Source organism: Streptomyces sp. UW30, assembly GCF_008042075.1.
Classification (GTDB): Bacteria; Actinomycetota; Actinomycetes; order Streptomycetales; family Streptomycetaceae; genus Streptomyces.
On the sequence record NZ_RDBN01000037.1, the window covers coordinates 1,240,179 to 1,297,849 of the forward strand.

A 57,671-nucleotide genomic window follows, 5' to 3' on the forward strand; every position below is an offset into this window, starting at 1 on the left:
GGACACCGACGTGACGCTCGATCAGGTCGGGGAGGAGTTCGGCGCGGACGAGGCAAAGGGCGGGGCAGGGGCGGCAAGCCCAAGAAGCGCCGCAGCGGGCTCGCCTGTCTGGTGGTCGTGGTCGTCTTCGGCGGAACCGTCGCAGGAGTCGGATATTTCGGGTACCAGTTTTACCAGGATCGTTTCGGCGCGGCGCCCGACTACGCCGGAGGCGGCACGGGCGAGACCGTCACTGTCGAGATCCCGAAGGGCGCGCTCGGCAACGAGATCGGCCAGGCGCTCAAGCAGGCCGGTGTCGTCAAGAGTGTCGACGCGTTCGTCGCCGCCCAGTCGCAGAACCCCGACGGGAAGTCGATCCAGGCCGGCGCCTATCTCCTGCACAAGGAGATGTCCGCCGAGAGCGCCGTCGAGATGATGCTCGACCCGAAGAGCCAGAACAACGTCCTGGTCCGGCCGGGCGAGCGCAATAAGGCCGTCTACAAGGCGATCGACGAACAGCTCGATCTGTCGTCCGGCGCCACCGAGAAGATCGCCGAGAAGAATTTCAAGAGCCTCGGACTGCCGAGCTGGGCGAACGACGACAGCGATATCAAGGATCCGCTGGAGGGCTTCCTCTACCCGGGCACCTATCCCGCCGCCAAGGGCATGAAGCCGGAGGCGGTCCTGAAGGCGATGGTGACCCAGGCCGCGAACAAGTACAAGGCGCTCGACCTGGAGGCCAAGGCGAAGGCGCTCAAGCTGGACAGCCCGCTGCAGGTCATCACGGTCGCCAGCCTCGTCCAGGCCGAGGGCAAGACCGCCGACGACTACCGCAAGATGGCGGAAGTGGTCTACAACCGGCTCGATCGCGCGAACCCCGAGACCTACGGCATGTTGCAGTTCGACTCGACCTTCAATTACCTGAAGGGCGAGAGCAACATCAATATCAGCGAGTCCGAGATCAACAAGAACCAGGACCCGTACAACACGTACACCCAGAAGGGTCTGCCGCCCGGCCCGATCGGGAACCCGGGCGACGGCGCGATCACGGGAACGCTGAATCCGACCGACCAGGGCTGGTATTACTTCGTCGCGGTCGACGGCGTGAGCAAGACCGAATTCGCCAAGACGCACGAAGATTTCCAGAAGCTCAAGGACAAGTTCAATGAGAGCACGGGCAACTGACGCCCGCCGGGCCGCCGTACTCGGCAAGCCCATCGCCCACTCCCTCTCCCCGGTGCTGCACCGCGCCGCCTACGAGGAACTGGGGCTCACCACCTGGTCGTACGACCGGTTCGAGATCGACGAGGCCGCGCTGCCCGGGTTCGTCGCCGAACTCGGTCCGGAGTGGGCGGGGTTGTCGCTGACCATGCCGCTCAAGCGGGCGGTCATCCCGCTGCTCGACGAGATCAGCGAGACGGCGGCCTCGGTGGAGGCGGTCAACACGGTGGTCCTCGCTCAGGACGGCCGTCGCCGCGGCGACAACACCGACATCCCCGGCATGATCGCCGCCCTGCGCGAACGCGGCATCGAACAGGTCGACTCGGCCGCGATCCTCGGCGCCGGCGCCACGGCGTCCTCCGCGCTGGCCGCGCTCGCCCGCATCTGCACCGGCGAGGTCGTGGCGTACGTACGCAGCGAGGCACGCGCCGCCGAGATGCGGCAGTGGGGTGAGCGGCTCGACGTGGAGGTCCGTACGGCGGACTGGGCGGACGCGGAGCGGGCGCTGCACGCGCCGCTGGTCATCGCGACCACGCCGGCCGGTACGACGGACGTCCTCGCCTCCGCCGTACCGGAGCGCCCCACCACCCTGTTCGACGTGCTCTACGACCCCTGGCCGACCGCCCTCGCAGCCCGCTGGTCCATGTTCGGCGGAGCCGTGGTCAGCGGACTCGACCTGCTGGTGCATCAGGCGGTGCTGCAGGTGGAGCAGATGACCGGCCGCGCCCCCGCCCCGGTGGAGGCCATGCGAAAAGCGGGAGAGCGGGCTCTCGCGAACCGCTAAGATCCGCTGAGTTCCGCCGGGGGGCGGAGAGGATCTAGGGGGAGTACAAGCAGTGTCCACTGGTGTGCCGCTGGCGTCCGGCAAGAGCGAAATATTCGAGGTTGTCCTGCAGTTCATGCCGGACTGGGTGCAGATCCCTGTGCTCGTCCTGATCGTGCTGCTCGTGGTCGGGTCGTGGGTCTTCAAGCTGAAGCGCAAGATCGACCAGCGGCGCGCGCGGCGCCAGGGACAGACCGTCCAGGTGGCGGTGCAGCAGGGGCAGGGGAGCGGCGCGGACCACCTGGGCCCGTACGCCCCGCAGCAGCAGGCCCAGCAGCCGAGCGGCGCCGACTTCCTCGGCCCCTACGCCCCTCGGCAGGCGCAGGCCGCGCAGCCGAACCCGCAGGGCAGCGGCGCCGACTACCTCGGTGCGTACGCCCCGCAGCAGCCCCAGGGCAACAGCCCGGCGTGATCCCCGCCTGCGCCCGGCACCGTCCATTTTCCGTCCGCCTGGTGGACCGGCGGCCGGGGACCGGTGCCGGACGTGGGAGGATCGAAGGTGGCGGGCCGGGGCCGCGCACCTGGTCGCGCCGTCGACGTACGCGAGGACGCGCGTACGCAGGGCAGTACCAGGGCGCGAGCACTGAGGAGCACCGTTGAGCAGGTTGCGCTGGCTGACCGCGGGGGAGTCCCACGGTCCCGCACTCGTGGCGACGCTGGAGGGCCTTCCCGCCGGCGTGCCGATCACCACGGAGATGGTGGCGGACCACCTGGCCCGGCGCCGGCTCGGCTATGGACGCGGTGCGCGCATGAAGTTCGAGCGCGACGAGGTCACCTTCATCGGCGGCGTCCGGCACGGCCTCACCCTCGGTTCCCCGGTCGCGATCATGGTGGGCAACACCGAGTGGCCCAAGTGGGAGCAGGTGATGGCGGCCGACCCGGTCGACCCGGAGGTCCTCGCCGGCCTGGCCCGCAACGCCCCGCTGACCCGCCCGCGCCCCGGCCACGCCGACCTCGCGGGCATGCAGAAGTACGGCTTCGACGAGGCCCGGCCGATCCTGGAGCGGGCCTCCGCCCGTGAGACGGCGGCGCGTGTCGCGCTGGGCGCGGTGGCCCGGTCGTACATCAAGGAGACGGCCGGCATCGAGATCGTCAGCCACGTCGTCGAGCTGGCCTCCGCGAAGGCCCCGCAGGGTGTGTACCCCACCCCGGCCGACGTCGAGAAGCTGGACGAGGACCCCGTGCGCTGCCTGGACGCGGACGCGTCGAAGGCGATGGTCGCGGAGATCGACCAGGCCCACAAGGACGGCGACACCCTCGGTGGCGTGGTCGAGATCCTGGCGTACGGCGTGCCGGTCGGCCTCGGTTCGCACGTCCACTGGGACCGCAAGCTGGACGCCCGGCTCGCCGGTGCCCTCATGGGCATCCAGGCCATCAAGGGCGTCGAGATCGGCGACGGCTTCGAGCTGGCGCGGGTGCCCGGTTCGAAGGCGCACGACGAGATCGTCAGCACGCCGGAGGGCATCCGCCGTACCTCCGGGCGCTCCGGCGGCACCGAGGGCGGCCTCACCACCGGTGAGCTGCTGCGGGTCCGCGCCGCGATGAAGCCGATCGCGACCGTGCCCAAGGCGCTCCAGACGGTGGACGTGACGACCGGTGAGGCGACGCAGGCCCACCACCAGCGTTCCGACGTCTCCGCGGTCCCGGCCGCCGGCATCGTCGCCGAGGCCATGGTGGCGCTCGTCCTCGCGGACGCGGTGGCGGAGAAGTTCGGCGGCGACAGCGTCGTCGAGACCCGCCGGAACGTGCAGTCGTACCTAGAGAACCTGGCCATCCGATGAGCGCAGCGCCTGTGGTGGTGCTGGTCGGACCGATGGGCGTGGGCAAGTCCACGGTCGGGCAGCTGCTGGCCGAGCGGCTCGGCGTCGGCTACCGGGACACCGACGACGACATCGTGGCCGAGCAGGGCCGGACGATCGCGGAGATCTTCGTCGACGAGGGCGAGCCGGCCTTCCGGGCGATCGAGAAGCAGGCCGTGCACCGGGCGCTCGCCGAGCACGACGGCGTCCTGGCGCTGGGCGGCGGCTCGATCCTGGACGAGGACACGCGCGCGCTGCTGCTCGGGCAGCAGGTCGTCTACCTGTCGATGGACGTCGAGGAGGCGGTCAAGCGCACCGGCCTGAACGCCGCCCGCCCGCTGCTCGCGGTCAATCCGCGCAAGCAGTGGCGGGACCTGATGGAGGCCCGCCGCCATCTGTACGAGGGGATCGCCACGGCTGTCGTGGCCACCGACGGCAGGACACCCGAAGAGGTGACTCAAGCCGCCCTGGACGCACTGGAGTTGAAGGACGCATGACTGAGGCAGTGACGCGGATCCAGGTCGGCGGTACCGCGGGCAGCGAACCGTACGAGGTCCTGGTGGGCCGTCAGCTCCTGGGCGAGCTGGGCGGGTTGATCGGCGGCAAGGCCCAGCGGATCGCCGTGATCCATCCGGAGGCGCTGGCCGAGACCGGCGAGGCGCTGCGGGCCGATCTGGCCGAGCAGGGCTACGAGGCGGTCGCCATCCAGGTGCCGAACGCCGAGGAGGCCAAGACCGCCGAGGTGGCGGCCTACTGCTGGAAGGCGCTGGGCCAGTCCGGGTTCACCCGCTCCGACCTGATCGTCGGTGTCGGCGGCGGCTCGACCACCGACCTGGCCGGCTTCGTGGCCGCCAGCTGGCTGCGCGGGGTGCGCTGGATCGCGGTCCCGACCACCGTGCTGGCCATGGTGGACGCGGCGGTGGGCGGCAAGACCGGCATCAACACCGCCGAGGGCAAGAACCTGGTGGGTGCCTTCCACCCGCCGGCCGGCGTGCTGTGCGACCTGGCCGCGCTGGACTCGCTCCCGGTCAACGACTACGTCTCCGGACTCGCGGAGATCATCAAGGCCGGCTTCATCGCCGACCCGACGATCCTGGAGCTGATCGAGGCCGACCCCGAGGCCGCGCGCACCCCGGCCGGCCCGCACACCGCGGAGCTGATCGAGCGCTCGATCCGGGTCAAGGCCGAGGTCGTCTCGTCCGACCTGAAGGAGTCGGGTCTGCGGGAGATCCTCAACTACGGCCACACACTCGGCCACGCGATCGAGAAGAACGAGCGCTACAAGTGGCGGCACGGCGCGGCGGTGGCCGTCGGTATGCACTTCGCCGCCGAACTCGGCCGTCTCGCCGGGCGGTTGGACGACGCGACGGCGGACCGGCACCGCACCATCCTGGAGTCGGTGGGCCTGCCGCTGCAGTACCGCTACGACCAGTGGCCCAAGCTGCTCGAGACGATGAAGGTCGACAAGAAGTCCCGCGGCAATCTGCTGCGCTTCATCGTCCTGGACGGCCTGGCCAAGCCCACAGTGCTGGAGGGGCCGGACCCGGCCGTGCTGCTCGCCGCGTACGGCGAAGTCGGCCAGTAAGTCCTCCGATTCACCGTTCCGTCCGATTCACCTGTGGCGATGGGCACTTCAGACCGCCCCCGGCCGTTCACCAAACGGCGGCCGGGGGCGGTACCGTTCGGTAGCGAGCGGGTCATGCCCGCTGCCAGCGTCAATGGCCATGGAAGACGAGACGGAGTGGCACCGGATGCAGCACGCAGTGGGTTCTCCGCTGCCGCCGCCCCACCAGTCGGGGCACGGCTGGTCGCCGGCCGGACAGCCCCCGGGTGCGCACCACCCGAGTGGGCACCAAGGACCAGCGCCGCATCAGGGACCCGCCCCGCATCAGGGATCTGCTCCGCATCAGGGATCCGCCCCGATACCCCCGCCGCCTCCGGCACCGGGCTTCGCACCGCCCGGACCGGTCCAGCACACACCCCCACAGGTCCCGGCCCCGCCGGCCCCCGAGACCACGGGTCACGTACCTCTGCCGCCCGGCGGCCCCGTCGGCATGCCGAGCGTCCCGCCCGCCACCGCGGCACCCGACATGGGGACCACGACCATGGCGGTGCTGCTCATCGGCCCGGCGGGGGCCGGTAAGACAAGCGTCGCCAAGTACTGGGCGGACCACCGCCGGGTCCCCACGGCCCACATCAGCCTCGACGACGTACGCGAATGGGTCCGCTCGGGCTTCGCCGACCCCCAGTCCGGGTGGAACGACCATTCCGAGGCGCAGTACCGCCTGGCCCGCCGCACCTGTGGCTTCGCCGCGCGAAACTTCCTGGCCAACGGCATCTCCTGCATCCTCGACGACGCGGTGTTCCCGGACCGCCCGGTGGTCGGCCTCGGCGGCTGGAAGCGCCACGTCGGCCCGGGGCTGCTGCCCGTGGTGCTGCTGCCGGGCCTGGAGATCGTCCTGGAGCGCAACGCCGAACGCATGGGCAACCGCCGCCTCACCGACGAGGAGGTCGCCCGCATCCACGGCCGCATGGCGGGCTGGTACGGCTCGGGCCTGCCGATCATCGACAACTCCCAGCTGGACGTGCCGCAGACCGCCCAGGTCCTGGACGACGTACTGGCAAGATCGATCGCCAGCCCCCCGAACTGGTAGCGCCGGGGGCGGGGACGCCCCTCAGGGACGCGGGGAACCGCGCGACGAGCCCTCACTCGCCCGCGGGGGGCACACACCGCGCCCCCCGAACACCACTCCCAACCCGAACAATGCGGACACCGCCCACTCAGACGCCCTCAACCGGCGCCAACCCGACAGAGCTCCTACGCTCGTGTCATGTCAGAGGTGTACGCCGCCCGCCGAACCCGCCTACGGGAACGCTGCCAAGCCAGCGGCAGCGCCTCCGCGCTGATCTCCCGCCCCGCGAACGTCCGCTACCTCGCAGGCGCCGCCCCGCAGGACTCCGTGCTCCTCATCGGCAGGACCGAGGACCTGCTCGTGTGCCTCGGCCCGCCCGGCGACCGCCCCGCCGAGGGTCGCCCGGACGAGGCGCTGCGGACGCACCTCCTGCCCGGCGCCGCCGGTGACCCCGCGGTCGCGGCCGCCGACCTCTGCGCCGCGCAGGGCGGTGACTCCCTGGCCGTGGAGGAACATCACCTCACCGTCGCCCGGCACCGAGCCATCCGCTCCGTCGTCCCCCGGCTGCGCCTGACCGACCTCGGCGGCGCCGTCGAACAGCTCCGCGTCGTCAAGGACGAGGAGGAGATCTCCTGCCTCCGCATCGGCGCCGAGATCGCCGACCAGGCCCTGGGCGAGCTGCTCGAATCCATCCTCGTCGGCCGCACGGAGCGCCACCTCGCCCTCGAACTGGAACGGCGCCTCGTCGATCACGGCGCCGACGGCCCCGCCTTCCCCACCGCCGTGGCCACCGGCCCGAACTCCGGCCGACGTGCCCATCGGCCCACCGACCGCCGGGTCGAGGAGGGCGACTTCCTCTCCGTCTGTCTGGGGGCCATGTACCGCGGCTACCGCTGCGAGGTCGGCCGTACCTTCGTGATCGGTACGTCCCCCGCCGACTGGCAGATCGAGCTGTACGACCTGGTCTTCGCCGCCCAGCGCGCCGGACGGGAGTCTCTGGTACCCGGCGCCGCCTACCGTGACGTGGACCGTGCCGCACGCCAGGTACTGGATTCCGCGGGGTACGCGGAGGGCCTTCCGTCGCTGACGGGGCACGGTGTGGGACTCGAAATCGACGAGGACCCGCAGTTGGCTCCCGCGGCCATGGGTAAACTGGACGCTTGCGTGCCGGTCACCGTCGAACCGGGGGTCCACCTCCCGGGCCGGGGCGGCGTCCGGATCGATGACACGCTCGTCGTCCGCCCCGAGGCGGACGGCGGACCCGAGCTACTCACCATCACGACCAAGGAGCTGCTCGCCCTTTAGACAGGAGCGTGCGCCGGGGTCGTCCACGTCAGTCCAGGAGATTCCGCAACCGTGGCTTCCACGAACGACCTCAAGAACGGCATGGTGCTCAAGCTCGACGGCGGCCAGCTGTGGTCCGTCGTCGAGTTCCAGCACGTCAAGCCCGGCAAGGGCCCGGCCTTCGTGCGCACCAAGCTCAAGAACGTGCTCTCCGGGAAGGTCGTCGACAAGACCTTCAACGCCGGCGTGAAGGTCGAGACGGCCACCGTCGACAAGCGGGACATGCAGTTCTCCTACATGGACGGCGAGTACTTCGTCTTCATGGACATGGAGACCTACGACCAGCTCATGGTCGACCGCAAGGCCGTCGGTGACGCCGCGAACTTCCTCATCGAGGGCTTCATGGCCACCGTGGCGCAGCACGAGGGCGAGGTGCTCTTCGTCGAGCTGCCGGCCGCCGTCGAGCTCGTCATCCAGGAGACCGAGCCGGGCGTCCAGGGCGACCGCTCCACCGGCGGCACCAAGCCCGCCACCCTGGAGACCGGTCACCAGATCCAGGTCCCGCTCTTCATCACCACCGGTGAGAAGATCAAGGTCGACACTCGCACGAGCGACTACCTCGGCCGGGTGAACAGCTAAATTGGCTGCCCGCAACACGGCCCGCAAGCGCGCCTTCCAGATCCTCTTCGAGGGCGACCAGCGCGGGGTCGGCGTCCTGACGGTCCTCGCGGACTGGATCCGGCTCTCCCGGGACGACACCCGGCAGCCGCCGGTCAGCGAGTACACGATGCAGCTCGTCGAGGGCTACGCCCAGCACGCGAGGCGCATCGACGACCTGATCGCGCAGTACTCCGTCGGCTGGACGCTCGACCGGATGCCGGTCGTGGACCGCAACATCCTGCGCCTCGGCGCGTACGAGCTGATCTGGGTCGACGAGACCCCGGACGCCGTCGTGCTGGACGAGATGGTGCAGCTGGCGAAGGAGTTCTCGACGGACGAGTCGCCCTCGTTCGTCAACGGCCTGCTCGGCCGGCTCAAGGACCTGAAGCCCTCGCTGCGCCGAGACGAAGCGTAAGGGTCCTCGAAGACGCGGGAGGGCCCGCAGCGYRCGCTGCGGGCCCTCCCGCGTCTTCTTGTGCCCCAGGGGGCTCTCTGGGTCTCCTCAGGCTGCAGAACGCCGCCGGGGTGGCCGCAACCCAWTGGGTTSCGGCCACCCCGGCGGTACGTTTCTGCTCAAGCGGCGTAACGCTCAGCCCTCGTCGGCGTGGGACACCGCGCGGCGCGCGTCCGCGTCCAGCACGCCCCAGCTGATCAGCTGCTCGGTGAGGACCGAGGGGGACTGGTCGTAAATGACGGCGAGTGTGCGCAGGTCGTCCTGGCGGATCGACAGCACCTTGCCGTTGTAGTCACCTCGCTGCGACTGGATGGTCGCGGCATAGCGCTGCAGGGGGCCCGCCTTCTCGGCCGGCACGTGGGCCAGCCGCTCCAGGTCCAGGACCAGCTTCGGCGGCGGCTCGGCGGCCCCGCCCGGCGTGGTGCCCGGCAGCAGCTCCTGCACCGGCACGCCGTAGAAATCCGCCAGCTCGGCAAGTCGCTGCACGGTCACGGCGCGGTCGCCGCGCTCGTACGAACCGACCACGACGGCCTTCCAGCGTCCCTGGGACTTCTCCTCGACACCGTGGAGGGAAAGGCCCTGCTGGGTGCGGATGGCCCGGAGTTTGGCCCCGAGCTGTTTGGCGTATTCGCTGGACATATAGCTCCCCGGACACTGTGTCGACGCGACGTGGCTTGGGTTCCATGCCGCGCGGTTGGTAACTCACTGTGAGGTTACGCAGCGTTACTCTGGCCCGTCAAGCCGAATGGTCCACACCGACGCTTCCGTGCTATCGGTGGCTGATTGGGCCAAGGGGGTGATGAGGAGGGCCTCGGCGGCCTGCTACCGTGGATGGCGCAAACCAGACGTCCTTTAAGGTCCGTCCCGTGAGGCGGAGAAGGAGGTCCTTTTCGTATGGACAGGCAACAGGACACGCAAGCGTCCGACGCAAGGCCCGTTCTCGAAGGCCCTGACATCGCGCGGGTGTTGACCCGCATTGCCCACGAGATCGTCGAGCGCGCCAAGGGCGCCGACGACGTGGTGCTCCTCGGCATTCCCACCCGAGGCGTCTTCCTCGCCCAGCGGCTCGCCGCCAAGCTCGAGGAAATCACCGAGCGCAAGATGCCGGTCGGCTCGCTGGATATCACGATGTACCGCGACGACCTGCGCATGCACCCACCGCGTGCGCTCGCCCGCACCGAGATCCCCGGTGACGGCATCGACGGCCGCCTCGTCGTCCTCGTCGACGACGTGCTCTTCTCCGGCCGCACGATCCGCGCCGCTCTCGACGCCCTGAACGACATCGGCCGTCCGCGCGCGGTCCAGCTCGCCGTCCTCGTCGACCGCGGCCACCGCGAACTGCCCATCCGCGCCGACTACGTCGGCAAGAACCTCCCCACGTCGCTGCGGGAGACGGTCAAGGTCCTGCTCGCCGAGGAGGACGGTCGCGACACCGTTCTGCTCGGTGCCAAGCAGACCTCCCAGTAGCGCCCACGGCGTACGCCGCTGTCGTACGCCCGCTCAGTGCGCCCTCGCGCGCACCCGTCTGCCCCAATTTCGCCTGAATGAACTGCCTTACGGAGCCTGACAGATGCAGCGTCATCTCATCTCGGCCGCCGACCTCACCCGCGACGACGCCGTCCTGATCCTCGACACCGCCGAGGAGATGGCCCGGGTCGCCGACCGGCCGATCAAGAAGTTGCCGACCCTGCGCGGCCGCACCGTCGTGAACCTCTTCTTCGAGGACTCCACGCGCACGCGTATCTCCTTCGAGGCCGCCGAGAAGCGGCTGTCCGCGGACGTCATCAACTTCACCGCCAAGGGGTCCAGCGTGTCCAAGGGCGAGTCCCTGAAGGACACCGCCCAGACCCTGGAGGCCATGGGCGTCGACGCCGTCGTCATCCGGCACGGGGCCTCCGGAGCGCCGTACCGCCTGGCCAACTCCGGCTGGATCGACGCGGCCGTCATCAACGCCGGCGACGGCACCCACCAGCACCCGACCCAGGCCCTGTTGGACGCCTTCACGATGCGGCGCCGGCTCGTCGGCCGGGACGCCGGGATCGGCCAGGACCTCGACGGCCGGCGCATCACGATCGTCGGCGACATCCTGCACAGCCGGGTCGCCCGCTCCAACGTCGACCTGCTGCACACCCTCGGCGCCCAGGTCACCCTCGTCGCGCCGCCCACTCTGGTGCCGGTCGGCGTCGAGACCTGGCCCTGCGAGGTGTCGTACGACCTCGACAGCACGCTTCCGAAGTCCGACGCGGTGATGATGCTGCGCGTGCAGCGCGAGCGCATGAACGCCGCGTTCTTCCCGACCGAGCGCGAGTACTCGCGGCGCTACGGCCTCGACGGCGAGCGCATGGCCAAGATGCCCGAGCACTCGATCGTGATGCACCCCGGCCCGATGGTCCGCGGCATGGAGATCACCGCCGAGGTCGCCGACTCGGAGCGCTGCACCGCGATCGAGCAGGTCGCAAACGGAGTCTCCATCCGGATGGCCGTCCTGTATCTGCTGCTGGGCGGAAACGAACCGGCCGCCGCCCACACCCGTACCGAGGAGAAGTAAGACTGATGAGCAAGATCCTGATCCGGGGTGCGAAGGTGCTCGGCGGCGAGCCGCAGGACGTGCTGATCGACGGCGAGACCATCGCCGAGGTGGGCACCGGTCTGAGCGACGAGGGCGCCCAGGTCGTCGAGGCGGCGGGCAAGGTCCTGCTGCCGGGCCTGGTCGACCTGCACACGCATCTGCGTGAGCCCGGCCGTGAGGACTCCGAGACCGTGCTGACCGGCACGCGCGCGGCGGCCTCCGGCGGCTTCACCGCCGTGTTCGCCATGGCCAACACCTTCCCGGTCGCCGACACCGCCGGCGTGGTCGAGCAGGTCTGGCGACTGGGCCGGGAGCACGGCTACTGCGACGTGCAGCCGATCGGCGCCGTCACCGTCGGCCTCGAAGGCCGCAAGCTCGCCGAGCTGGGCGCCATGCACGAGTCGGTGGCGGGCGTCACCGTCTTCTCCGACGACGGCAAGTGCGTCGACGACGCCGTGATCATGCGCCGCGCGCTGGAGTACGTGAAGGCCTTCGGCGGTGTCGTCGCCCAGCACGCGCAGGAGCCGCGGCTGACCGAGGGCGCCCAGATGAACGAGGGCGTCGTCTCCGCCGAGCTGGGCCTCGGCGGCTGGCCCGCGGTGGCCGAGGAATCGATCATCGCCCGGGACGTCCTGCTCGCCGAGCACGTCGGCTCCCGCGTCCACATCTGCCACCTGTCGACCGCCGGATCCGTCGAGATCGTCCGCTGGGCCAAGTCTCGCGGCATCGACGTCACCGCCGAGGTCACCCCGCACCACCTGCTCCTCACCGACGAGATGGTGCGCACCTACAACCCGGTCTACAAGGTGAACCCGCCGCTGCGCACCGAGCGTGACGTGATGGCGCTGCGCGAGGCGCTCGCCGACGGCACCATCGACATCGTCGCCACCGACCACGCCCCGCACCCGCACGAGGACAAGGACTGCGAGTGGGCCGCCGCCGCCATGGGGATGGTCGGCCTGGAGACCGCGTTGTCAGTGGTGCAGGAGACCATGGTGGACACCGGGCTCCTCACCTGGACCGGGGTCGCCGAGCGCATGTCCTTCAAGCCCGCCCAGATCGGGCAGGCGAAGGGACACGGCCGTCCCGTCTCGGCTGGTGAGCCCGCCAACCTCACGCTCGTCGACACGGAATACCGTGGGTCCGTGGACCCCGCGGGCTTCGCCTCGCGCAGCCGCAACACCCCGTACGAGGGGCGTGAGCTGCCGGGCCGTGTGACGCACACGTGGCTCCGGGGCAAGGCCACGCTCGTCGACGGGAAGCTCACGTGACACCTGCAACTCTGCTCGCCGCCGGACTCGCCGCCGAAAAGAAGTCGGCCGAGGTCACCGACTGGGCCGCCCGCGCCGGCTGGCTCGTCGGACTCGCCCTCTTCGTCGCGCTCGTCTACTGGCTGATGCGCGAGGGCTGGAAATGGCGCGGCACGCTCCAGGGCGACCTGCCCGAGCTGCCCAGCGCGCCGGACGACCCCGGCCCGGCGAGACTGAGCATGAGCGGCCGCTACCACGGCTCCACCACCGCCGGTCAGTGGCTGGACCGCATCGTGGCGCACGGCCTCGGCACCCGCAGCCGGGTCGAGCTCACGCTGACGGACGCGGGACTGGACGTCGTACGCCCCGGCGCGACCGACTTCTTCGTGCCCGTCGCGCAGCTGCGCGAGGCCCGGCTCGACAAGGGCATCGCCGGCAAGGTCCTGACCGAGGGCGGACTGCTCGTGGTGACCTGGGCGCACGGCGAGCGGCTGATCGACTCCGGGTTCCGCTCGGACCACGCGGCGGAGCACAACGAGTGGGTCGACGTCATTAACTCCATGATCGACAACTCCATGATCGACAACAACAGCACGGAAGGCGCCGAACGATGACGACCTCCATCCAGGGGACCGCCTCGCAGAGGCACAAGGCGGCTCCCGCCGTACTCGTCCTGGAGGACGGCCGCATGTTCCGCGGCCGTGCCTACGGGGCCGTGGGGGTGACCTTCGGCGAGGCAGTGTTCTCCACCGGCATGACCGGCTACCAGGAGACCCTCACCGACCCGTCGTACCACGGCCAGGTCGTCGTGATGACCGCCCCGCACGTCGGCAACACCGGCGTCAACGACGAGGACCCGGAGAGCAAGCAGATCTGGGTCGCCGGCTACGTCGTGCGCGACCCCGCGCGCGTGCCGTCCAACTGGCGTGCCAAGCGCTCGCTGGACGACGAGCTGCGCCACCAGGGCGTCGTCGGGATCTCCGGCATCGACACCCGCGCGCTCACCCGCCACCTGCGCGAGCGCGGCGCCATGCGCGTCGGCATCTTCTCCGGCAACGCGCTGCCCGACGAGGGCACCATGCTCGCCGAGGTCCGCCAGGCCCCCGAGATGAAGGGCGCCGACCTCTCCGCCGAGGTCGCCACCAAGGAGGCGTACGTCGTCCCCGCGATCGGCGAGAAGAAGTTCACGGTCGCCGRCGRGGACCTCGGCATCAAGGGCATGACCCCGCACCGCATGGCCGAGCGCGGCATCGAGGTGCACGTCCTGCCCGCGACGGCGACCGCCGAGGACGTCTTCGCCGTGAACCCGGACGGCGTGTTCTTCTCCAACGGCCCGGGCGACCCGGCCACCGCCGACCACCCGGTCTCCGTCATGCAGGCGGTCCTGGAGCGCGGCACCCCGCTCTTCGGCATCTGCTTCGGCAACCAGATCCTCGGCCGCGCCCTCGGCTTCGGCACCTACAAGCTGAAGTACGGCCACCGCGGTATCAACCAGCCGSTCCAGGACCGCACGACCGGCAAGGTCGAGGTCACCGCGCACAACCACGGCTTCGCCGTGGACGCCCCGACCGACAAGGTCTCCGACACCCCCTACGGCCGCGCCGAGGTCTCCCACGTCTGCCTCAACGACAACGTGGTGGAGGGCCTCCACCTCCTCGACAAGCCGGCCTTCAGCGTCCAGTACCACCCCGAAGCGGCAGCGGGCCCGCACGACGCCGCCTACCTGTTCGACCGCTTCGTTTCCCTGATGGAGGGCCAGCGTGCCTAAGCGCACCGATATCCAGTCCGTCCTGGTCATCGGCTCCGGCCCGATCGTCATCGGCCAGGCCGCCGAGTTCGACTACTCCGGCACGCAGGCGTGCCGCGTCCTGAAGTCCGAGGGCCTGCGCGTCATCCTCGTGAACTCCAACCCGGCGACGATCATGACCGACCCGGAGATCGCCGACGCCACCTACGTCGAGCCGATCACCCCGGAGTTCGTCGAGAAGATCATCGCCAAGGAGCGGCCGGACACGCTGCTGCCCACCCTGGGCGGCCAGACGGCCCTCAACACCGCCATCTCGCTGCACGAGGCGGGGACGCTGGAGAAGTACGGCGTGGAGCTGATCGGCGCCAACGTCGAGGCCATCAACAAGGGCGAGGACCGCGACCTCTTCAAGGACGTCGTCGAGGCCGTCCGCGGCAAGATCGGCCACGGCGAGTCCGCCCGCTCGGTCATCTGCCACTCCATGGACGACGTCCTGGGTGGCGTCGAGACCCTCGGCGGCTACCCGGTCGTCGTCCGCCCGTCCTTCACCATGGGCGGCGCCGGCTCCGGCTTCGCGCACGACGAGGAGGAGCTGCGCCGCATCGCAGGGCAGGGCCTGACCCTGTCGCCGACCACCGAGGTGCTCCTGGAGGAGTCCATCCTCGGCTGGAAGGAGTACGAGCTGGAGTTGATGCGCGACAAGCACGACAACGTCGTGGTCGTCTGCTCCATCGAGAACTTCGACCCGATGGGCGTGCACACGGGCGACTCGATCACCGTCGCGCCCGCGATGACGCTCACCGACCGCGAGTACCAGATCCTGCGGGACATCGGCATCGCCGTGATCCGCGAGGTCGGCGTCGACACCGGCGGCTGCAACATCCAGTTCGCGGTGAACCCCGAGGACGGTCGCGTGATCGTCATCGAGATGAACCCGCGCGTGTCGCGTTCCTCGGCCCTCGCCTCCAAGGCGACCGGCTTCCCGATCGCCAAGATCGCCGCCAAGCTGGCCGTCGGCTACACGCTCGACGAGATCCCGAACGACATCACGCGGGAGACCCCGGCCTCCTTCGAGCCGACGCTCGACTACGTGGTCGTGAAGGCCCCGCGTTTCGCCTTCGAGAAGTTCCCGCAGGCCGACRCCACCCTCACCACCACCATGAAGTCGGTCGGCGAGGCCATGGCCATCGGCCGTAACTTCACCGAGGCCTTCCAGAAGGCGCTGCGCTCGCTGGAGAAGAAGGGCAGCCAGTTCACCTTCGTCGGCGAGCCCGGCGACAAGGCGCTCCTCCTCGAAGAGGCGGTCCGCCCGACCGACGGCCGGATCAACGCCGTCATGCAGGCCATCCGCGCGGGTGCCACCCAGGAGGAGGTCTTCGAGTACACGAAGATCGACCCCTGGTTCGTCGACCAGCTCTTCCTCATCAAGGAGATCGCCGACGAGATCGCCGAGGCCGCGGAGCTCACCCCCGAGCTGCTCGCCGAGGCCAAGCGGCACGGCTTCTCCGACCAGCAGATCGCCGAGATCCGCGGCCTGCGCGAGGACGTCGTACGCGAGGTGCGGCACGCGCTCGGCATCCGCCCGGTCTACAAGACGGTCGACACCTGCGCCGCCGAGTTCGCCGCGCAGACGCCGTACTTCTACTCCTCCTACGACGAGGAGACCGAGGTCGCTTCGCGCGAGAAGCCGGCCGTCATCATCCTGGGCTCCGGACCCAACCGCATCGGCCAGGGCATCGAGTTCGACTACTCCTGCGTCCACGCCTCCTTCGCGCTGAGCGACGCCGGGTACGAGACCGTGATGGTCAACTGCAACCCGGAGACCGTCTCCACGGACTACGACACCTCCGACCGCCTGTACTTCGAGCCGCTGACGCTGGAGGACGTGCTGGAGATCGTCCACGCCGAGCAGCAGGCCGGCCCCGTGGCGGGCGTGATCGTCCAGCTGGGCGGCCAGACCCCGCTGGGTCTGTCGCAGGCGCTGAAGGACAACGGCGTGCCGATCGTCGGTACGTCCCCGGAGGCCATCCACGCCGCCGAGGACCGGGGTGCCTTCGGGCGGGTCCTCGCGGAGGCGGGCCTCCCGGCCCCCAAGCACGGCACCGCCACCACCTTCGCGGGCGCCAAGGCCATCGCGGACGAGATCGGCTACCCGGTCCTCGTGCGGCCGTCGTACGTCCTCGGCGGACGCGGCATGGAGATCGTCTACGACGAGACCCGGCTGGAGTCCTACATCGCCGAGTCGACCGAGATCAGCCCCTCGCGGCCGGTCCTCGTCGACCGCTTCCTGGACGACGCGATCGAGATCGACGTCGACGCGCTCTACGACGGCACCGAGCTCTACCTCGGCGGCGTCATGGAGCACATCGAGGAGGCCGGCATCCACTCCGGCGACTCTGCGTGCGCCCTGCCCCCGATCACGCTCGGCGGCTTCGACATCAAGCGCCTGCGGGCGTCCACGGAGGCCATCGCCAAGGGCGTCGGCGTACGCGGCCTGATCAACATCCAGTTCGCGATGGCCGGCGACATCCTGTACGTCCTGGAGGCCAACCCGCGTGCGTCCCGCACCGTCCCCTTCACCTCGAAGGCGACCGCGGTACCGCTGGCGAAGGCCGCCGCCCGCATCTCGCTGGGCACGACCATCGCCGAACTGCGCGCCGAGGGCCTGCTTCCGGCGACCGGCGACGGCGGCGAACTCCCGCTCGACGCGCCGATCTCCGTCAAGGAGGCCGTCATGCCGTGGTCGCGCTTCCGCGACATCCACGGGCGCGGCGTCGACACCGTCCTCGGCCCGGAGATGCGCTCCACCGGCGAGGTCATGGGCATCGACTCCGTCTTCGGCACGGCGTACGCCAAGTCGCAGGCGGGCGCGTACGGCCCGCTGCCCACCAAGGGCCGCGCCTTCATCTCGGTCGCCAACCGCGACAAGCGCTCGATGATCTTCCCGGCGCGCGAGCTGGTCGCCCACGGCTTCGAGCTCATGGCCACCTCCGGCACGGCCGAGGTCCTCAAGCGCAACGGCATCAACGCCACCGTCGTGCGCAAGCAGTCCGAGGGCGAGGGCCCGAACGGCGAGAAGACCATCGTCCAGCTCATCCACGACGGCGAGGTCGACCTCATCGTCAACACCCCGTACGGCACCGGCGGCCGCCTCGACGGCTACGACATCCGTACGGCGGCCGTGGCGCGGTCCGTGCCCTGCCTGACGACGGTCCAGGCGCTCGCCGCCGCCGTCCAGGGCATCGACGCCCTCAACCACGGTGATGTGGGCGTACGTTCCCTGCAGGAACACGCCGAGCATCTGACCGCGGCCCGCGACTAGCAGCCCTGAGGGGGACACCGACAGACGGTGTCCCCCTCTTCATGAGGCTCGCCGAAGCTTCAAAGAGGACACAGACATGTACAAGCTGTTCTTCCGTCTCGTTTTCAAACGGATGGACCCCGAGCAGGCCCACCACCTCGCGTTCCGCTGGATCCGGCTCGCCGTCCGCATCCCGGTGCTGCGCACGTTCGTCGCGGCCGCGCTCGCGCCCCGCCACAAGGAACTGCGGACCGAGGCCTTCGGGCTGCGCATGCACGGCCCCTTCGGGCTCGCCGCGGGCTTCGACAAGAACGCCGTCGCGATCGACGGGATGTCGATGCTCGGCTTCGACCACGTCGAGATCGGCACGGTGACCGGGGAGGCCCAGCCCGGCAACCCCAAGAAGCGGCTGTTCCGGCTCGTGCAGGACCGCGCGCTCATCAACCGCATGGGCTTCAACAACGAGGGCTCGCTGGCCGTGGCGGCCCGCCTGGCGTCCCGCACGCCCGTCTTCAACACCGTCGTCGGCGTCAACATCGGCAAGACCAAGGTCGTCCCGGAGGCCGACGCCGCCGGCGACTACGTGAAGTCGACCGAGCGGCTCGCGCCTTACGCCGACTACCTGGTCGTTAACGTCTCCTCGCCGAACACGCCCGGCCTGCGCAACCTCCAGGCCACGGAGTCCCTGCGGCCGCTCCTGAGCGCCGTCCGCGAGGCCGCCGACCGCACGGTGACCGCCCGCCGCGTGCCGCTGCTGGTGAAGATCGCGCCGGACCTCGCCGACGAGGACGTCGACGCCGTAGCCGACCTGGCCGTCGAGCTCGGCCTGGACGGGATCATCGCCACGAACACCACCATCGCGCGCGAGGGACTCGGTCTGAAGTCCGACCCCACCCTCGTGAAGGAGACCGGCGGTCTGTCCGGGGCGCCCCTGAAGGCGCGCTCCCTGGAGGTGCTGAGGCGCCTGTACGCGCGCGTGGGCGACCGGATCACCCTCGTGGGCGTCGGCGGCATCGAGAACGCCGAGGACGCCTGGCAGCGCATCCTCGCCGGTGCCACGCTCGTGCAGGGATACAGCGCCTTCATCTACGAGGGGCCCTTCTGGGGCCGTGCCCTCCATAAGGGGCTCGCCGCGCGCCTGCGCACCAGCCCGTACGCCACCCTCGCCGACGCGGTCGGCGCCGACGTGAGGAAGACGGCATGAGCTCTCTGGAACCCTTCGGCGCACGTCTGCGGCGCGCCATGGACGAGCGCGGCCCCCTGTGCGTCGGCATCGACCCGCACGCCTCCCTGCTCGCCGAGTGGGGCCTGAACGACGACGTGGCGGGCCTGGAGCGGTTCAGCCGCACGGTCGTGGAGGCGATGGCCGACCGGGTCGCCGTGCTCAAGCCGCAGAGCGCCTTCTTCGAGCGCTTCGGGTCCCGTGGCATCGCCGTCCTGGAGAGGTCGGTCGAGGAGGCGCGGGCGGCCGGAGCGCTGGTCGTGATGGACGCCAAGCGCGGCGACATCGGCTCGACCATGGCCGCGTACGCCGAGACCTTCCTGCGCAAGGACTCCCCGCTGTTCTCCGACGCGCTGACCGTCTCGCCGTACCTCGGCTACGGATCGCTCTCGCCGGCCGTGGCGCTGGCCCGGGAGAGCGGCGCCGGCCTGTTCGTGCTCGCGCTGACCTCGAACCCCGAGGGCGGCGAGGTCCAGCACGCGATCCGCGCGGACGGCCGCACCGTCGGCGCGACGATGCTGGCCCACCTGGCCGCCGAGAACGAGGGAGAGGAGCCCCTGGGGTCCTTCGGGGCGGTCGTCGGCGCCACGCTCGGCGACCTGTCGTCGTACGACCTCGCCATCAACGGTCCGATCCTCGCCCCCGGCATCGGTGCCCAGGGCGCCACGCCCGCGGATCTTCCGCAGGTCTTCGGCGCCGCGGTGCGCAATGTCGTGCCGAACGTCAGCCGGGGTGTGCTGCGGCACGGACCGGACGTCGTCGCGCTGCGTGAGGCCGCGTCACGCTTCGCAGACGCGGTCGCGCACGCTGTATCGGGTGCCTGACCGCCGTCAGAGGTGTTCGAGCCGGTCGCGGAAGTCCTCCGATGAGTGGTCCGCGGCCGACTTGAGTCTGAATACATCCTCAAATCCGGGGCATTATGTCCTAAATGTCCGACCTGACGGAGGCTGACCAGGACTTTTCCGCTGTTCTCGCTGACTCTGGCGGACTTGCCCGCTAGTCTCCGACCAGTGGGGGCACCTTCCACGCTCCTGAAGCAGTGGGGGAGAACGGGCAGCGTGTTGCTCGTGCCTCCCCAGGTGTGGGGCGACTAGGTTCCTCACCGGTCCGTATCCGACAGTTCGACATCCGAGGTGACGTAGGCGTGGCTCTTCCGCCCCTTACCCCTGAACAGCGCGCAGCCGCGCTCGAAAAGGCCGCCGCGGCTCGCCGGGAGCGGGCCGAGGTCAAGAATCGACTCAAGCACTCCGGCGCCTCCCTGCACGAGGTCATCAAGCAGGGCCAGGAGAACGACGTCATCGGCAAGATGAAGGTCTCCGCGCTGCTTGAGTCCCTGCCGGGCGTGGGCAAGGTCCGCGCCAAGCAGATCATGGAGCGACTCGGCATCTCCGAGAGCCGCCGTGTGCGTGGCCTCGGCTCGAACCAGATCGCTTCCCTGGAGCGTGAGTTCGGCAGCACCGGTTCCTGACTCCCGGCAGTTGGGACAGGGAGTCCCGGGCACTCCGGGATTGCTGGAATAATCGCTGCATGAGTGAACGTCCGCGGCTGACCGTGCTCTCCGGCCCTTCAGGGGTCGGCAAGAGCACGGTCGTCGCCCATATGCGCAAGGAACACCCCGAGGTCTGGCTCTCGGTGTCGGCGACGACCCGCAAGCCCCGCCCCGGCGAGCGGCATGGAGTCCACTACTTCTTCGTCACGGACGACGAGATGGACAAGCTGATCGCCAACGGCGAGCTGCTGGAGTGGGCCGAGTTCGCGGGCAACCGCTACGGCACGCCGCGTGCGGCCGTGCTGGAGCGGCTGGAGGCGGGTGAGCCCGTCCTGCTGGAGATCGACCTCCAGGGGGCCCGGCAGGTCCGGGAGTCCATGGCCGAGGCTCAGCTGGTGTTCCTGGCTCCTCCTTCCTGGGAGGAGCTCGTGCGCAGACTCACCGGACGTGGCACCGAGCCGCCCGAGGTGATCGAGCGCCGGCTGGAGGCGGCGAAGGTCGAGCTGGCGGCCGAGCCGGAGTTCGACATGACCTTGGTCAACACCTCCGTCGAGGACGTGGCGCGCGAGCTGCTAGCCTTGGTGGACGTTGTGTGATCGTGACTGCTCGTTCCGAGTGATCACATCCACTGAATCTTTCCCATCCATCGGAAGGTAGAGCGTGTCCTCTTCCATCTCCGCGCCCGAGGGCATCATCAACCCGCCGATCGACGAGCTCCTCGAGGCCACCGACTCGAAGTACAGCCTCGTGATCTACGCGGCCAAGCGGGCCCGCCAGATCAACGCGTACTACTCGCAGCTCGGCGAGGGCCTCCTTGAGTACGTCGGTCCGCTGGTGGACACCCACGTCCACGAGAAGCCGCTCTCGATCTCCCTGCGTGAGATCAACGCGGGTCTGCTGACGTCCGAGGCTGTCGAGGGCCCGGCGCAGTAAGTACGATTTACAGCTTGAAGCTGACTTTTCCACAGGCCCGGCAGCGCGACTGCCGGGCCTGTGGTGTGTAGTGGAGTCGTGCGCTGATCCCTGGCGCACCTGAGCCGATTCGGGGAGAGCCGGTGGACAAGCCGAAGGTCGTTCTGGGGGTCAGCGGCGGCATTGCCGCGTACAAGGCCTGTGAGCTGCTGCGCAGACTCACCGAGTCGGGTCACGACGTCCGCGTCGTCCCCACCGCCTCCGCTCTGCACTTCGTCGGCGCCGCCACCTGGTCCGCCCTCTCCGGCAACCCCGTCTCGACGGAGGTCTGGGACGACGTCCACGAGGTCCCGCACGTCCGCATCGGCCAGCACGCCGACCTGGTGATCGTCGCCCCGGCCACGGCCGACATGCTCGCCAAGGCCGCGCACGGCCTCGCCGACGACCTGCTCACCAATACCCTGCTCACCGCCCGCTGCCCGGTGGTCTTCGCCCCCGCCATGCACACCGAGATGTGGGAGCACCCGGCCACCCAGGAGAACGTGGCGACACTGCGCCGGCGCGGCGCGATCGTCATCGAGCCCGCCGTCGGCCGCCTCACCGGCGTGGACACCGGCAAGGGCCGGCTGCCCGAGCCCGCGGAGATCTTCGAGGTCTGCCGCCGCGTGCTGGCCCGGGGCGTCACCGAGCCGGACCTCACGGGACGGCATGTCGTCGTCAGCGCCGGTGGCACGCGCGAGCCCCTCGACCCCGTTCGCTTCCTCGGTAACCGTTCCTCCGGCAAGCAGGGCTACGCCCTGGCACGCACCGCCGCCGCCCGCGGCGCCCGCGTCACGCTGGTCTCCGCCAATCCCGCGCTGCCCGACCCGGCCGGCGTGGACGTCGTACCGGTCGGCACGGCGGTGCAGCTTCGGGAGGCGGTCCTCAAGGCCGCCTCGGACGCCGACGCGGTGGTGATGGCGGCYGCGGTGGCCGATTTCCGCCCCGCGACCTATGCCACCGGGAAGATCAAGAAGAAGGACGGCGAGGACCCGGAACCCATCGTTCTGGTGCGTAATCCGGACATTCTCGCGGAGATCTCCACCGACCGCGCCCGACCCGGTCAGGTGATCGTCGGCTTCGCCGCCGAGACGGACGACGTGCTGGCCAACGGCCGCAAGAAGCTGGAACGCAAGGGGTGCGACCTCCTCGTGGTGAACGAGGTGGGGGAGCGCAAGACGTTCGGCTCGGAGGAGAACGAGGCGGTCGTCCTGGGCGCCGACGGCAGCGAGACCCCGGTACCGCACGGCCCGAAGGAGGCCCTGGCCGAAACGGTGTGGGACCTGGTGGCGCGGCGACTGGGGTGAATTGTTTGATGCGCTCGGGCTTCACTGGTGGCTTCCTCGATTCGGGTGTGGCATCCCTGGTCAAGGGTGTGTGAGAGTGGGCAGAATGCCCGTGCCGCAGGTCACAGCGCTCCCGAGAGGCGAGACAGGGGGTCCGTGACCGAGCACGACAGATAAACTGTCCTCTGGACGACGCCGGGCGCAGCCCCCGTCCCGTCCGCCAATGATCAGCCAGCAGCCGCTGCAACCACAGGGAGCGTTGTGTCCCGTCGCCTGTTTACCTCGGAGTCCGTGACCGAGGGTCACCCCGACAAGATCGCTGACCAGATCAGCGACACCATTCTCGACGCGCTTCTGCGCGAGGACCCGACCTCTCGGGTCGCCGTCGAGACACTGATCACCACCGGGCTCGTGCATGTGGCCGGAGAGGTCACGACCAAGACGTACGCGGACATCGCGACGCTGGTCCGGAGCAAGATCCTGGAGATCGGCTACGACTCCTCGAAGAAGGGCTTCGACGGCGCCTCCTGCGGCGTGTCGGTGTCGATCGGCGCGCAGTCCCCGGACATCGCCCAGGGCGTGGACACGGCGTACGAGACCCGGGTCGAGGGCGACGAAGACGAGCTGGACCGTCAGGGTGCCGGTGACCAGGGCCTGATGTTCGGCTACGCGTCGGACGAGACGCCGACGCTGATGCCGCTGCCGATCTTCCTGGCGCACCGCCTGTCGAAGCGCCTGTCCGAGGTGCGCAAGAACGGCACGATCCCCTACCTGCGCCCGGACGGCAAGACGCAGGTCACCATCGAGTACGACGGCGACAAGGCGGTCCGTCTGGACACGGTGGTTGTCTCCTCGCAGCACGCGAGCGACATCGACCTGGACTCGCTCCTCGCCCCCGACATCCGGGAGTTCGTGGTCGAGCCGGAGCTGAAGGCCCTGCTCGACGACGGGATCAAGCTGGACACGGAGAACTACCGTCTGCTGGTCAACCCCACGGGTCGCTTCGAGATCGGCGGTCCGATGGGTGACGCGGGGCTGACGGGCCGGAAGATCATCATCGACACGTACGGCGGCATGGCCCGCCACGGCGGCGGTGCCTTCTCGGGCAAGGACCCGTCCAAGGTGGACCGTTCGGCGGCGTACGCCATGCGCTGGGTCGCCAAGAACGTGGTCGCGGCCGGTCTGGCATCGCGCTGCGAGGTGCAGGTGGCGTACGCGATCGGCAAGGCCGAGCCGGTCGGCCTGTTCGTCGAGACCTTCGGTACCCACAAGGTGGAGCCCGAGAAGATCGAGAAGGCCATCGACGAGGTCTTCGACCTGCGCCCGGCCGCGATCATCCGCGACCTGGACCTGCTGCGTCCGATCTACGCCCAGACGGCCGCCTACGGTCACTTCGGCCGTGAGCTGCCGGAGTTCACCTGGGAGCGGACGGACCGGGTGGAGGCGCTGCAGAAGGCTGCGGGGCTGTAAGGCCCGGCTCCACGGGTTTGCGCGAGGCCCGGTCCCTTTGGGGGCCGGGCCTCGGCGTTTGTCAGGTGTCGTAGCGCTCGTTGTCGTCGTCCTTCTGAGCCGGGCCGGAACCGTTCGTGTGCGCGGATACGGGAAAGCCGCCGAAGCGGCGCCGTATCTCCGCGGCGGTCACCGTGTCCCGCGAGGCGATCGCCATCGCGACCTGATCCACGATGAGCGTGGCCTCGTCCTCCCCGGGACGGAATCCAACCTTCCGGAAGAAGTCCGCGAAGAGATCCGCAGCGGTGGCCATGTGCTGGGGCGGGGTCGCTCCGCGGCCGGGGGCCGTCATTGCCCCGTCCTGCTCCGGGGGAGGCGGAAATGCCTCCGGGACCAGGTATCGGAAGGGCTCGTCGACTTCCCGGTCGTTCGCCGCGGAGGAGAGCCGGGCCAGGAGGCCCAGGTCCTTGACGGTCTTCTCGACGTGGTCGTCGTTCTTCGCCAGCCACCACACGACCGCGCTGCCCGTGCTCGTGAGCACGTCGTTGCCGAGGTACTCGCGTTTGTTCTGCTCGTACTTTCGCTGGTGCTCCCACAGGGCCTCGTCCTTGCGGATCGCCGCCAGCCGGTCCAGCCGCTCCTGGTCCTCGTCCGTGAGGGTGAGCTCGACCTCCAGGGCCATCGCGTGCAGGTGTTCGTCGCGGTCCTGCTCCATGACACCGAGCGCCGCGTTGAGCTGATGCTGGACGAGTGAGSTTCTGGAGGGCGGCATGGACGCGGTGATCCGGCCTGCGCGGGTCAGGACCGCCTCCACGGCCAGCGCACCGGGGTTGATCAGCTGCTCGCTCGCCATGGGGTCGACCGGCATCCAGCGCACTCGGGCGGAGAACAGGAAGTCGTAGTCGGCCTCGCGGCTGGGGAGTGGGACGCGACTCACGTACCGCTCCTGGCGTTCCACGGATGGGGGAGCCGGCTGCTCGATCAGGGATCCGGGTGGGAACGGATCGCGTTTGCGTGCGCGGATCGCCGAGTGCGTCGCGAACGACCATACGGCGAGGAGCGCGGTGATCGCGCCCAGCCACATCCACAAGGGCCAGTGCAGTGTCAGCCCCAGGATGAGGACGACCAGTGCGCTGATCAGGCTGAGGAACGCCGAGACGGTCTTCTGGCCGGAGCTCATGACGGAGACACCTCCAGGTCGGGCGCCCGGCGCGTGAAGCGGGCGCGCTGCGCGGTGTTGATCGATTTCAGGAGGCGGGAGGCCAGCTCGGGCGAGACGATCCGGCGGGCGTCCGCGTAGATGCGGCTGAGTACCGGATAAGCAGCACCTGACGCATCCACCAGGATGCTCAGGGCCGTTTCGACGAGTTCTTCGTCGCCGACCAGGTCCGCGTGAGCCAACCAGCTCGTGGTGCAGGGGGCCCAGCGATTCGGGGTGAGCAGGTCGAAGGCCATGCGCCAGCACAGGGTGAGCCATTCCTGCGTCGGTGCCGCCAGGAGGAAGTCATCGGGCAACTTCGTGAGGTCCAGGAACAGATCTGCGTCGACGCGGTGGTGCCGCTCGGCCTGTGCAGTGGCCAGCCTGGCGAGCAGGCGGCGCTGCAGCCGGACGTCCTGGTCCACGTAGTCGAGGAGGGCTCGGCGGGCCACCACACTCGGTTGTGGCTCGTTGCGGGCGAGGTGGTGGAGTCTTACGAGTGCCGGCTCGGGATGGTGGATCGGCATCACCTTGGCGCAGACCTCGACGAGAACCTCGCGAAGATGCTTGGGCAGTCGATTGGTGCTCCAGTGGTAGACCGCCGATCGGAACTTGCCGTTCCACCGTTCGTCCTCGATGCCGTGCTTGAGTAGGTGGGCAGCGGCTCGTACCTCCGTCGCGCGGTGCGCCGAGTCAAGGGTCCAGCGCTCGACGAGTTTGGTGAGCCGCTCGAACTCTCCCGTGCTCAGACACAGGTCGGTGAACCGTGTCACGACTTCCGCCGCGTCCGACTCATCGAGTTCTCGCACTCGCAGGGCTTTGGTCAGCCAGTTGCCGAGTGGCTCCCGGATATCGGGCAGGTCGTTCCAGAAGAGGCGACGCGCGGCGTCCGCGAAGCCCGGTTCGGTGAAGCGCACTCGTGCTTCCGGGCCCAGTTCGGCTCCCACCGTCTCCAGGCGCAGCGAAAGACCCTTGTGCTCCAGGAGCGGGCGCTCGTCATGGGTGGAACCCGCCTCGTCGACAAGGAGGTTCGTGGCGCGGTGCACCGCCTCGGGGCGTGCGCCGTCCAGCATCGCCGTCGTGAGGAACAGGGCGCGGTGTCTGCCCTTGCGCAGCCGGCGTACGGTGTCGGCGACATCGCGGGTGCGGTCCGTCTGGGCGGCGAGGGCGGCCTCGCACCAGGCGGCGAAGTCCCCGGGCCCCCGAGCGGCGATGCCGATGCGCTCGGCCAGTCGGGCCAGGTCTCGCATGGGTGGTCCGCTGCCCAGGTACGTCCGCAGGGCGGGAGGCGCCAGATCCCGGACGCTCATCTGTACTCCGGCGAGCCGCAGGTTCCGGTTGACGGCCTCCCACTCGTCCGGTCGGCCGATCCGCCTACGGAACTGCGTGAACTGGGGCGAGAGCCTCTCCTCGAACCGGCGTGACAGCACCAGCGCGAGGAACGCAGCCCTGAGCCGGACCTCATGCCGGAATCCGGACAGCTCATCGTGCACGGCGGCCCAGGTCCGCTCGTCCACGGAGGACAGGTCGAGCAGCATGCGGTCGTGCTCGCCGACGAGGTCGGGGGAGAGCCAGCGGCCGACGCCCGACTCGGGAGCCTCCGGAGTGAGTTCGTGATACGTGCCGTCGTCGCCCGGGAGTTCGCACAGCAGGACGCGGGCCGCCGAGGTCCGCCCGCTGCCAGGTGCCCCGTGGAGGATGACGGTGTGCTCGCGCGCCAGGACGTCGTACGCCTCATTCATGCCCTCAGGGCGAGCGAACTCCCGCTGGAGCCGCACGAGTTGATCGTCAGCGACCCGCCTGGGCGACGCGTCGGGAGACTTGAGGAGTGGCTGGGGCTCGGTTCCGAAGTAGTTGTGGACGGTGTATGTGCCTCCGCTTCCGTCGCTCACCGTTCGTCGTCCTCCTCGGGACGCGATCGCCCGAAGTTCTGCCGAATGCCGCCTTCGTTGCCGCCCTGGAAGTAACTGCCGCCGTCGCCCATACGCACGCTGCTGGGGCCGATGTGGACCGGCCCGTGGGCCTCTCGGACGGTGTTGACCTCACCGCTGAGCGTGCCCTGGACGGCGGCGCCATGGACACCACCTGCGATGTTCTGGGTCGGCGCCGAAGGCTTCTGCTCCGAGGGAGCCTCGCTGTCGGCGGCGGCGAGTTCTGGTACGAGCCTGGCCAGGTTGTCCCCGATCTGTTTCAGGTCGTACTCCTTGTTCTGGTGGTCGTAGCGCAAGCTCTGGCAGTCCGCGAGCTTCCTCAGCGGGGGCGGAAGTTCGTCCTTGGTGGGGCGTTCGGTCCTGCGGCCCAGCAGCACGGGGATGACCCGGATGTCGCAGAGGAAGGCTTCCTGGATCTCCCTGCCGACCCAGTCGCCGTCGCTGCGCAGCGCCTCGTGCCCGATCCAGCCGGGGCCGATCAGAGCCATGAGCACCCCGCTGCGTCGCACACTGTGGATCAGATGACCGTCGAAGGGTGTGCCGGGCGGGATCGACTTGCTGGCGTAGTAGATCCGATCCCTCCCGAACCGTGCGGACAAGGCGCCGTCGAGGGTGGCGGCCGCCTGTTCTCCGTCACCGGTGCGGTAATTGATGAAGACGTCGGGCATGGCAGATCGGCCTCTCTTCCGGAGGGACACAGGAGGGGAACGCGGGCTGCGCCGCTAGGGAGCGGGGGTGAGGACTGCTGTGAGGCGCGGGGAGACGGCCAGATACGACCGGCTGCGCGGGTGGCGCGAGAGCGTGCGCGACAGACGGCGCAGGTCCGTTGCGATCGTCGCGGAGGACACGCTCGAGGCGAGCGGCAGCAACTGCTCGGTGAGCTCGCAGGCGTGGTCGATCTCTCCGGCGCGCGCGTGTGCGAGGGCACGCCGGACGCCGTAGCGGACCTGAGTGCGCCACGCGTCGGTGGGCAGCCGAGCGCACTCACGGTCGAGGATGTCGGCGGCGGCGCGTGGCCTGCCCAGGTCGACCAGGCACCAGCCCGTGACCATGGAAACGGGATCGTCGACGTGGGTCGTGCCGAGGATCGGGGCTCCGGGTGCGGGGCCCGGATCTCTGGAGAGGAGTGCGCGCGCTCGGTCCAGGCCCCGCATGCAGGCGTCGTGATCTCCCGCGAGCGCCTGGCCCTGCGCCTCGCGCTGGGCGGCCAGGCCCCGGATACGCGGAGGCAGCCGGCCGGAGAGTGCGCCCTCGGCCAGGGCGATGGTGTCGTCGGCCTCGCCGCGGTAGTACGTGATCAGGGCTCGGCGCACCAGCGCGTACGACGCCAGGTCACGATCACCGCAGGCGGCGGCCAGGTCCACGGCGTGCGCGGTCCAGCGCAAGGCGGCGTTGTCGTCGTTCGCCTCCTGCGACAGCCAGCCCGTGAACTCGGCGAAACGTGCGGCCAGAGCGAGCAGTTCACGGCCGGTCCGCGAACCCGTCCCCTCCGCGAGTGTGCGCAGCGCACGTGTCTGCTCGGCGACCACCGGGAGGACGGCGGCCGGGGGCGACACCTGGCCGAGCCGACGGTACTGAGCCAGGAGGGCGCGGTAGGCGTCCAACAGCGGTTCGCCGACGGCCTCGGTGCCGATTGCCGGGCTGTCCGCGGGCGCGGATACGGATACGGATACGGATACGGGTCGGATGCCGGGTGGCGTCGTCTCTTCGCCAGGCCCGACCGACAGGACCGCGGCAGCTCCCACGGTGATCACCTGGCGACGCGAGGGTGGAACCGGCGATCGCGGAGGCGTTTCGTCCATGCGGGGCACGGCTCCTGTTGTCTCGGAGGCGACGGGATCGCGCTTCAGGGGCCGGACGGCGGCTGCCCCGGGAGGCCGCGCGGGGACCAGGGAGGCCAGCGCACCGTGCGCGTCGAGCGTGGCGTCGCACAGGCTGCCCAGTTCGGCAGACGGGCGCTTCTGACCGGTCTCGATCTTGCTGAGCTGTCCCTTGCTGTAGTGCACCGACGACGCGAGCTGCGCCAGCGTGAGTCCGGCCGCGATGCGCATGCGCCGTAACTCGGCGCCGAACGCAGGTGGCTGCTCCAGCACCTGTCTCCCCCCTTGGGCCGACGTCCCCGGTCTCTCGGGCCGTACGGTCCCATCAGAGTCGGCTCGGTGAGCGACTCGGGCAAGGCGGACGGCGGAGTTTCCCGTTTCCAGTTCTGATACCTGGCCCGAGGGTTTCGGGAAGCATGGCTCGAAGTGGGCGGCTGGAATGATCACGGAAATGGCCGGCGGGCCATGCTTGCGGATTCCCGCACCGGTGATCTCCCGGTCGCGAGGCCAGGTGGGACAAGGCAGCGCGCCGGCCGTCGCCGTTCGGAGGTCGGGTGGGCGTCGGTTGTCAGTGGGGTTTGGTAAGAATGCAAGCGTGAGCAGCGAGAACGGGACTGGTGGTGGCGGCGCCGAGGGGGCGTCGCCCGAGCAGCTCGCGCTCATTCGGGAGAGTGTGCGCAAGGCCCAGGAGCCGCGGGCGAAGCCCAGGACCTGGCGGGGGGCCAGGCTCGCCGAGCGGTTGCCGGTGGCGCGGGTGCTGGTCGACAAGGGCGTGCTGCATCTCGACCGGTACTTCGACTACGCCGTGCCGGAGGAGCTGGACGAGGACGCACAGCCCGGGGTGCGGGTGCGGGTGCGGTTCGGGGCCGGGCGGCATCGGGTGCGAGACGGGCGGCGTGAGGGCGGGGGGCTCATTGACGGGTTCCTCGTCGAGCGGGTCGCCGAGTCCGACTATGCGGGTCCGCTCGCGGCGCTCGCGCAGGTCGTTTCGCCCGAGCGGGTCCTGAGCGAGGAGCTGTTGGGGCTCGCGCGAGCCGTCGCCGACCGGTACGCCGGAGGGCTTGCCGATGTGTTGCAGCTCGCCGTGCCGCCGCGCAGCGCCCGGGCCGAGCAGCGGCCCTCACCGGAGCCGCTCGCGCCGCCCGGCCGGCCCGAGGCGGGGTCCTGGGGGCGGTATGAGCGAGGGGCCGGCTTCTTGGAGGCGCTCGCCTCCGGGGGCACGCCGCGTGCCGTGTGGAATGCCTTGCCCGGGCCCGAGTGGAGTGACGAGCTGGCCCGGGCCGTCGTCGCCACGCTGGCCTCCGGGCGGGGGGCGCTCGTCGTGCTGCCGGACGGGAAGGCCGTCGCGCGGGTTGACGCTGCCCTGACCTCGCTCCTGGGGAAGGGGCATCATGCGGTGCTGACCGCCGATGCCGGGCCCGAGAAGCGGTATCGGGAGTGGCTGGCGGTGCGGCGGGGGAGCGTGCGGGCCGTTGTGGGGACGCGGGCCGCCATGTTCGCGCCCGTGCAGGATCTGGGGCTGGTCGCCCTTTGGGACGACGGCGACGACAGCCACAGCGAGCTGCACGCCCCGCAGCCCCATGCGCGCGAAGTGCTGTTGCTTCGGGCCGCCCAGGACAAGTGCGGGTTTCTGCTGGGGAGTTGGAGCTGCACCGTCGAGGCCGCGCAGCTCGTGGAGAGCGGTTGGGCCCGGCCGCTGGTTGCCGCGCGGGAGCAGGTGCGGGGCGCGGCTCCGCTCGTACGGACCGTCGGGGACGGCGATCTCGCCCGGGACGAGGCCGCTCGCGCCGCCCGGTTGCCCACGCTTGCCTGGCAGGCGGTGCGGGACGGGCTGCGGCACGGGCCGGTGCTCGTGCAGGTGCCTCGGCGGGGATACGTACCGCGGATGGCGTGCGCCAACTGCCGGGCGCCCGCCCGGTGCAGGCACTGCGCCGGGCCGCTGGAGGCGCAGGGCTCCGGGGCCGATCTGCAGTGTGGGTGGTGCGGACGGGACGAGGGTTCCTGGCACTGTCCGGAGTGCGGTGGATTCCGGCTTCGCGCCCAGGTGGTGGGGGCGCGGCGGACCGCCGAGGAGCTGGGGCGGGCCTTTCCCGCCGTTCCGGTGCGGACGTCAGGGCGCGAGCATGTGCTGGACACAGTGCCGGGCACACCCTCGCTGGTCGTGAGCACGCCGGGCGCCGAGCCCGTCGCCGAGGGCGGCTACGCGGCGGCCCTGCTGCTGGACGGCTGGGCCATGCTCGGGCGGCCCGACCTGCGGGCGGGGGAGGACGCGCTGCGCCGCTGGATCGGGGCCGCCTCGTTGGTACGGCCGCAGAGCGCCGGGGGGACGGTGGTCGTCGTCGCCGAGCCCACGTTGCGGCCCGTGCAGGCGCTGGTGCGGTGGGACCCCGTCGGGCACGCGGTGCGCGAGCTCGCCGAGCGGGCCGAGCTGGGGTTTCCGCCGGTGTCGCGGATGGCTGCCGTGGCCGGGCCCGGGGAGGCGATCGCCGAGTTCCTCCGTGCGGCCGAGCTGCCGCCGGACGCCGAGGTGCTCGGGCCCGTGCCGATGCCGGTCACGGCCGTGGGGCGGCCTCGGCGGGTGGGCGGMCCGCCGCCGGGGGAGCACTGGGACCGGGCGTTGATACGGGTTCCGCCGGGGAGCGGGGCCGCGTTGGCCTCCGCGCTGAAGACCGCGCAGGCGGCTCGGATGGCGCGTGGGGGTGGGGAGGTCGCGGTGCGGGTTCGGATTGATCCGCCTGATATCGGGTGAGGCCGGCGGATGCCGACTGCCGGAGGCCGGCTTCGGGCACCGAGGGATCAGAGCGCGGCCGTGATCTGAACGCGGACGGGGCCGGACAAGGCTCTGCCCTCCCGGGTGCGCTCCGGGAGGGCAGAGTGCTGGGGGTCAGCCGTTGCGCGGACCGGGGAACGCCGTGGGCCTGGCCTCGTCGCGCAGGCCGGGGCTGCCTGCCGTCGGCTGCGTCGGCATGGAGCGCGCCGCGGGGACCGTCGGCACGGTGGGGAGGGCGGTGGTGACATTGACGGTCCGGCTGCCCGAAGGCTCGGTCGTCCGCTCGGCCTCGGCCGCCGCCTGGGTGGCGGCGCGGCGCGCGCCGTAGCGTCGGTGGACCGCCTGCTTGGTGACGCCGAGGGCGCTGCCCACCGCGTCCCAGGAGAAGCCGAGCGAGCGGTCGAAGTCCACGGCTGCCGTGACCAGGGTTTCGACGCTGTCCCGCAGCTCCTGGGCAAGACGGACCGTCGGGGCGGGAGCGCGTCCGTAGACGACGAAGCCCGTGGAGGGACCGGAGCGGCGCGGGCGGTAGACGTTGCCCAGTTGCGCGGTGAGTGTGCGCAGTGCGTCCACCTGCCGGCGGACCCGCTCGATGTCCCGCACCAGCAAGTGCAGGCTGGCCCGAGCCTGGGCGTCGTGGGTTGCGTGGTCGGCCATGAACAAGCCTCTCGAACCGGCGTTGAAAAGGAGAGGGCCGCGGTGACGGCGCTTGCGGCCCGTTGTGGTCAACTCTTTCTTGACCAACGCGGGAGTGCTCTGCGGGTCACGCCCTGGGGGCGTGTGGGCATATGCCTACGCCCCTGGGTGGGGTCTACGCCCGAGCAGCCCGAGCAGGAAGTCCTTGGCCTTCGGCCTCGGATTTCGTTCGTCGTGCTCCGACGTGAGCCGCCGAGTGTCGCACCCATAGACTTGTGTGTTGCCCAACCAACCCCGCCCGAGAGGCCCGTGCCCACCCATGAAGCTTGTCTTCGCCGGTACCCCCGAGGTCGCCGTTCCCGCTCTGGACGCTCTCATCGCCTCCGGGCGGCACGACGTGGCCGCCGTCGTCACGCGGCCCGACGCGCCGGCCGGGCGTGGGCGCAGGCTGGTGGCGAGCCCGGTGGCCGAGCGGGCCGAGGAGGCCGGGATCGAGGTACTCAAGCCCGCCAAGCCGCGCGATCCCGAGTTCCTGGAGCGGCTGAGGGAGATCGCGCCGGACTGCTGCCCCGTCGTCGCCTACGGCGCCCTGCTGCCGCGCGTCGCCCTCGACGTGCCGGCCCACGGCTGGGTCAACCTGCACTTCTCGCTGCTGCCCGCCTGGCGTGGGGCCGCGCCCGTGCAGCACTCCATCATGGCGGGCGACGAGATCACCGGGGCCTCCACCTTCCTCATCGAGGAAGGGCTCGACTCCGGGCCCGTCTACGGCACGGTCACCGAGGCGATCCGGTCCACCGACACCAGCGGTGACCTGCTGACCCGGCTCGCCTTCGCGGGCGCCGGGCTGCTCGCCGCGACCATGGACGGCATCGAGGACGGCACGCTGAAGGCCGTACCGCAGCCGTCCGAGGGGATCACCCTCGCCCCCAAGGTCAACGTCGAGGACGCCCACATCGACTGGAACGCGCCCTCCCTGCGCGTCGACCGGCTCGTGCGCGGGTGCACCCCCGCGCCGGGCGCCTGGACCACCTTCCGCGGCGAGCGGCTCAAGCTCATCCATGTGCAGCCGGTTCCGGGGCGCGACGACCTCGCCCCCGGTGCGCTCTCCGTGGGGAAGAACAACGTGTACGTCGGGACCGGGTCGTACGCCGTCGAGTTGCTGTGGGTGCAGGCGCAGGGCAAGAAGCCGATGCGGGCCGCCGACTGGGCGCGGGGCGTGCGGATCGGGGACGGGGAGAGCCTCGGGGCGTAACCGGCCGTACGCCGGGCCGAGCGTGCGACGTAGGCTGGTCGTACATCTCATCCAGTAATCCGGAGCACCTTTTCGTGAGCGACACCTCCCGTCGGCCCCACAAACCCGGCAAGCCCTACCGACGGCCCAAGAAGGACCCCGTCCGCGTCCTCGCCTTCGACGCGCTGCGCGCGGTGGACGAGCGCGACGCGTACGCCAACCTCGTGCTGCCGCCGCTGCTGCGCAAGGCGCGGGAGAAGGGCGACTTCGACGGGCGGGACGCCGCGCTCGCCACCGAGCTGGTGTACGGGACGCTGCGGCGGCAGGGGACGTACGACGCGATCATCGCCGCGTGTGTGGACCGGCCCTTGCGTGAGGTGGACCCGCCGGTGCTGGATGTGCTCAGTCTGGGTGTGCACCAGCTGTTGGGGACGCGGATTCCGACGCATGCCGCGGTGTCGGCGTCCGTCGAGCTTGCCCGGGTCGTGCTGGGTGACGGGCGGGCCAAGTTCGTCAACGCGGTGCTGCGGAAGGTCGCGCAGGACGATCTCGACGGGTGGATCCAGCGGGTCGCGCCGCCGTACGACGACGATCCCGAGGAGCATCTCGCCGTCGTGCACTCGCATCCGCGGTGGGTCGTCTCCGCGCTGTGGGACTCGCTCGGGGGCGGACGCGCGGGGATCGAGGCGCTGCTGGAGGCCGACAACGAGCGGCCCGAGGTGACCCTGGTCGCGCGGCCCGGGCGGGCCACGACCGAGGAACTGCTCGGCGAGGAGGCCGCGGTGGCGGGGCGCTGGTCGCCGTACGCCGTGCGGCTCGCCGAGCAGTTCCTCGGTCGTGGCCCGCCCGGGCCGCGCGACCAGGGTCACCTCGGGCCGCTCGTTGTCGGCCTCCAGCAGCGCCTCGATCCCCGCGCGTCCGCCCCCGAGCGAGTCCCACAGCGCGGAGACGACCCACCGCGGATGCGAGTGCACGACGGCGAGATGCTCCTCGGGATCGTCGTCGTACGCCTCACGCAAGGGCCGGTCCACACACGCGGCGATGATCGCGTCGTACGTCCCCTGCCGCCGCAGCGTCCCGTACACCAGCTCGGTGGCGAGCGCGGCGTCCCGCCCGTCGAAGTCGCCCTTCTCCCGCGCCTTGCGCAGCAGCGGCGGCAGCACGAGGTTGGCGTACGCGTCGCGCTCGCCCTGGCCAACGCGCCGCTCGACGGGCCTGACGCGAAGTGGCTCGACGGGTGTGCCGGGCCCGGTGGGAAGGCCGCGCTCCTCGGGGCGCTCGCCGCCGAGCGGGGGGCCATGCTGCTCGCGTCCGAGAAGCAGCCGCATCGGGCGGGGCTGGTGGCGAAGGCTCTGCACGGCAATCCGGGGCCGTATCAGGTGATCGCCGCTGATGGGACTCGGCCGCCGTGGCGGGCCGGGAGCTTTGACCGGGTGCTGGTGGATGTGCCGTGCACCGGGCTGGGGGCGTTGCGGCGGCGGCCCGAGGCGCGGTGGCGGCGGCGGCCCGAGGATCTGGATGGGTTTGCTCCGCTTCAGCGGGAGTTGTTGCGCAATGCGATCGACTCCGTGCGCGTGGGGGGTGTCGTGGGGTACGCGACGTGTTCGCCGCATCTTGCCGAGACGCGGGCCGTTGTCGACGACGTGGTGAAGCACGGGGCCGAGGTTGAGCTGATCGACGCGCGGCCGTTGCTGGGTGGGGTGTCGGAGTTGGGGGAGGGGCCCGATGTGCAGTTGTGGCCTCATGTGCATGGGACGGATGCGATGTATTTGGCGTTGATGCGGCGGGTTGGCTGAGGTTCGTGGGGGGCCTTGTCCTCGAACTCCCCCAAGGTGCTTCGAGAAACTCCCCCAAGGTGCTTCGAGCAGGGGGGACCCCCGGACGGGCTGAAATCCCGGGCTGAGATGCGTCAGTCCCCGTCCTCCCGGGACAACCTGTGCGGCCACCACACCTTCTTCCCCACATCCAGGAACAACGCCGTCACCAGCACCGAACGCACGACGAGCGTGTCCAGGAGCACCCCCAGCGCCACGGCGAAGCCGATTTCGGCGAAGGCGACCATGGGGAGGGTGCCCAGGGCGGCGAAGGTGCCGGCCAGGACCAGGCCGGCGGAGGTGATGACCGCGCCGGTGGCGGCCAGGCCCGTGATGACGCCCTCGCGGGTGCCCTGGTGCGCGGCCTCCTCGCGGATGCGGGTGGTCAGGAAGATGTTGTAGTCGATGCCCAGCGCCACCAGGAAGACGAAGACGAACAGGGGGAAGTCGGTCGACTCGCCCGCGTAGTCGAAGATGTGGCGGAAGGCCAGCGCGCTGATGCCCAACGCTGCCGCGAAGGACAGGATCACCGTGCCGATCAGCAACACGGGAGCGATCAGGGCACGCAGCAGGCCCGCGAGGATCAGCATCACCACGACCAGGACGAGCGGGATGATCACGATGTTGTCGTGGGTCGTCGCCTTGTCCATGTCCAGGAGGGCCGCCGTGCCCCCGCCCACCTGGGCGTCGGCGTCCGGCACCGCGTGGACGGCGTCCCGTACCCGCTCGACCGTCTGTTTCGCGGCCTCGCTGTCGGCCGGAGCGGTCATCGTCGCCTCGAAGAGCACCTGGCCCTCGTAGAACGGTTTCGTGCCCGGGGGCAGACCGAGGGATTCGGGGACGACGCCCCGGGTCTCGGCGACGGCGCGGCCCACCTGTTGGGCCTGGGCCTGGTTGCTGACGATGACCAGGGGGTCGCCGCTGCCGGCCGGGAAGTACTGCTCGGAGATCTYCTGGCCGGTGATCGAGTCCGGCTTGTCGGTGAACGCGTCGGCGTTGCTCAGCCCCTCGGCGCGCAGTTGGATCAGGCCCAGGGAGCAGACCGCGAGGACCACCGCCGTGATGACCCAGGTCATGCGGGGGCGCTGAGCGATACCGCGGCCCATGCGGGCCCAGGCGCCGCGCTCGTGCGGGTTCTCCGCACCGAGGTGGGGGATCACCGGCCAGAAGATCCAGCGGCCGCAGATGACGAGGAGCGCGGGGAACAGGGTCATCATCGCGAGCAGGGCCACCGCCACGCCGATCGCGGCCACCGGGCCGAGGCCGCTCGTCGAGTTCATCTCCGCCGCCAGCAGCACCAGCATGCTCAGCACGACGGTCGCGCCGGAGGCCAGCACCGCCGGGCCCGCGCGGTGCAGGGCCAGGGCCATCGCCTCGTGACGGTCCTCGTGACGGCGGAGTTCTTCCCGGTAGCGGGCGACGAGGAGTAGGGCGTAGTCGGTCCCCGCGCCGAAGACGAGGACCGTGAGGATGCCCGCGCTCTGCCCGTTGACCGTCAGGCCCCCGTGTTCCGCCAGGAGATAGATGAAGGCCTGGGCGGTGAACAGGGCGACGATCACGGCGATCAGGGGGACCAGGAGCAGGGTCGGGCTGCGGTAGGTGATCAGGAGCATGACGATGACGACCGTCATCGCCGAGAGCAGGAGAGTGGAGTCGATGCCCTCGAACGCCTCGGAGAAGTCCGCCGACGTGCCGCCGGGGCCCGTGATGTGCACGGCGAGCCCGCCGCTGCTCGTCCCGACGACGTCCCGGATGGAATCGACGGCCGGCGCGATGCGCTCCCAGCCCTTCTCGTCCATGGTGATCGGGACCTGCACCTGGGCCGCGCGCGGGTCGATCTCCCGGTCGAAGACGGGTCCACGTGTCTCGGCGCCCCGGATGCCGTGGTCGGTCAGCTGCTTGAGCTGAGCCACGTCCTCGGTGATCGCGGCCCGGTCCTGTGCCGTCAGGCCACCGTCACGGGCGTAGATGACGACCGCGGGGATCTGCTCCGGCCGGAAGTTCTCGGAGATCCCCAGGACTTGGGTGGACTCGGCGGACCCCGGCAGCCAGGAGGCAGCGTCGTTGTCCTGCGCGTCGGTCAGCTTCTGCGCGAGCGGCGCCGTCACGAACAGCGCCACCAGCCACAGTACGAGCACCACCCACTTGGCGCGTCGTCCGCAGACCAGATGCGCGATGCCTTGCTGTCCCGAACCCGTCTGCCGGTTCTTCTCCTGGATCTCCGTCATGGTCACCCCCGCAGCCGAACAACGATCCGGCCGGCCGCCCAGCATGGCACGCGCGGCCCGGACATAACATCGGATGAACGTCTTAGGTCTGGACCGGGGCAAACATTCGTGCTCCGGCATGGCAGGCTTGGGGCATGGCCGTGCAGATCAACCCCAGCATCCTGTCCGCCGACTTCGCCCGCCTCGCGGACGAGGCGAAGGCGGTCGAAGGAGCCGACTTTCTCCACGTCGACGTCATGGACAACCATTTCGTCCCGAACCTCACGCTCGGCGTGCCGGTCGTAGAGTCCCTGGCCCGTGCGACGGACACTCCGCTGGACTGCCATCTGATGATCGAGGCCCCCGATCGGTGGGCGCCCCAGTACGTCGAAGCAGGGGCCTCCTCCGTCACCTTCCATGTCGAGGCCGCCGCGGCCCCTGTACGGCTGGCAAGGGAGATCCGGGCCAAGGGCGCCCGTGCCTCCATGGCGCTCAAGCCCGCGACGCCCATCGAGCCGTACGAGGATCTGCTCCCCGAGCTCGACATGCTGCTGATCATGACGGTCGAGCCGGGCTTCGGTGGTCAGGCGTTTCTCGACATCATGCTTCCGAAGATTCGCCGCACCCGCGAGTTGATCAGCAAGCACGGCCTCGACCTGTGGCTCCAGGTCGACGGCGGGGTGTCGGCCTCGACGATCGAGCGGTGCGCGGAGGCGGGCGCGGACGTCTTCGTCGCCGGTTCGGCCGTGTACGGGGCGGACGACCCCGCCGCGGCGGTCCGTGCGTTGCGCGCCCAGGCGCAGGACGTGACCAAGTCCGCCGCCTGGGCATGCGACCACTGAGCCAAGGGAACGTGAACGCCGCCCATCAGGGCGGATCAAGAGCGCCGGATCTGCAAGGATGAACGGCGAATCCAGAGTGTGAACAGCAGTGAGGAGATCGCCGTGTCGGGTATGTCGGCGGGCCGGTCAGCCATGCGGATGGGACCCGCTGAGCTGGTGCAGGCGGCGGCCATGGCCCGCCGCTTCTACCTCGAGGGCAAATCCAAGATCCAGATCGCCGAGGAGTTCGGCGTCAGCCGCTTCAAGGTGGCCCGGGTCCTGGAGACCGCTCTCGAACGGGATCTGGTGCGCATCGAGATCCGCGTGCCGGCCGAACTGGACGCCGAGCGCTCTGACGCGCTGCGCGCCCGCTACGGCCTCAGGCACGCCGTCGTGGTCGAGTCCCCGGCCGAGGCCGAGGAGACGCCGGACCCGGAGAACCTGGGAGAAGTGGCCGCCGACCTGCTCGGCGAGCTCGTGAACGAAGGGGATGTGCTGGGCCTGGCCTGGGGCCGGTCCACCATCCACATGGCCGCGGCCCTCGACCGGCTGCCGCCGTGCACGGTGGTGCAGCTGACCGGCGTCTACGACGCCGGGACCGCCGAGCGCGGTTCGGTCGAGGCGGTGCGCCGCGCTGCCCAGGTGTCGGGCGGCGACGCCCACCCCATCTACGCGCCCATGCTGCTGCCGGACGCGGCCACCGCGGAGGCGCTGCGCCACCAGACCGGCATCGCGCGGGCCTTCGAGTACTTCGACAAGGTCACCGTCGCCTGCGTCTCCATCGGCTCGTGGGAGCCCGGCATCTCGACGGTGCACGACATGCTGAGCGACGAGGAGCGGGCGCACTACGCCTCGCTCGGCGTCGCCGCCGAGRTGTCCGCGCACCTCTTCGACACCGAGGGCCGCCGGGTCGGGCGGGACCTGCAGGAGCGGTGCATCACGGTCAAGGCCGACCAGCTCCGCCGTATCCCCGAGGTCGTCGCCATAGCGGGCGGGCAGCGCAAGGCGGGCGCGATCGACGCGGTGCTGAGGTCCGGGCTCGTCACCTCCCTGGTGACGGACACCTCGGCGGCGGACTACCTGATGACGTCCGGCCCGACCCCGAAGAACACGCTCAACAGGGCGGATCCGGACGGGAACTGACGGTAAGTCATGAAGGAGACGGCCGCGGCGGCATCGACGGGGTGGTGCTGCGGCTCGTCTCCGGAGTCCCGCCACGGGCGTGTGCCGTGTCCGGGAGCTTCGAAGGGCTGCGCGAGGTCTGTCACCTCGATGATCCATACGAATCGTTCAGGGCGGTGCTGACATGACCGACGATCCGCTCGCGCCCGTGCTCGCGGGCACCACGCCGCCCGGCGTCCTGTCCTGGCCTGCCGCTCTGCCGACGGCGCAGGCCGTGGACGCGGCACGGGCGGCAGAGTGGGAGGCGGCAGTCCTGGACCTCTCCGGTGTCACGGACAAGGCCGGGCTCATGACGGCGTTCGCCGACGCATTGCGCCTGCCCGACTGGTTCGGTGCGAACTGGGACGCTCTCGCCGACTCTCTCAGCGACCTGGAGTGGTGGCCCACGCGAGGGGGCCGGCTGATTCTCGTCCGCGAGTGGCAGGTCTTCGCGAAGGCCCGGCCCGACGAGTGGGGCGTCCTCCAGGAGATCTTCGCCGACGCCGCCGCACGCTGGCGGGAGACGGATACCGGACTGGTCGTCCTGATGGCGCTCGGCTAGAGCCGTCCGAGGTCAGGTCTTCGGCGCCGGCCGCGCCGGCCGCGCCGGCAGGGCCGTTCGGGACGCGATGCCCAGCGTGGCGTAGGCGTGGCTGAGGTGGTACTCGACCGTCTTGACGCTCAGGACCAGCTCCTGGGCGATACGGCGGTTGGTGAAGGCCATCGGCGGCGAGGCGGGCCACTGCCGGTTCCTGCGGGGTCAGTGGCAGCGGAGCCCTTGTGTCCGAGCCTACGGGCTGTCCGCACGCAGCCGGCTCGCGGGCACAGCGCCCGGCGAGCCAGACGCTCCCAGCTTCACGAAGGTGCCGTGGGCGGTCAGCAGGTGCTCGGCCGCGGCGGCACGTCGACCGGTACGGCGCAGGAAGACACCGAGGCCGAGGGCCAGCCGTGCCCCGTCGAACGGGTTCGCGACCGTCGCCGATTGCCCGAGGCCCGTCCGGAACGCCTACTCGGCCGCCTCGGGCCGCTGCCGCGCGGCGAGCGAGCGTGGTGGCGCACTCCTGATAAGGCGCACTCCTGATGCAGGGTGAGCCCGTACTGCTGCGTGCTCACCGGCTCCTCCCAGTCGCGGCGACCGTGGTCGCGTGCGCCCCCGGACGGGCTCCGGCTGCCCACGTAGGAACGCCGGGTCGGGGGCCGCGTCGGTGTCGGCCCCCCGGGGCGGCCCGGGGATCGGAGCCGGCACCGGCCAGGGAGGGCGCGGAAAGGCCCCCGGGGCACCCCGGGTCGGCAGTCCGCCGGGCCGGGCTTCGGAGGATGCGACAAACGCCCCGGTGACCTGCCTGGACGTTCCGACCAGCCCGCGCATACCCGGCGACATGGGACAATGAAGTACGTGCTTTCCCCCTGGCTGACCTGTCCGGGGGCCACCTCTGATCGACTGGGATGTGCAGCACGTGCGTTTCCTCAATGACATCCAGCCCGCGTACGACCTGACGTACGACGACGTCTTCATGGTCCCGAGCCGCAGCTCCGTCGGCTCGCGGCAGGGCGTGGACCTCAGCTCCCCGGACGGCACGGGCACCACGATCCCGCTGGTCGTCGCCAACATGACCGCCATCGCCGGCCGACGTATGGCCGAGACGATGGCCCGGCGCGGCGGCCTGGTGGTCATCCCGCAGGACATCCCGATCGACGTCGTCACCGACGTCGTAGCCTGGGTGAAGAGCCGCCACCACGTCCTCGACACCCCGATCGTGCTGGCCCCGCACCAGACCGTCGCCGACGCGCTCGCCCTGCTGCCCAAGCGCGCCCACAACGCCGGTGTCGTCGTCGACGAGAACCAGCGGCCGATCGGTGTCGTCACCGACTCCGACATCTCCGGCGTGGACCGCTTCACGCAGCTCGAAGTGGTCATGTCCCGGGATCTGCTGCTTCTCGACGCCGACCTCGACCCGCGCGAGGCCTTCAACACCCTCGACCACCACAACCGGCGCTACGCCCCGGCCGTCGACTCCGAGGGCCGTCTCGCGGGCATCCTGACCCGCAAGGGCGCCCTGCGCGCCACGCTGTACACGCCCGCCGTCGACGCGCAGGGCAAGCTGCGCGTCGCGGCCGCCGTCGGCATCAACGGCGACGTGGCGGGCAAGGCCAAGCAGCTGCTCGACGCGGGCGTCGACACCCTCGTCATCGACACCGCGCACGGCCACCAGGAGTCGATGATCGCCGCGATCCGGACCGTGCGGGCGCTCGACCCGCAGGTGCCGATCGTCGCCGGCAACATCGTCGCCGCCGAGGGTGTGCGGGATCTGATCGAGGCGGGCGCGGACATCATCAAGGTCGGTGTCGGTCCGGGCGCGATGTGCACCACCCGCATGATGACCGGCGTCGGCCGGCCGCAGTTCTCGGCGGTGCTGGAGTGCGCCGCCGAGGCGAAGAAGTACGGCAAGCACGTCTGGGCCGACGGTGGCGTCCGGCACCCGCGTGACGTCGCCATGGCGCTCGCCGCCGGTGCGTCCAACGTGATGGTCGGGTCCTGGTTCGCGGGCACCTTCGAGTCCCCGGGCGACCTTCAGCAGGACGCGAACGGCCGCCTCTACAAGGAGTCGTTCGGCATGGCGTCCGCGCGTGCCGTGGCCAACCGTACGTCCGAGGAGTCGTCGTACGACCGGGCCCGCAAGGCCCTGTTCGAGGAGGGCATCTCCACCTCCCGCATGTTCCTCGACCCGACCCGCCCGGGCGTGGAGGACCTGATCGACTCGATCATCGCGGGCGTGCGGTCGTCCTGCACCTACGCGGGCGCCGGCTCCCTGGAGGAGTTCGCCGAGAAGGCCGTGGTCGGCATCCAGAGCGCCGCGGGCTACGCGGAGGGCAAGCCGCTGCACGCCAGCTGGAGCTGACGCCTCGTCAATGCCCTTTGGTACGGCCCCCGTTGTCCCGCCCGCCGGGAAAATTGGGGGCCGTTCCCATGCTCCGGGAAGTAACTTCGGCGACATGGAGATCACCGTCTGCGGACCCGCCGATGTGGCGCTGCTCGACCGGCACATCGCTTCGCCCGGCGCCCTGTCGTTCCATGCGCGAAGGTTCGCACGTCAGCAGCGGGGTGAAAGCACCTATCTGGTCGCCTGGTTGGAGGGACGGCCCGTCGGGCACGTGGAGATGCGCTGGATCGGCTGCGACGCCCCCGCAGTGCGCACCGCGCGGCCCGGCTGCCCCGAGATCAACGGACTGGGCGTCTGGCCGGAGGAACTGCGCTCACGGGGCATCGGCACCGCGCTCGTCCAGGCCGCCGAGACGCTGGCCCGCGAACGCGGCATCACCGTCGTCGGCATCGGCGTCGCGAAGGACAACCCCCGTGCTGCCGCGCTCTATGCGCGGCTCGGCTACGAGCCCCTGCTCGACTACCACGACCGCTGGTCGTACGAGGGCCCCGACGGAGCGCTGCACGACTGGGTCGACGCGTGCACGTTCCTCGTCAAAGACCTGTTCTGACCAGCCCTGTGCAACGGTCGACAGCCGCCCCGCAACGAACACTCACCCAACCCCGAGACACGCAATGATCTTGCGGGCATACGCAAGGTTGCTGCATTTCACCAGCAACGTCACTCCTCGTAGGCTGTCGCCTCGTAAGTAGCGTGGCAGGGACCCCGCTCGGTGGGTCCCTGCTGCAAGGGGTGCCGCCGGTCCCTGCCGCCCTGACCGGCAGCGACAAGGAGCCAGCGCGTGCTCGACCAAGGCGCACCCCCGCAATCCCCAGGCCAGACGGCCGCCCCCGCGCCCCTCGGCGTCGGCGCGCGTCTGATGCGCCGCAAGCCCGTGGAACACCTGGTCGCGGAGGGTGGCCAGGGCGAAGGAGGGTCCCTGCGGCGCTCCCTCGGCCTGTGGCAGCTCACCATGATCAGCATCGGTGCCACGCTCGGCACCGGCATCTTCGTCGTCCTCGGCGACGCCGTCCCGGAGGCCGGTCCCGCGGTCACCCTCGCCTTCGTGATCGCCGGCCTGACGGCGCTGTTCTCGGCCCTCTCGTACGCCGAGCTGGCGGGCAGCATCCCGGTGGCGGGCTCCTCGTACTCGTATGCGTACGCAACGATGGGCGAGCTCGTCGCCTGGGTCTGCGGCTGGTGCCTGGTGCTGGAGTACGGCGTCTCGGTGGCCGCCGTCGCGGTGGGCTGGGGCGAGTACCTCAACGAGCTCCTCGACGGGACCATAGGCGTCACCATCCCGTCCGTACTGTCCTCCGCGCCCGGCGAGGGCGGGATCATCAATCTGCCCGCGCTGATCGTCGTCATGCTGGCGATGATCTTCCTGCTCGGCGGCGTCCGCGAGTCCGCCCGCGCCAACACGATCATGGTCGCCGTCAAGATCGCCGCGCTGGTGCTGTTCTGCGCGGTCGGCTTCATGGGCTTCAAGTCCGGCAACTACGCGGACTTCATGCCGCTCGGCATGGCCGGCGTGAGCGCCGCGGGTGCCACGCTGTTCTTCTCCTACATCGGCTTCGACGCCGCCTCCACCGCCGGTGAGGAGGCGAAGGACCCCAAGCGGGACCTGCCGCGGGCGATCATGCTCTCGCTGATCATCGTGACCGCGCTGTACGTCCTCGTCGCGGGTGTGGCCGTCGGCGCCTGGAACTGGACCAAGTTCGAGGGCTCCGAGGCATCCCTCGCCGCGATCATGAACGACGTCACCGGCCAGTCCTTCTACGGCACCCTGCTCGCCCTCGGCGCCGTCATCTCCATCGCGAGCGTCGTCCTGACCGTGCTCTACGGCCAGACCCGCATCCTCTTCGCGATGTCCCGGGACGGCCTGGTGCCCAAGGCGCTCGGCAAGGTCCACAAGAAGACCGGCGCGCCCCGCCTCAACACGATCATCGTGTCCCTGTTCTGCGGTGCGCTCGCCGCGCTCATCCCGCTGGGCAAGCTCGTCGACGCCACCAGCATCGGCACGCTGTTCGCCTTCGCGCTGGTCAACATCGCGGTGATCGTGCTGCGCGTGAAGCGGCCGGAGCTCGAGCGCACGTTCAGGGTGCCGTTCGGGCCGGTGCTGCCGGTGCTGGGCTTCCTCTTCTGCGCGTACAACATGTTCAGCCTCGACACCGTCACCTGGGTGGTCTTCGGGTGCTGGATGGCCGCCGGTCTCGTGTTCTACTTCCTGTACGGCTATCGCCGTTCCCGTCTCGCGACGGTCGAAGCTCCCGTAACACCAGAAGTGAAGTGAACCACCCGCAGTGCTGAACGATCTCGACGAACGCATCGTGCACGCCCTCGCCGAGGACGCCCGCCGCTCCTACGCGGACATCGGGCAACTCGTCGGCCTGTCCGCGCCCGCCGTGAAGCGGCGTGTGGACCGGCTGCGCGCCACCGGAGCCATCACCGGATTCACCGTACGGGTGGACCCGTCGGCGCTCGGCTGGGAGACCGAGGGGTTCGTCGAGATCTACTGCCGGCACAACACCTCGCCTGACACCATCAGGCGCGGTCTTGAGCGGTATCAGGAGGTCGTGGCCGCGTCCACCGTCACCGGGGACGCGGACGCGGTCGTGCAGGTCTTCGCCTCCGACATGCGGCACTTCGAGCGGGTGCTCGAGCGGATCGCCGGGGAGCCGTTCGTGGAGCGGACCAAGTCTGTGCTGGTGCTGTCGCCCTTGCTGCGGCGGTTTTCTTCCGGGTCGCCCACGTAGTGCTCCGCGGGGAAGCCGGGTTTCATCTGCGGGCCGGTGGGGGCTGGTCGCGCAGTTCCCCGCGCCCCTATGGGGCGTTCCTGCGGACCTTCTTCAGCATGTGCCGGACGACCAGTGCGTGGGCGCCCGTGCCGATGACGAGCCCTCGGTAGACGGTGCCCGCCGGGCCCGGGAACCTCGCCCTCGTCTCCGCCCGAAGACGCGTGTGGCCCCGGGGCGTCTCGTCCAGGTGGAAGATCAGGGCGTACGTCGAGAAGGGGTGGTGGCCGACGTAGGCCAGCTCCTGGCCCGGGACCGACACCGCCACCCGGAAGCCTCGGGAGCCGTTCATCATGGCGCCCAGTTCGTGCCAGACGGCGTCGGCGTTCGCCTCGACCGTCGTCGCGTGTTCGTCGACGAACGGCAGGGCAGGGATCTCGGTGGCGTCCATGGGAGAAGTCTCGCCCGCTCACCCACGCTGCGGCCTCCTCCGTCGGGCGGAGCCGCATAGCCGTACGGCGGAGGCGTCAGTCGGCCGTCTTCCTCGCCAGCGCGTTGTTGTCGATCGAGTTGTGGACGCTGAAGCTCACCGCGTCAGAGCGGTAGCGGTCGTCCGACCACTCCACCGGGCGGCCCTCGCGGGTCGTCGTCACGCGTCGCACCCGCAGGAGCGGGCTCGTGCGGCGGATGCCCAGCAACTCGGCGTCCTGGGCGCCCGCTGACACCGCGTCGATGACGTGCTCGCCGTAGGCGAAGACCAACCCCCTGTCGTCGTACAGGCGTTGGGTGACGGACGCGCAGTCGGGCTCTATGGCCTCGACGGCGGGGGAGATCCAGTCCGCGTAGACCGTGCGCTCCAGCAGGACCGGCTCGCCGTCCAGGCCGCGCACCCGCAGGACGTGCAACACCGGGGTTCCGGCGCTCAGTTGGAGGCGCACCGCGTCCTCCTTCGTCGCCGGGCGGTACTCCTGCGTGACCACGTGACCGGTCGCCTCGCGGCCCATCGCGTGCGCCCACTGGGCGAAGCTGCGCAGTTCGGCGAAGCTCTGGCTGCGGCGGCTGGCCAGCACGACGCGACGGGCGCCCTGGCGGGAGCCGATGAGGCCCTCGGCGGTCAGGGCCGCGACGGCCTGGCGGACCGTGCCGCGCGAGACGCCGTAGTGGGCCGCGAGATCCGTCTCGGCGGGCAGCAGACTGCCGACTGTGTACTCCTCGCGGTCGATCGCCCGGCGCAGCTCGTCGGCGATCTCCTCGTGTCGCGCCGTCATGCTTCCCCTCTGAGTCGGTTGCTGTGCACAGCGTGACCAGCCTAATCGAGACCGTCCGGTGCTGGGTCCCAGCAGGGAGTGTGCACGAATTCAGGGCAGAGGCTTTCGCCAGTGTTTACGAACGTGTCACCATCGGCGGGCCTACTGGGGCCAACTTGTTCAGACAAGTTTGAGACCTTTCCTGGGCAAGATCCTCCTGCACCCTCGCGCGTCCCCCTGGAGAAAAGCCGTGACCGTGTCCCTGCCGAGAACCGCTGTCCCGGTCGGCGCCCTCGCCGTCGTCGCCGCGCTCGCCCTGAGCGCCTGTGGCGCCGCCCCCGACAACGCGTCCACCACCGCCGACGGCAAGAGCGCCGCCACCGCCACCTCCGCCGCCGACCTCGGCGGCATGGACGCCCTGGTGAAGGCGGCCAAGAAGGAGGGCACGCTGCATGCCATGGCGCTGCCCCGCGACTGGGCCAACTACGGCGCCCTCATCGACGGCTTCCAGAAGAAGTACGGCATCAAGATCGAGGTCGAGAACCCCGACGGCTCCAGCCAGGACGAGATCAACGCCGTCACCTCGCGCAAGGGGCAGGACCGCGCCCCCGACGTGCTCGACCTCGGCAGCTCCTTCGCGATCAGCGCCGCCCAGCAGGGGCTGCTCGCCCCGTACAAGGTGGAGGCGTTCGCCGACATCCCCGAGGGCCAGAAGGACGCGCAGGCCCGCTGGTACAACGACTACGGCGGCTACATCTCCATCGGCTGTGACGCCAAGCGGGTCAAGGAGTGCCCGAAGACCTTCGCCGACCTGCTGAAGCCGCAGTACAAGGGGCAGGTCGCCCTCAACGGCAACCCCACCAAGTCCGGCTCCGCCTTCGGCGGCGTGTACGCGGCGGCGCTCGCGAAGGGCGGCTCCTTCGACGACATCCAGCCCGGCCTCGACTTCTTCGCCGAGCTGAAGAAGAACGGCAACTACACGCCCGTCGAGTCGACCCCGGCCACCGTCGAGAAGGGCGAGACGCCCATCAGCATCGACTGGGACTACCTGAACGCCGGGTACGCCGAGGAGTTCAAGTCCAAGGGCGTCGACTGGCAGGTGTCGGTGCCCAGCGACGGCAAGTTCTCCCAGTACTACTCCCAGGCCGTCAACAAGGACGCCCCGCATCCCGCGGCCGCCCGCCTGTGGCAGGAGTACCTCTACAGCACCGAGGGCCAGAACCTGTGGCTGAAGGGCTTCGCCCGTCCGGCCCTGATGACCGCCATGGAGAAGGCCGGCACCCTCGACAAGACGGCCGCGGCCAAGCTGCCCGAGGTCGCTGGGACGCCCGCGTTCCCGACCGAGGAGCAGCAGAACAAGGCCAAGACGGTTCTCGGCCAGGGCTGGGCGAAGGCCGTCTCCGGATGACGACCACCCTCACCCGGGTCGACACGGCGACCGCCGCTCCGCGTAAGCGGCGGCGCCGTGCCGTCGGCGGATGGCTCGCCGTCGTCCCGCTGCTCGTCTTCACCGCGCTCGCCTTCGGGCTCCCGGCCCTGGCCATGCTGGACGGCGCCTTCACCGTCAAGGACCCGGCCACCGGGGCGACTTCGTACAGCGCCGACAACCTGACCAACTCGCTCCAGGGCGCCTACCTCACGGCCCTCCTCGGCAGCGTCAAGCTGTCTGCCGTCTCCGCAGCGCTGGCCGCTCTGCTCGGGCTGCCGCTCGCCCAGGCCGTGGTGACCTCCCGCTTCCGCGCCCTGCGCGAGGCCGTGCTCACCGCGTCCGGCGTGCTCGCCAACTTCGGCGGCGTCCCGCTGGCCTTCGCCTTCGTCGCCACGCTCGGCAACGCCGGTGTGCTGACCCGGCACCTGGGCCTGACCGACAAGGGCTGGGACCTGTACAGCTTCTGGGGCCTGGTGCTCGTCTACCTGTACTTCCTGATCCCGCTGATGGTGCTCACCATCACCCCGGCTCTGGAGGGTCTGCGCTCCCAGTGGCGCGAGGCCGCGCAGAACAACGGCGCCACCACGCTGCAGTACTGGCGGCACGTGGCCCTGCCCGTGCTGCTGCCCACGCTCCTCGGCGGGTTCGTCCTGCTCTTCGGCAGCGCCTTCGCCGCGTACGCCACGGCCGCCGCCATGGTCGGCAGCTCGATCCCGCTGGTCACCCTCCAGATCGCCGACGCGCTCTCCGGCAACGTCCTGGTCGGCCAGGAGAACGTGGCGCTCGCGCTCAGCCTCGACATGGTCCTGGTCGCCGGCCTGGTCATGGCCGTGTATCTGCCCCTGCAACGACGGAGCGCGCGATGGCTCGCCTGAACCTGTGGCGGTGGGGCGTGCTCGGCCTCGCCGGACTGTACTTCCTGGTGCCGCTGGCCGCGTCCGTGCTCTTCACGGTCGACGTGCCCGGGCAGGGCATCACCTTCGACGCCTACGGCCGGATCTTCTCCACCGAGGGCTTCGTATCCAGCCTGCTGCTCTCGCTGGAGCTGGCCGCCGTCACCATCGCCGTCGTCCTGCTGCTGATGGTGCCCGCCATGGTCGCGCTGCGGCTCGGCGCGCCCCGGCTGCGGCCGGTCGTCGAGATCGTGTGCTCGCTGCCGCTGGTCGTGCCGCCGATCGCGTTCGTCGCCGGGATCGGGACGGTGCTGAAGTGGGGACCCGAGCACCTCTCGCGCACGCCGCTGTTCCAGACCTTCGTCGCGATCCAGAACCCGGACTTCCCCGTGGTGCTGGTCCTGGCCTACGTCGTGATGGCGCTGCCGTTCGTGTACCGGGCCCTGGACGCCGGACTGCGCGCCATCGACGTGCCGACCCTCGTGGAGGCCGCCCGCAGCTGCGGCGCCGGCTGGCCGCAGGCGCTGGTGCAGGCCGTCCTGCCCAACCTGCGCGGCGCGCTGCTCAACGCCTCCTTCCTCACCCTCGCCCTGGTGCTCGGCGAGTTCACGGTCGCGCAGCTGCTGGGCTTCCAGCCCTTCGCCGTGTGGATCGTCAACGTCAGCGGCTCGCAGGCCCAGCTGTCGGTCGCCGTGTCGGTGCTCAGCCTGCTCGTGACCTGGGTGCTGCTCCTTGTGATGGCCGGCTTCGGCGGCCGCACCCGTACCAACTCCCGGGGATGATCATGACCGTGCTCGAAAAGACAGCCGAAGCCACCGCGACCAAGGCCGCCACCGTCGAATTCCGTGGCCTGCGCCGGGAGTTCGGGACCACCGTCGCCCTCGACGGACTCGACCTGACCGTCGAACCGGGCGAACTCCTCGCCCTGCTCGGCCCGTCCGGCTGCGGCAAGACCACCGCCCTGCGCATGCTCGCCGGGTTCGAACATCCCGACTCCGGCCAGGTGCTCGTGGACGGCGAGGACGTCACCGCCATCCCCGCCCACCGCCGCGACGCCGGAATGGTCTTCCAGTCGTACAGCCTCTTCCCGCATCTGAGCGCCCTCGACAACGTGGCCTTCGGGCTGCGCATGCGCAAGGTCCGTACCGCCGAACGGCGCGCCCGCGCCGCCGAGTTGCTGGAGCTGGTCGGCCTCGCCGACAAGGGCGAGCGCTACCCGCACGAGCTCTCCGGCGGACAGCAGCAGCGCATCGCCCTGGCCCGTGCCCTCGCCCTGCGCCCGCGCGTCCTGCTGCTGGACGAGCCGCTGTCCGCACTCGACGCCAAGGTGCGCCTGACGCTGCGCGAGGAGATCCGCCGGCTCCAGCAGGAGCTGGGCATCACCACGCTGTTCGTGACCCACGACCAGGAGGAGGCGCTGTCCATGGCCGACCGGGTCGCGGTCATGCGCTCCGGACGGCTCGAACAGTGCGCCGCGCCCGCCGAGTTGTACGGCCGGCCCGCCACCGCCTTTGTCGCCGAGTTCGTCGGCACGATGAGCCGGATCCCGGGCAAGCTCGTCGAGGGCGGCGTCGAGGTGCTGGGGCGGCGGCTGCCCGTCGACGGCGACGTACCCTCGGTGTCCGAGGTCGACGTGCTGGCGCGGCCGGAAGCGGTGACGGTGCGCGCCGACGACGCCGCCGACGCGCGCGTGGTCGCCACGGCGTTCCTCGGGGCCACCACCCGGCTGACCGTACGGCTCGCGGACGGCACCGAGGTCAAGGCCGACCTGCCCGCCCACGAGGGTGCCGCCCTCGGCGCCGGCGCCGCGGTGAGCGTGTCGCTTCCGGAGCGGCCGGTGCTGGTGGCCGAACCCAGCCGCTGACCCCCGCACCACCTGTTGATCCCCCCACGCAAGAGACGCAAGAAAGAGACCACCGTGACTGAACTCCCGCTCCAGGCCGTCCTGTTCGACATGGACGGCACGCTCGTCGACACCGAGCGACTGTGGTGGGAGGCGGTGGAGCTCGTCGCCGGCCGGGCGCTGACCGAGGCGGACGAGGCGGAGGTGCTCGGCCGGCCCGTCGAGCACACCGCCGACTGGCTGGCCGCGGCCACGGGCGCGCCGGCCACCGAGCTCGCCGACGCGCTGCACCGCGAGTTCGCCGACCGCGTCCGGGCCGGCATCGTCCCCCGCCCCGGCGCGCTCGACCTGCTCGACGCCCTGGCCCGCGACAACGTCCCCACGGCCCTGGTCACGGCGTCGCCCCGAGCCGTCGCCGACACCGTCCTCGAAGCCCTCGGCGCGAGCCGCTTCGCGGTCTCCGTCACCGCCGACGACACCGACCGCACCAAGCCCGCCCCCGACCCCTATCTCGCCGCCTGCCGCGCCCTCGGCGTCGACCCGGCTGCCTGCGTCGCCGTGGAGGACACCCGCACCGGCGTCAGCTCCGCCGAGGCGGCCGGCTGCACGGTGCTCGCGGTGCCCTCGCTCGCGCCGATCGAGCCGGCCCCCGGGCGCACCGTCCTCGCCAGCCTGGAAGGCGTCACCACGGGGCGGCTGCGCGCCCTGCTGCCCGGCGCCCTGCCGTCGCCCGAGCTGCGCGTCATGAGCTGGAACCTCTGGCACGGCGGCACCAAGGTTCACGACCACCTGGCCAAGCAGCTCAAGGTCATCGCCGAGACCGGCGCCGACGTGGTCGGTCTCCAGGAGACCCACGGCACCGCCGCCCAGGATCTCGCCGACGCCCTCGGCTGGTACCACCACCGGGCCGGCGAGAACCTCGGCATCATCAGCCGCCACCCGATCACGGCCCGCTTCGGCGACCCTGCCGTCGGCTTCTACGGCGCGGCCGGCGTCCGCATCCGGGCGGGGGAGCGGGAGGTCGACATCTGGACGGCCCACCTCGACTACACGCCCTACGGCCCCTACGAGGCGGCCTTCGACGGTCTCCCGGCCGCCGAGCTGATCGCCCACGAGCAGGTGCGGCTCGAACAGATGCGGGACGCCCTGCGCCGCATCGAGGAGACGGCCGCACCCGGCGTCCCCGTCGTCCTCGTCGGCGACTTCAACAGCCCCTCCCACCTGGACCGGCCGGACGTCGAGTGGCCGGTGACGAAGGCGGCCGAGGAGGCGGGGCTTCGCGACTCCTACCGGGAGGCCCACCCGGACCCGGCCGACCGCCCCGGCCACACCTGGTCGCCGATCCACGCCCTGCACGAGGACGGCAGCGGACGCCCCGAGCCGCAGGACCGGATCGACTTCGTGCTGCACCTAGGCCTGCGCGTGGTCGACTCCGAGACGTACGTCAGCGGCCACCCGCGCCCCTGGCCGGACGTCGAGCACAACGAATGGCCCTCCGACCACGCCGCCGTGATCACCACATTTTCCCTGCGCGAGTGAGCCGGACCGGCCTACCATCGGTGCCATGACCTGGCTACATTGATCCAGCAGCCGTGCCTCCCGAGGGCCGCCTCGGACGCCGTACCCCCGGTGTCCGAAACGTCCCTGCGGGAAGGCCTCATGACACTCTCACCTGCGCGTGTGCCCGCCACCGGTGTCCGGCGGCTGACAGCCACGCTGTACGGCTACTCGTTCCTCGACGACTTCGTCCTGCTCTACCCGGTGTACGCGCTGCTGTTCGCCGACACCGGCCTGTCGCTCTGGCAGATCTCCTCACTGTTCGCCCTGTGGTCGATCACCGGCGTGGTCCTGGAGGTGCCCTCGGGTGCCTGGGCCGACGCGGTGTCGCGCCGCCGGCTGCTGTGGATCGGCCCTCTGCTCACCGCCGTCGGCTTCGCGGTGTGGGTGGTCGTCCCGTCGTACGGCGCCTTCGCGGCCGGCTTCGTCCTGTGGGGTGCCGCGGGGGCGCTCGGCTCCGGCGCGCTGGAGGCGCTGGTGTACGACGAGCTGGACCGGCTGGGCGCCGCCGACCGCTATGCGCGGGTCATGGGCCGGGCCCGGGCCGCTCGCCTGGTGGGCACGGCGGTCTCGGCCGGAGTCGCCGGGCCCGTCTTCGCCCAGGGCGGCTACCCGGCCGTCGGCGTCGCGAGCGTCCTGGCCTGCCTGCTGACGGCCCTCGCCGCGACCCGGTTCCCGGAGCACCGGATGCCGCCCCGGACCGGGCACGACAGCTGGGCGACGACCCTGCGGACCGGACTCGCCGAGGTCCGCAGGGACCGTTCGGTGCGTGGCGCCCTGCTGCTGATCCCCGCCGTCGCCGCCGTGTGGGGTGCGCTCGACGAGTACACCCCGTTGCTCGTCCGGGAGATCGGCGTCGCCGAGGCGACCGTGCCCTACCTGATCCTGCTGATCTGGGCGGGCGTCACCGTCGGAAGCCTGCTGACCGGACCGGCCGAACGTCTCGGCACCGCAGGCCTCGCGACGCTACTCGCGGGCGCCGCGCTGGCCCTCGCCCTCGGCGCCGCGGCCCGGTCGGTGGCCGGCATCGCCCTCGTCGGCCTCGCCTTCGGTGGCTTCCAGCTGGCGGAGGTGCTCGCCGACGTCCGCCTCCAGCACCGTATCGACGAGTCCCACCGGGCCACCCTCACCTCCGTGGCGAGCCTGGGCACCGAGCTGGCCACGGTCGCCACGTTCGGCGCGTACGCGCTGCTCGGTGCGGACGCGGCGCACAGCACGGTTTTCGCGGTGCTCGCGGTGCCCTATCTGGTGACGGCGCTCGCCCTGGCTAGAAATCGGGCTGCCACGGCACGACCGTGAAGTCGCCCGTCCCCTTCTTGACCTTCTCGAAGGGGGCGGAGCTCACGCACTTGGGCAGCTCCTTCGTCTCGACGGGGTTGCCCGTCGAGGCCCAGCTGTAGCCGAGGCGGTCGTGGCGGCCGGCGTCGTGCACGGTGACGCCGACCCGCTTGCCCTCGGCGCCCGGCAGGTCGGAGGAGGTGATGACCCCGGAGACGACAGCCACCTTCCCACCGGTGACCAGGCAGTCGACCTTGGCTTTGGCCCAGGCGCCCTCGCCGTTCAGGTAGTGGCTCCACTCGAAGGTGCCCGTGGCCTTCATCGGGTCGGCGTTGTCATTCGCCGCCAGGTGCGCGTCGAACGAGAACGTGATGTCGTCCCCGGCCGAGCGGTACAGCTTGGCGGTGCCGGTGAGCGCGGCGGCCTCGCGCCCGCGCGGCGCGTCGTCGGACGCGGTGGCGGACGAGGCCGCTCCGGCGGTGAGCAGCAGCGCGCAGCCGAGCACGACGATCTTCGTACGGCGGTTCATCGCGGTCCTTTCTGCAGGTCAAGCGGACGATCCCCACTCTCCCGGCGCCACGCCCGCGGCACATCGCACCGGGGGCGGGACCCCGCCTCCGCCATCCGGCGGGGACCTCGCCGTGCCCTGCGCCCCGAGAACGAGCGGACCTACGCCCGCAGTCGCGCAACAAATCGCCGCCCACCCCCCGGCGCACGCAACGAACCGCTCACCGGCGCGCAACGGCTCCTTCTTGTCCGGCCTGGTCAGCCGCCCGTACCGTCTACATGGCCCCCACAATCACCCTTTCGCCCCGGTGAGGACACGCATGCGCACCGCCCTGCTCCAGAGCTCCGGCCGCCCCGGCTCCACGTTCGAGAACCTCAAGGTCCTCGACGAGGCCGCGGGCCGTGCCGCCGCCGCGGGTGCCGGGCTGCTGGTGGCGCCGGAGATGTTCCTGACCGGGTACGCGATCGGCGACGACATCGCCCGCCTCGCCGAGCCCGCCGACGGCGACTGCGCGGACACGATCGCCGAGACGGCGAGTCGGCATGGCCTGGCGATCGTCTACGGCTACCCGGAGCGGGCGGGCGAGAGCGTGTACAACTCCGCCCAGCTGATCTCCGCCGACGGCACGCGGCTCGCCAACTACCGCAAGACCCACCTCTTCGGCTGCTTCGAGCGCGACCACTTCACGCCGGGCGAGCAGCAGGTCGTCCAGGCGGAGCTCGACGGCGTCCGCGTCGGCATCCTGATCTGCTACGACGTCGAGTTCCCGGAGAACGTCCGCGCCCACGCCCTGGCCGGCACCGACCTGCTCGTCGTCCCGACGGCGCAGATGCACCCGTTCCAGTTCGTCGCCGAGTCGATGATCCCGGTGCGGGCCTTCGAGAACCAGATGTATGTCGCGTACGTCAACCGGGTCGGCCAGGAGGGGGAGTTCGAGTTCGTCGGCCTCTCCACGCTCGCCGGCCCCGACGGAGTCGCCCGCACCCGCGCCGGCCGCGGTGAGGAACTCGTCCTCGCCGACGTCGACCCCGCCTTCGTCGCCGCCTCCCGCGAGGCGAACCCGTATCTGCAGGACCGCCGCCCCGGCCTCTACGGGTCGCTCGTCTGAATCCCCCCAGCCTTCACCAGCAGCTTTCCGCAAGGAGTCCGTACCCCATGACGTCCATGGTGCCCAACGCCGTCCAGCACGCCGACGAGCAGCAGCCGCCGATCACCATGTTCGGCCCGGACTTCCCGTACGCGTACGACGACTTCCTCGCCCACCCGGCGGGGCTCGGCCAGATACCCGCGACCGAGCACGGCACCGAGGTCGCGGTCATCGGCGGCGGCCTGTCCGGCATCGTCGCCGCGTACGAGCTGATGAAGATGGGCCTCAAGCCCGTCGTGTACGAGGCCGACCAGATCGGCGGCCGGCTGCGCACCGTCGGCTTCGACGGCCCCAGCACCGATGGCCTGACGGCCGAGATGGGCGCGATGCGCTTTCCGCCGTCCTCCACGGCCCTGCAGCACTACATCGACCTGGTGGGCCTTCAGACCAGCCCCTTCCCGAACCCGCTCGCCGAGACCACCCCGTCGACGGTCGTCGACCTCAAGGGCGAGTCGCACTACGCCGAGACGATCGACGACCTGCCGCAGGTCTACCGGGACGTCGCCGAGGCCTGGAACAAGTGCCTCGAAGAGGGCGCCGACTTCTCCGACATGAACCGCGCGATGCGCGAGCGCGACGTGCCGCGCATCCGCGAGATCTGGGCGAAGCTCGTCGAGAAGCTCGACAACCAGACCTTCTACGGCTTCCTCTGCGACTCAGAGGCGTTCAAGTCCTTCCGGCACCGCGAGATCTTCGGCCAGGTCGGCTTCGGCACCGGCGGCTGGGACACCGACTTCCCGAACTCCATCCTGGAGATCCTGCGCGTCGTCTACAGCGAGGCCGACGACCACCACCGCGGCATCGTCGGTGGCTCCCAGCAGCTGCCGGTGCGCATGTGGGAGCGCGAGCCGGAGAAGATCGTGCACTGGGCGTACGGCACCTCGCTGGCGTCGCTGCACGAGAACGGCGAGCCCCGCCCGGCCGTGACCCGGCTGCACCGCGCCGCCGGCAACCGGATCACCGTGACCGACGCGAACGGCGACATCCGCACCTACCAGGCGGCCGTCTTCACCGCCCAGTCCTGGATGCTGCTCTCCAAGATCGCCTGCGACGACTCGCTCTTCCCGATCGACCACTGGACGGCGATCGAGCGGACCCACTACATGGAGTCCTCGAAGCTCTTCGTGCCCGTGGACCGGCCGTTCTGGCTGGACAAGGACGAGCAGACCGGCCGGGACGTCATGTCGATGACGCTGACCGACCGGATGACGCGTGGCACCTACCTGCTGGACGACGGTCCGGACAAGCCCGCCGTCATCTGCCTCTCCTACACCTGGTGCGACGACAGCCTGAAGTGGCTGCCGCTGTCCGCGAACGAGCGGATGGAGGTCATGCTGAAGTCGCTCGGCGAGATCTACCCGAACGTCGACATCAGGAAGCACATCATCGGCAACCCGGTGACCGTCTCCTGGGAGAACGAGCCCTACTTCATGGGCGCGTTCAAGGCCAACCTGCCCGGCCACTACCGCTACCAGCGGCGCCTGTTCACGCACTTCATGCAGGACCGGCTGCCCGAGGACAAGCGGGGCATCTTCCTCGCCGGCGACGACATCTCCTGGACGGCCGGCTGGGCCGAGGGCGCCATCCAGACCGCGCTGAACGCGGTCTGGGGCGTGATGCACCACTTCGGCGGGGCGACGGACGCCGGCAACCCGGGCCCGGGCGACGTCTACGACGAGATCGCGCCGGTCGAGCTGCCGGAGGACTGACCCGGCCAGGGCCGTCAGATTCCGGCGGCCCGCACCGCCTCGTACACCTCGGCGGCGATGTCCTTGAGTTCCTCGGCGTCCCGTGCCAGGCCCTGGAACTCGAAGAAGAACTCGTCGAGCCCCTCCACGACATGCGCGGCCAGGTCCTCGACGATCTGGTCGACGCTGCCCTGGAACGCGGCGCGGTCAGGGCCGTCGTACGCCTTGGCGCTGTGCCGCGGGTTGATCCGGACCACCGCCTGGATCGGCTCGGTGCGGCCGCGCTCCGCCGCCAGGTCCTGCAACTGCCGCCACTGTGCGGTGAGTTGCTCGGCGCCCATGGCGATCGGCATCCAGCCGTCGAGCCGGTCGACCAGGCGGGTCATCGCCTTCCTGCTGTTGGTGGGCACGAGGATCGGGATCGGCCGGGCGGGCTTGGGGGAGACCACGGCCGACGTGACCTTGGAGTGCGGTCCGTCGTAGGACACGGGGTCCGGGCCCCATACGGCCCGGCACACGTCGATGACCTCGTCGAGCACCTTGCCCCGCTCCTCGAACGGGGCCACGCCCGCGGCCGCGTACTCGTCGAGCGACCAGCCGGTGCCGAGGCCCGCCACGACCCGGCCGCCGCTCGCCGCGTCCAGCGTGCCGAGGGCCTTGGCCAGCTGGAACGGGTTGTGCAGCGGGGCCACCAGGACGCTGGTGCCGAGCCGGGCCCG

At 70.6% G+C, this 57,671-nt stretch carries 52 protein-coding genes and 1 pseudogene (1 of these 53 only partly in view); 41 read left to right on the forward strand and 12 right to left on the reverse strand.

The features are described from left to right. The 10 genes and pseudogenes from mltG to nusB all read left to right on the forward strand — a co-directional run. Positions 1-1,164 (forward strand): annotated as a pseudogene (mltG, locus tag EAO75_RS24375) (endolytic transglycosylase MltG); the annotation flags it as partial. Beyond that, positions 1,145-1,984 carry a shikimate dehydrogenase gene (locus tag EAO75_RS24380; RefSeq protein ID WP_147997170.1) on the forward strand — a complete coding sequence of 280 codons (840 nt, stop codon included), beginning with the start codon at positions 1,145-1,147 and terminating at the stop codon, positions 1,982-1,984. The pseudogene mltG and the gene EAO75_RS24380, both read left to right, overlap by 20 nt. 52 nt (positions 1,985-2,036) lie before the next feature. Next, complete coding sequence (locus EAO75_RS24385; protein WP_147997171.1) at positions 2,037-2,435, forward strand: hypothetical protein; 399 nt, start codon at positions 2,037-2,039, stop codon at positions 2,433-2,435. Positions 2,436-2,619: 184 nt separating this feature from the next. Continuing rightward, positions 2,620-3,804 carry a chorismate synthase gene (gene aroC / locus EAO75_RS24390; RefSeq protein WP_147997172.1) on the forward strand — a complete coding sequence of 395 codons (1,185 nt, stop codon included), beginning with the start codon at positions 2,620-2,622 and terminating at the stop codon, positions 3,802-3,804. Then, a complete protein-coding gene (locus tag EAO75_RS24395) occupies positions 3,801-4,319 on the forward strand; it encodes a shikimate kinase (protein WP_147997173.1) in 519 nt (172 codons plus the stop codon). Before aroC ends, EAO75_RS24395 begins: the two co-directional genes overlap by 4 nt. After that, positions 4,316-5,407 (forward strand): 3-dehydroquinate synthase, encoded by a 1,092-nt coding sequence (gene aroB, locus EAO75_RS24400; protein WP_147997174.1) that lies wholly within the window; start codon positions 4,316-4,318, stop codon positions 5,405-5,407. Before EAO75_RS24395 ends, aroB begins: the two co-directional genes overlap by 4 nt. 166 nt (positions 5,408-5,573) lie before the next feature. Further along, a complete protein-coding gene (locus EAO75_RS24405; RefSeq protein WP_147998050.1) occupies positions 5,574-6,476 on the forward strand; it encodes a Pro-rich N-terminal domain-containing protein in 903 nt (300 codons plus the stop codon). A gap of 177 nt (positions 6,477-6,653) precedes the next feature. Continuing rightward, positions 6,654-7,760 (forward strand): aminopeptidase P family protein, encoded by a 1,107-nt coding sequence (locus EAO75_RS24410; protein ID WP_147997175.1) that lies wholly within the window; start codon positions 6,654-6,656, stop codon positions 7,758-7,760. 51 nt (positions 7,761-7,811) lie between these two features. Next, positions 7,812-8,378 (forward strand): elongation factor P, encoded by a 567-nt coding sequence (efp, locus tag EAO75_RS24415; protein ID WP_030947394.1) that lies wholly within the window; start codon positions 7,812-7,814, stop codon positions 8,376-8,378. A gap of 1 nt (position 8,379) precedes the next feature. Continuing rightward, positions 8,380-8,814 carry a transcription antitermination factor NusB gene (gene nusB, locus EAO75_RS24420; RefSeq protein WP_147997176.1) on the forward strand — a complete coding sequence of 145 codons (435 nt, stop codon included), beginning with the start codon at positions 8,380-8,382 and terminating at the stop codon, positions 8,812-8,814. A 174-nt stretch (positions 8,815-8,988) separates the two neighbouring features. Here the strand turns inward: nusB and bldD are convergent, their stop codons facing one another. Further along, a complete protein-coding gene (gene bldD / locus EAO75_RS24425; protein ID WP_007491469.1) occupies positions 8,989-9,492 on the reverse strand; it encodes a transcriptional regulator BldD in 504 nt (167 codons plus the stop codon). A gap of 255 nt (positions 9,493-9,747) precedes the next feature. Between bldD and pyrR the strand changes: the two genes are divergently transcribed. From pyrR to metK, 13 genes are all read left to right on the forward strand, one after another. Beyond that, the gene (gene pyrR, locus EAO75_RS24430) at positions 9,748-10,320 is read left to right on the forward strand and encodes a bifunctional pyr operon transcriptional regulator/uracil phosphoribosyltransferase PyrR (protein WP_147997177.1); all 573 of its coding nucleotides are present in this window, start codon (positions 9,748-9,750) and stop codon (positions 10,318-10,320) included. Positions 10,321-10,423: 103 nt separating this feature from the next. Next, positions 10,424-11,401, forward strand: coding sequence for an aspartate carbamoyltransferase catalytic subunit (locus tag EAO75_RS24435; RefSeq protein WP_147997178.1), 978 nt, complete (start codon positions 10,424-10,426; stop codon positions 11,399-11,401). 5 nt (positions 11,402-11,406) lie between these two features. Continuing rightward, positions 11,407-12,693, forward strand: a complete 1,287-nt coding sequence (locus EAO75_RS24440) for a dihydroorotase (RefSeq protein ID WP_147997179.1) — start codon at positions 11,407-11,409, stop codon at positions 12,691-12,693. Then, complete coding sequence (locus EAO75_RS24445) at positions 12,690-13,286, forward strand: hypothetical protein (RefSeq protein ID WP_147997180.1); 597 nt, start codon at positions 12,690-12,692, stop codon at positions 13,284-13,286. The genes EAO75_RS24440 and EAO75_RS24445 overlap by 4 nt, the downstream gene beginning before the upstream one ends. Then, positions 13,283-14,440 carry a glutamine-hydrolyzing carbamoyl-phosphate synthase small subunit gene (gene carA, locus EAO75_RS24450; RefSeq protein WP_147997181.1) on the forward strand — a complete coding sequence of 386 codons (1,158 nt, stop codon included), beginning with the start codon at positions 13,283-13,285 and terminating at the stop codon, positions 14,438-14,440. Before EAO75_RS24445 ends, carA begins: the two co-directional genes overlap by 4 nt. Next, positions 14,433-17,741 (forward strand): carbamoyl-phosphate synthase large subunit, encoded by a 3,309-nt coding sequence (gene carB, locus EAO75_RS24455; protein WP_147997182.1) that lies wholly within the window; start codon positions 14,433-14,435, stop codon positions 17,739-17,741. Before carA ends, carB begins: the two co-directional genes overlap by 8 nt. Positions 17,742-17,817: 76 nt before the next feature. Further along, positions 17,818-18,924 (forward strand): quinone-dependent dihydroorotate dehydrogenase, encoded by a 1,107-nt coding sequence (locus tag EAO75_RS24460; RefSeq protein ID WP_147997183.1) that lies wholly within the window; start codon positions 17,818-17,820, stop codon positions 18,922-18,924. Continuing rightward, on the forward strand, positions 18,921-19,766 hold the full coding sequence (pyrF, locus tag EAO75_RS24465; RefSeq protein ID WP_187284564.1) for an orotidine-5'-phosphate decarboxylase: 846 nt from the start codon (positions 18,921-18,923) through the stop codon (positions 19,764-19,766). The genes EAO75_RS24460 and pyrF overlap by 4 nt, the downstream gene beginning before the upstream one ends. Positions 19,767-20,086: 320 nt before the next feature. Further along, a complete protein-coding gene (locus tag EAO75_RS24470; protein WP_003977346.1) occupies positions 20,087-20,410 on the forward strand; it encodes an integration host factor in 324 nt (107 codons plus the stop codon). Between the two features lie 59 nt (positions 20,411-20,469). Then, positions 20,470-21,027 (forward strand): guanylate kinase, encoded by a 558-nt coding sequence (gene gmk / locus EAO75_RS24475; protein WP_147997184.1) that lies wholly within the window; start codon positions 20,470-20,472, stop codon positions 21,025-21,027. A 64-nt stretch (positions 21,028-21,091) separates the two neighbouring features. After that, positions 21,092-21,364 carry a DNA-directed RNA polymerase subunit omega gene (rpoZ, locus tag EAO75_RS24480; protein WP_030247008.1) on the forward strand — a complete coding sequence of 91 codons (273 nt, stop codon included), beginning with the start codon at positions 21,092-21,094 and terminating at the stop codon, positions 21,362-21,364. 122 nt (positions 21,365-21,486) lie between these two features. Further along, on the forward strand, positions 21,487-22,689 hold the full coding sequence (coaBC, locus tag EAO75_RS24485; RefSeq protein ID WP_147997185.1) for a bifunctional phosphopantothenoylcysteine decarboxylase/phosphopantothenate--cysteine ligase CoaBC: 1,203 nt from the start codon (positions 21,487-21,489) through the stop codon (positions 22,687-22,689). A 240-nt stretch (positions 22,690-22,929) separates the two neighbouring features. After that, positions 22,930-24,138, forward strand: a complete 1,209-nt coding sequence (metK, locus tag EAO75_RS24490) for a methionine adenosyltransferase (RefSeq protein ID WP_147997186.1) — start codon at positions 22,930-22,932, stop codon at positions 24,136-24,138. Between the two features lie 61 nt (positions 24,139-24,199). On the opposite strand, the gene EAO75_RS47575 is transcribed toward metK, so the two are convergent. From EAO75_RS47575 to EAO75_RS24510, 4 genes are read right to left on the reverse strand one after another with little or no spacing between them, the layout of a single operon-like run. Beyond that, positions 24,200-25,297, reverse strand: a complete 1,098-nt coding sequence (locus EAO75_RS47575; RefSeq protein WP_261989392.1) for a hypothetical protein — start codon at positions 25,295-25,297, stop codon at positions 24,200-24,202. Continuing rightward, the gene (locus EAO75_RS24500; RefSeq protein WP_147997187.1) at positions 25,294-27,207 is read right to left on the reverse strand and encodes a hypothetical protein; all 1,914 of its coding nucleotides are present in this window, start codon (positions 27,205-27,207) and stop codon (positions 25,294-25,296) included. Before EAO75_RS24500 ends, EAO75_RS47575 begins: the two co-directional genes overlap by 4 nt. Beyond that, positions 27,204-27,914 carry a toll/interleukin-1 receptor domain-containing protein gene (locus EAO75_RS24505; protein WP_147997188.1) on the reverse strand — a complete coding sequence of 237 codons (711 nt, stop codon included), beginning with the start codon at positions 27,912-27,914 and terminating at the stop codon, positions 27,204-27,206. The genes EAO75_RS24500 and EAO75_RS24505 overlap by 4 nt, the downstream gene beginning before the upstream one ends. 54 nt (positions 27,915-27,968) lie before the next feature. Then, a complete protein-coding gene (locus tag EAO75_RS24510) occupies positions 27,969-29,339 on the reverse strand; it encodes a helix-turn-helix transcriptional regulator (RefSeq protein WP_315987306.1) in 1,371 nt (456 codons plus the stop codon). 322 nt (positions 29,340-29,661) lie between these two features. Between EAO75_RS24510 and EAO75_RS24515 the strand changes: the two genes are divergently transcribed. Continuing rightward, positions 29,662-31,815 (forward strand): primosomal protein N', encoded by a 2,154-nt coding sequence (locus tag EAO75_RS24515; protein WP_147997190.1) that lies wholly within the window; start codon positions 29,662-29,664, stop codon positions 31,813-31,815. A 135-nt stretch (positions 31,816-31,950) separates the two neighbouring features. On the opposite strand, the gene EAO75_RS24520 is transcribed toward EAO75_RS24515, so the two are convergent. Continuing rightward, positions 31,951-32,493, reverse strand: a complete 543-nt coding sequence (locus EAO75_RS24520; protein WP_147997191.1) for a hypothetical protein — start codon at positions 32,491-32,493, stop codon at positions 31,951-31,953. A gap of 298 nt (positions 32,494-32,791) precedes the next feature. On the opposite strand from EAO75_RS24520, the gene fmt reads away from it, so the two are divergent. Together fmt and EAO75_RS47580 are read left to right on the forward strand one after the other, a co-directional pair. After that, entirely contained in the window at positions 32,792-33,724 is a 933-nt protein-coding gene (gene fmt / locus EAO75_RS24525; protein WP_147997192.1) for a methionyl-tRNA formyltransferase, read from the forward strand. 74 nt (positions 33,725-33,798) lie between these two features. Continuing rightward, positions 33,799-35,499 carry an RsmB/NOP family class I SAM-dependent RNA methyltransferase gene (locus EAO75_RS47580; RefSeq protein WP_261989393.1) on the forward strand — a complete coding sequence of 567 codons (1,701 nt, stop codon included), beginning with the start codon at positions 33,799-33,801 and terminating at the stop codon, positions 35,497-35,499. 113 nt (positions 35,500-35,612) lie between these two features. Here EAO75_RS47580 and EAO75_RS24545 read toward each other — a convergent pair whose 3' ends face one another. Next, positions 35,613-37,745 carry an MMPL family transporter gene (locus EAO75_RS24545; RefSeq protein ID WP_147997193.1) on the reverse strand — a complete coding sequence of 711 codons (2,133 nt, stop codon included), beginning with the start codon at positions 37,743-37,745 and terminating at the stop codon, positions 35,613-35,615. A gap of 134 nt (positions 37,746-37,879) precedes the next feature. On the opposite strand from EAO75_RS24545, the gene rpe reads away from it, so the two are divergent. From rpe to EAO75_RS24560, 3 genes are all read left to right on the forward strand, one after another. After that, on the forward strand, positions 37,880-38,566 hold the full coding sequence (gene rpe, locus EAO75_RS24550; protein ID WP_147997194.1) for a ribulose-phosphate 3-epimerase: 687 nt from the start codon (positions 37,880-37,882) through the stop codon (positions 38,564-38,566). 78 nt (positions 38,567-38,644) lie between these two features. Continuing rightward, entirely contained in the window at positions 38,645-39,688 is a 1,044-nt protein-coding gene (locus EAO75_RS24555) for a sugar-binding transcriptional regulator (RefSeq protein WP_147997195.1), read from the forward strand. Between the two features lie 163 nt (positions 39,689-39,851). After that, positions 39,852-40,268 (forward strand): barstar family protein, encoded by a 417-nt coding sequence (locus EAO75_RS24560; RefSeq protein ID WP_147997196.1) that lies wholly within the window; start codon positions 39,852-39,854, stop codon positions 40,266-40,268. Between the two features lie 12 nt (positions 40,269-40,280). Here EAO75_RS24560 and EAO75_RS24565 read toward each other — a convergent pair whose 3' ends face one another. Next, positions 40,281-40,430 (reverse strand): LuxR C-terminal-related transcriptional regulator, encoded by a 150-nt coding sequence (locus EAO75_RS24565; RefSeq protein ID WP_147997197.1) that lies wholly within the window; start codon positions 40,428-40,430, stop codon positions 40,281-40,283. Positions 40,431-41,163: 733 nt separating this feature from the next. On the opposite strand from EAO75_RS24565, the gene EAO75_RS24570 reads away from it, so the two are divergent. The 4 genes from EAO75_RS24570 to EAO75_RS24585 all read left to right on the forward strand — a co-directional run bounded on the left by EAO75_RS24570 (position 41,164) and on the right by EAO75_RS24585 (position 45,383). After that, positions 41,164-42,606 carry a GuaB1 family IMP dehydrogenase-related protein gene (locus EAO75_RS24570; protein WP_187284566.1) on the forward strand — a complete coding sequence of 481 codons (1,443 nt, stop codon included), beginning with the start codon at positions 41,164-41,166 and terminating at the stop codon, positions 42,604-42,606. Positions 42,607-42,700: 94 nt separating this feature from the next. Continuing rightward, a complete protein-coding gene (locus EAO75_RS24575) occupies positions 42,701-43,198 on the forward strand; it encodes a GNAT family N-acetyltransferase (RefSeq protein ID WP_147997199.1) in 498 nt (165 codons plus the stop codon). 231 nt (positions 43,199-43,429) lie between these two features. Beyond that, the gene (locus tag EAO75_RS24580) at positions 43,430-44,920 is read left to right on the forward strand and encodes an amino acid permease (RefSeq protein ID WP_147997200.1); all 1,491 of its coding nucleotides are present in this window, start codon (positions 43,430-43,432) and stop codon (positions 44,918-44,920) included. 10 nt (positions 44,921-44,930) lie between these two features. After that, entirely contained in the window at positions 44,931-45,383 is a 453-nt protein-coding gene (locus tag EAO75_RS24585) for an Lrp/AsnC family transcriptional regulator (protein WP_048581051.1), read from the forward strand. A gap of 67 nt (positions 45,384-45,450) precedes the next feature. Here the strand turns inward: EAO75_RS24585 and EAO75_RS24590 are convergent, their stop codons facing one another. Beyond that, positions 45,451-45,813, reverse strand: a complete 363-nt coding sequence (locus EAO75_RS24590) for a hypothetical protein (protein WP_147997201.1) — start codon at positions 45,811-45,813, stop codon at positions 45,451-45,453. Positions 45,814-45,889: 76 nt separating this feature from the next. Next, positions 45,890-46,630, reverse strand: a complete 741-nt coding sequence (locus EAO75_RS24595; protein ID WP_147997202.1) for a GntR family transcriptional regulator — start codon at positions 46,628-46,630, stop codon at positions 45,890-45,892. A 229-nt stretch (positions 46,631-46,859) separates the two neighbouring features. On the opposite strand from EAO75_RS24595, the gene EAO75_RS24600 reads away from it, so the two are divergent. From EAO75_RS24600 to EAO75_RS24625, 6 genes are all read left to right on the forward strand, one after another. Further along, positions 46,860-48,017, forward strand: a complete 1,158-nt coding sequence (locus tag EAO75_RS24600) for an ABC transporter substrate-binding protein (RefSeq protein WP_147997203.1) — start codon at positions 46,860-46,862, stop codon at positions 48,015-48,017. After that, positions 48,014-48,913 (forward strand): ABC transporter permease, encoded by a 900-nt coding sequence (locus EAO75_RS24605; RefSeq protein ID WP_147997204.1) that lies wholly within the window; start codon positions 48,014-48,016, stop codon positions 48,911-48,913. Before EAO75_RS24600 ends, EAO75_RS24605 begins: the two co-directional genes overlap by 4 nt. After that, the gene (locus EAO75_RS24610; protein ID WP_147997205.1) at positions 48,901-49,713 is read left to right on the forward strand and encodes an ABC transporter permease; all 813 of its coding nucleotides are present in this window, start codon (positions 48,901-48,903) and stop codon (positions 49,711-49,713) included. Before EAO75_RS24605 ends, EAO75_RS24610 begins: the two co-directional genes overlap by 13 nt. A 2-nt stretch (positions 49,714-49,715) precedes the next feature. Next, positions 49,716-50,795 carry an ABC transporter ATP-binding protein gene (locus EAO75_RS24615; protein ID WP_147997206.1) on the forward strand — a complete coding sequence of 360 codons (1,080 nt, stop codon included), beginning with the start codon at positions 49,716-49,718 and terminating at the stop codon, positions 50,793-50,795. Between the two features lie 54 nt (positions 50,796-50,849). Further along, the gene (locus EAO75_RS24620; protein ID WP_147997207.1) at positions 50,850-52,313 is read left to right on the forward strand and encodes an HAD-IA family hydrolase; all 1,464 of its coding nucleotides are present in this window, start codon (positions 50,850-50,852) and stop codon (positions 52,311-52,313) included. A gap of 120 nt (positions 52,314-52,433) precedes the next feature. Beyond that, on the forward strand, positions 52,434-53,630 hold the full coding sequence (locus EAO75_RS24625; RefSeq protein ID WP_147997208.1) for an MFS transporter: 1,197 nt from the start codon (positions 52,434-52,436) through the stop codon (positions 53,628-53,630). Here EAO75_RS24625 and EAO75_RS24630 read toward each other — a convergent pair. After that, entirely contained in the window at positions 53,599-54,138 is a 540-nt protein-coding gene (locus EAO75_RS24630; RefSeq protein WP_147997209.1) for a Repetin, read from the reverse strand. The genes EAO75_RS24625 and EAO75_RS24630 overlap by 32 nt on opposite strands. 298 nt (positions 54,139-54,436) lie before the next feature. Here EAO75_RS24630 and EAO75_RS24635 point away from each other — a divergent pair, with 298 nt between their 5' ends. Both EAO75_RS24635 and EAO75_RS24640 read left to right on the forward strand, forming a co-directional pair. Further along, on the forward strand, positions 54,437-55,225 hold the full coding sequence (locus tag EAO75_RS24635; protein ID WP_147997210.1) for a carbon-nitrogen hydrolase family protein: 789 nt from the start codon (positions 54,437-54,439) through the stop codon (positions 55,223-55,225). Between the two features lie 47 nt (positions 55,226-55,272). Further along, positions 55,273-56,973 carry a flavin monoamine oxidase family protein gene (locus EAO75_RS24640; RefSeq protein WP_147997211.1) on the forward strand — a complete coding sequence of 567 codons (1,701 nt, stop codon included), beginning with the start codon at positions 55,273-55,275 and terminating at the stop codon, positions 56,971-56,973. A 14-nt stretch (positions 56,974-56,987) separates the two neighbouring features. Here EAO75_RS24640 and EAO75_RS24645 read toward each other — a convergent pair whose 3' ends face one another. After that, positions 56,988-57,671, reverse strand: the 3' portion of a protein-coding gene (locus tag EAO75_RS24645) for an LLM class F420-dependent oxidoreductase (protein ID WP_147997212.1). Its footprint extends 246 nt past the window's final position; 684 of the gene's 930 nt are visible here — the last part of the coding sequence; its start codon lies beyond the right edge, outside the window; it ends in the stop codon at positions 56,988-56,990.

Excerpts from the sequence above, each read along its gene's own strand:
- EAO75_RS24610 (WP_147997205.1), top strand. The coding sequence starts at position 48,901 with ATGGCTCGCCTGAACCTGTGGCGGTGGGGCGTGCTCGGCCTCGCCGGA.
- EAO75_RS24380 (WP_147997170.1), top strand. The coding sequence starts at position 1,145 with ATGAGAGCACGGGCAACTGACGCCCGCCGGGCCGCCGTACTCGGCAAG.
- EAO75_RS24615 (WP_147997206.1), top strand. The coding sequence starts at position 49,716 with ATGACCGTGCTCGAAAAGACAGCCGAAGCCACCGCGACCAAGGCCGCC.
- EAO75_RS24575 (WP_147997199.1), top strand. The coding sequence starts at position 42,701 with ATGGAGATCACCGTCTGCGGACCCGCCGATGTGGCGCTGCTCGACCGG.
- EAO75_RS24595 (WP_147997202.1), bottom strand. The coding sequence starts at position 46,630 with ATGACGGCGCGACACGAGGAGATCGCCGACGAGCTGCGCCGGGCGATC.
- EAO75_RS24405 (WP_147998050.1), top strand. The coding sequence starts at position 5,574 with ATGCAGCACGCAGTGGGTTCTCCGCTGCCGCCGCCCCACCAGTCGGGG.
- EAO75_RS24590 (WP_147997201.1), bottom strand. The coding sequence starts at position 45,813 with ATGGACGCCACCGAGATCCCTGCCCTGCCGTTCGTCGACGAACACGCG.
- EAO75_RS24435 (WP_147997178.1), top strand. The coding sequence starts at position 10,424 with ATGCAGCGTCATCTCATCTCGGCCGCCGACCTCACCCGCGACGACGCC.
- EAO75_RS24630 (WP_147997209.1), bottom strand. The coding sequence starts at position 54,138 with ATGAACCGCCGTACGAAGATCGTCGTGCTCGGCTGCGCGCTGCTGCTC.
- pyrF (WP_187284564.1), top strand. The coding sequence starts at position 18,921 with ATGAGCTCTCTGGAACCCTTCGGCGCACGTCTGCGGCGCGCCATGGAC.
- EAO75_RS24460 (WP_147997183.1), top strand. The coding sequence starts at position 17,818 with ATGTACAAGCTGTTCTTCCGTCTCGTTTTCAAACGGATGGACCCCGAG.
- EAO75_RS24625 (WP_147997208.1), top strand. The coding sequence starts at position 52,434 with ATGACACTCTCACCTGCGCGTGTGCCCGCCACCGGTGTCCGGCGGCTG.
- EAO75_RS24560 (WP_147997196.1), top strand. The coding sequence starts at position 39,852 with ATGACCGACGATCCGCTCGCGCCCGTGCTCGCGGGCACCACGCCGCCC.
- EAO75_RS24565 (WP_147997197.1), bottom strand. The coding sequence starts at position 40,430 with ATGGCCTTCACCAACCGCCGTATCGCCCAGGAGCTGGTCCTGAGCGTC.
- EAO75_RS24395 (WP_147997173.1), top strand. The coding sequence starts at position 3,801 with ATGAGCGCAGCGCCTGTGGTGGTGCTGGTCGGACCGATGGGCGTGGGC.
- EAO75_RS24505 (WP_147997188.1), bottom strand. The coding sequence starts at position 27,914 with ATGCCCGACGTCTTCATCAATTACCGCACCGGTGACGGAGAACAGGCG.
- EAO75_RS24640 (WP_147997211.1), top strand. The coding sequence starts at position 55,273 with ATGACGTCCATGGTGCCCAACGCCGTCCAGCACGCCGACGAGCAGCAG.
- aroB (WP_147997174.1), top strand. The coding sequence starts at position 4,316 with ATGACTGAGGCAGTGACGCGGATCCAGGTCGGCGGTACCGCGGGCAGC.
- EAO75_RS24440 (WP_147997179.1), top strand. The coding sequence starts at position 11,407 with ATGAGCAAGATCCTGATCCGGGGTGCGAAGGTGCTCGGCGGCGAGCCG.
- rpe (WP_147997194.1), top strand. The coding sequence starts at position 37,880 with ATGGCCGTGCAGATCAACCCCAGCATCCTGTCCGCCGACTTCGCCCGC.
- fmt (WP_147997192.1), top strand. The coding sequence starts at position 32,792 with ATGAAGCTTGTCTTCGCCGGTACCCCCGAGGTCGCCGTTCCCGCTCTG.
- EAO75_RS24520 (WP_147997191.1), bottom strand. The coding sequence starts at position 32,493 with ATGGCCGACCACGCAACCCACGACGCCCAGGCTCGGGCCAGCCTGCAC.
- bldD (WP_007491469.1), bottom strand. The coding sequence starts at position 9,492 with ATGTCCAGCGAATACGCCAAACAGCTCGGGGCCAAACTCCGGGCCATC.
- EAO75_RS24410 (WP_147997175.1), top strand. The coding sequence starts at position 6,654 with ATGTCAGAGGTGTACGCCGCCCGCCGAACCCGCCTACGGGAACGCTGC.
- pyrR (WP_147997177.1), top strand. The coding sequence starts at position 9,748 with ATGGACAGGCAACAGGACACGCAAGCGTCCGACGCAAGGCCCGTTCTC.
- EAO75_RS24635 (WP_147997210.1), top strand. The coding sequence starts at position 54,437 with ATGCGCACCGCCCTGCTCCAGAGCTCCGGCCGCCCCGGCTCCACGTTC.
- EAO75_RS24605 (WP_147997204.1), top strand. The coding sequence starts at position 48,014 with ATGACGACCACCCTCACCCGGGTCGACACGGCGACCGCCGCTCCGCGT.
- gmk (WP_147997184.1), top strand. The coding sequence starts at position 20,470 with ATGAGTGAACGTCCGCGGCTGACCGTGCTCTCCGGCCCTTCAGGGGTC.